General features: G+C 68.3%; 52 protein-coding genes (1 of these 52 running past the window's edge). 17 read left to right on the forward strand and 35 right to left on the reverse strand.

The features are described from left to right. The 8 genes from BLQ14_RS13640 to BLQ14_RS13675 form a co-directional block, all read right to left on the reverse strand. A partial coding sequence (locus tag BLQ14_RS13640; protein ID WP_143004502.1) for an IS5 family transposase occupies positions 1–262 on the reverse strand: 262 nt, incomplete at its 3' end. A 69-nt stretch (positions 263–331) separates the two neighbouring features. After that, positions 332–709: a Na+/H+ antiporter subunit G gene (locus BLQ14_RS13645; RefSeq protein ID WP_092501131.1), complete on the reverse strand. Its 378-nt coding sequence runs from the start codon at positions 707–709 to the stop codon at positions 332–334. 10 nt (positions 710–719) lie between these two features. Continuing rightward, a complete protein-coding gene (locus tag BLQ14_RS13650; RefSeq protein ID WP_092501132.1) occupies positions 720–989 on the reverse strand; it encodes a K+/H+ antiporter subunit F in 270 nt (89 codons plus the stop codon). Then, positions 986–1477 carry a Na+/H+ antiporter subunit E gene (locus BLQ14_RS13655; RefSeq protein ID WP_092501133.1) on the reverse strand — a complete coding sequence of 164 codons (492 nt, stop codon included), beginning with the start codon at positions 1475–1477 and terminating at the stop codon, positions 986–988. The genes BLQ14_RS13650 and BLQ14_RS13655 overlap by 4 nt, the downstream gene beginning before the upstream one ends. Before the next feature lie 4 nt (positions 1478–1481). Then, the gene (locus tag BLQ14_RS13660; RefSeq protein ID WP_092501134.1) at positions 1482–3020 is read right to left on the reverse strand and encodes a monovalent cation/H+ antiporter subunit D; all 1539 of its coding nucleotides are present in this window, start codon (positions 3018–3020) and stop codon (positions 1482–1484) included. Further along, the gene (locus tag BLQ14_RS13665) at positions 3017–3445 is read right to left on the reverse strand and encodes a Na+/H+ antiporter subunit C (protein WP_092501135.1); all 429 of its coding nucleotides are present in this window, start codon (positions 3443–3445) and stop codon (positions 3017–3019) included. Before BLQ14_RS13665 ends, BLQ14_RS13660 begins: the two co-directional genes overlap by 4 nt. Before the next feature lies 1 nt (position 3446). Beyond that, positions 3447–6311, reverse strand: coding sequence for a monovalent cation/H+ antiporter subunit A (locus tag BLQ14_RS13670; protein WP_092501136.1), 2865 nt, complete (start codon positions 6309–6311; stop codon positions 3447–3449). A 287-nt stretch (positions 6312–6598) separates the two neighbouring features. After that, complete coding sequence (locus BLQ14_RS13675; RefSeq protein WP_092501137.1) at positions 6599–6871, reverse strand: usg protein; 273 nt, start codon at positions 6869–6871, stop codon at positions 6599–6601. 313 nt (positions 6872–7184) lie between these two features. On the opposite strand from BLQ14_RS13675, the gene gyrA reads away from it, so the two are divergent. The 4 genes from gyrA (at position 7185) to gluQRS (ending at position 12878) form a co-directional block, all read left to right on the forward strand. Beyond that, positions 7185–9842: a DNA gyrase subunit A gene (gyrA, locus tag BLQ14_RS13680; RefSeq protein WP_425412114.1), complete on the forward strand. Its 2658-nt coding sequence runs from the start codon at positions 7185–7187 to the stop codon at positions 9840–9842. A 128-nt stretch (positions 9843–9970) separates the two neighbouring features. Beyond that, on the forward strand, positions 9971–10564 hold the full coding sequence (locus BLQ14_RS13685) for a hypothetical protein (RefSeq protein ID WP_092501138.1): 594 nt from the start codon (positions 9971–9973) through the stop codon (positions 10562–10564). A gap of 87 nt (positions 10565–10651) precedes the next feature. Continuing rightward, a complete protein-coding gene (gene trmFO / locus BLQ14_RS13690; protein WP_092501139.1) occupies positions 10652–12004 on the forward strand; it encodes a methylenetetrahydrofolate--tRNA-(uracil(54)-C(5))-methyltransferase (FADH(2)-oxidizing) TrmFO in 1353 nt (450 codons plus the stop codon). Then, the gene (gene gluQRS, locus BLQ14_RS13695) at positions 11985–12878 is read left to right on the forward strand and encodes a tRNA glutamyl-Q(34) synthetase GluQRS (protein WP_092501140.1); all 894 of its coding nucleotides are present in this window, start codon (positions 11985–11987) and stop codon (positions 12876–12878) included. The genes trmFO and gluQRS overlap by 20 nt, the downstream gene beginning before the upstream one ends. 205 nt (positions 12879–13083) lie before the next feature. On the opposite strand, the gene hisI is transcribed toward gluQRS, so the two are convergent. After that, positions 13084–13449 (reverse strand): phosphoribosyl-AMP cyclohydrolase, encoded by a 366-nt coding sequence (gene hisI / locus BLQ14_RS13700; RefSeq protein ID WP_092501141.1) that lies wholly within the window; start codon positions 13447–13449, stop codon positions 13084–13086. Positions 13450–13512: 63 nt separating this feature from the next. Here hisI and BLQ14_RS13705 point away from each other — a divergent pair, with 63 nt between their 5' ends. Further along, entirely contained in the window at positions 13513–13965 is a 453-nt protein-coding gene (locus tag BLQ14_RS13705) for an iron-sulfur cluster assembly scaffold protein (RefSeq protein ID WP_092501142.1), read from the forward strand. 175 nt (positions 13966–14140) lie between these two features. Here BLQ14_RS13705 and BLQ14_RS15640 read toward each other — a convergent pair whose 3' ends face one another. Then, a complete protein-coding gene (locus BLQ14_RS15640; protein WP_281220857.1) occupies positions 14141–14263 on the reverse strand; it encodes a hypothetical protein in 123 nt (40 codons plus the stop codon). 200 nt (positions 14264–14463) lie between these two features. On the opposite strand from BLQ14_RS15640, the gene ligA reads away from it, so the two are divergent. Together ligA and recG are read left to right on the forward strand one after the other, a co-directional pair. Then, a complete protein-coding gene (ligA, locus tag BLQ14_RS13710; protein ID WP_092501143.1) occupies positions 14464–16764 on the forward strand; it encodes an NAD-dependent DNA ligase LigA in 2301 nt (766 codons plus the stop codon). Further along, on the forward strand, positions 16764–18851 hold the full coding sequence (gene recG / locus BLQ14_RS13715; protein WP_092501144.1) for an ATP-dependent DNA helicase RecG: 2088 nt from the start codon (positions 16764–16766) through the stop codon (positions 18849–18851). Before ligA ends, recG begins: the two co-directional genes overlap by 1 nt. Positions 18852–19211: 360 nt before the next feature. Here recG and ctrA read toward each other — a convergent pair whose 3' ends face one another. Further along, the gene (gene ctrA, locus BLQ14_RS13720; RefSeq protein WP_092501145.1) at positions 19212–19925 is read right to left on the reverse strand and encodes a response regulator transcription factor CtrA; all 714 of its coding nucleotides are present in this window, start codon (positions 19923–19925) and stop codon (positions 19212–19214) included. Positions 19926–19986: 61 nt separating this feature from the next. Continuing rightward, positions 19987–20292, reverse strand: coding sequence for a CtrA inhibitor SciP (gene sciP / locus BLQ14_RS13725; protein ID WP_092501146.1), 306 nt, complete (start codon positions 20290–20292; stop codon positions 19987–19989). Positions 20293–20428: 136 nt separating this feature from the next. Here sciP and mnmA point away from each other — a divergent pair, with 136 nt between their 5' ends. Then, a complete protein-coding gene (gene mnmA / locus BLQ14_RS13730) occupies positions 20429–21577 on the forward strand; it encodes a tRNA 2-thiouridine(34) synthase MnmA (RefSeq protein WP_092501147.1) in 1149 nt (382 codons plus the stop codon). Between the two features lie 64 nt (positions 21578–21641). On the opposite strand, the gene BLQ14_RS13735 is transcribed toward mnmA, so the two are convergent. Then, positions 21642–22742 (reverse strand): anhydro-N-acetylmuramic acid kinase, encoded by a 1101-nt coding sequence (locus BLQ14_RS13735; RefSeq protein ID WP_092501148.1) that lies wholly within the window; start codon positions 22740–22742, stop codon positions 21642–21644. 86 nt (positions 22743–22828) lie between these two features. Between BLQ14_RS13735 and tyrS the strand changes: the two genes are divergently transcribed. The 4 genes from tyrS to BLQ14_RS13755 all read left to right on the forward strand — a co-directional run bounded on the left by tyrS (position 22829) and on the right by BLQ14_RS13755 (position 26901). After that, the gene (gene tyrS, locus BLQ14_RS13740) at positions 22829–24082 is read left to right on the forward strand and encodes a tyrosine--tRNA ligase (protein ID WP_092501149.1); all 1254 of its coding nucleotides are present in this window, start codon (positions 22829–22831) and stop codon (positions 24080–24082) included. Between the two features lie 127 nt (positions 24083–24209). Then, positions 24210–25121, forward strand: coding sequence for a PfkB family carbohydrate kinase (locus tag BLQ14_RS13745; protein ID WP_092501150.1), 912 nt, complete (start codon positions 24210–24212; stop codon positions 25119–25121). Then, positions 25118–26068, forward strand: a complete 951-nt coding sequence (locus BLQ14_RS13750; RefSeq protein ID WP_092501151.1) for a pseudouridine-5'-phosphate glycosidase — start codon at positions 25118–25120, stop codon at positions 26066–26068. Before BLQ14_RS13745 ends, BLQ14_RS13750 begins: the two co-directional genes overlap by 4 nt. A 77-nt stretch (positions 26069–26145) precedes the next feature. Next, entirely contained in the window at positions 26146–26901 is a 756-nt protein-coding gene (locus BLQ14_RS13755) for a DUF502 domain-containing protein (protein WP_092501152.1), read from the forward strand. Between the two features lie 7 nt (positions 26902–26908). Here BLQ14_RS13755 and BLQ14_RS13760 read toward each other — a convergent pair whose 3' ends face one another. Further along, positions 26909–27691, reverse strand: a complete 783-nt coding sequence (locus tag BLQ14_RS13760) for a 3-hydroxybutyrate dehydrogenase (protein ID WP_092501153.1) — start codon at positions 27689–27691, stop codon at positions 26909–26911. Between the two features lie 351 nt (positions 27692–28042). Here BLQ14_RS13760 and BLQ14_RS13765 point away from each other — a divergent pair, with 351 nt between their 5' ends. Beyond that, the gene (locus tag BLQ14_RS13765) at positions 28043–29860 is read left to right on the forward strand and encodes an extracellular solute-binding protein (RefSeq protein ID WP_092501154.1); all 1818 of its coding nucleotides are present in this window, start codon (positions 28043–28045) and stop codon (positions 29858–29860) included. A gap of 18 nt (positions 29861–29878) precedes the next feature. On the opposite strand, the gene BLQ14_RS13770 is transcribed toward BLQ14_RS13765, so the two are convergent. The 19 genes from BLQ14_RS13770 to BLQ14_RS13860 form a co-directional block, all read right to left on the reverse strand. Next, positions 29879–30610 carry a Phenylacetic acid catabolic protein gene (locus tag BLQ14_RS13770; RefSeq protein WP_092501155.1) on the reverse strand — a complete coding sequence of 244 codons (732 nt, stop codon included), beginning with the start codon at positions 30608–30610 and terminating at the stop codon, positions 29879–29881. An 8-nt stretch (positions 30611–30618) separates the two neighbouring features. Continuing rightward, positions 30619–31683 (reverse strand): 2Fe-2S iron-sulfur cluster-binding protein, encoded by a 1065-nt coding sequence (locus BLQ14_RS13775; protein WP_092501156.1) that lies wholly within the window; start codon positions 31681–31683, stop codon positions 30619–30621. Between the two features lie 9 nt (positions 31684–31692). Next, positions 31693–32163, reverse strand: a complete 471-nt coding sequence (gene paaD, locus BLQ14_RS13780) for a 1,2-phenylacetyl-CoA epoxidase subunit PaaD (RefSeq protein WP_092501157.1) — start codon at positions 32161–32163, stop codon at positions 31693–31695. Beyond that, entirely contained in the window at positions 32157–32915 is a 759-nt protein-coding gene (gene paaC / locus BLQ14_RS13785; RefSeq protein WP_092501158.1) for a 1,2-phenylacetyl-CoA epoxidase subunit PaaC, read from the reverse strand. Before paaC ends, paaD begins: the two co-directional genes overlap by 7 nt. Before the next feature lie 11 nt (positions 32916–32926). Next, the gene (gene paaB / locus BLQ14_RS13790; RefSeq protein ID WP_092501159.1) at positions 32927–33211 is read right to left on the reverse strand and encodes a 1,2-phenylacetyl-CoA epoxidase subunit PaaB; all 285 of its coding nucleotides are present in this window, start codon (positions 33209–33211) and stop codon (positions 32927–32929) included. 13 nt (positions 33212–33224) lie between these two features. After that, positions 33225–34229 (reverse strand): 1,2-phenylacetyl-CoA epoxidase subunit PaaA, encoded by a 1005-nt coding sequence (paaA, locus tag BLQ14_RS13795; RefSeq protein WP_092501160.1) that lies wholly within the window; start codon positions 34227–34229, stop codon positions 33225–33227. Positions 34230–34371: 142 nt separating this feature from the next. Beyond that, the gene (pcaF, locus tag BLQ14_RS13800; RefSeq protein ID WP_092501161.1) at positions 34372–35580 is read right to left on the reverse strand and encodes a 3-oxoadipyl-CoA thiolase; all 1209 of its coding nucleotides are present in this window, start codon (positions 35578–35580) and stop codon (positions 34372–34374) included. Between the two features lie 156 nt (positions 35581–35736). Further along, positions 35737–36228: an RrF2 family transcriptional regulator gene (locus BLQ14_RS13805; RefSeq protein ID WP_092501162.1), complete on the reverse strand. Its 492-nt coding sequence runs from the start codon at positions 36226–36228 to the stop codon at positions 35737–35739. 69 nt (positions 36229–36297) lie between these two features. Next, complete coding sequence (gene hflX / locus BLQ14_RS13810) at positions 36298–37626, reverse strand: GTPase HflX (RefSeq protein ID WP_092501163.1); 1329 nt, start codon at positions 37624–37626, stop codon at positions 36298–36300. A gap of 29 nt (positions 37627–37655) precedes the next feature. Further along, on the reverse strand, positions 37656–37892 hold the full coding sequence (hfq, locus tag BLQ14_RS13815) for an RNA chaperone Hfq (RefSeq protein ID WP_092501164.1): 237 nt from the start codon (positions 37890–37892) through the stop codon (positions 37656–37658). 135 nt (positions 37893–38027) lie between these two features. Beyond that, positions 38028–39599, reverse strand: coding sequence for a potassium transporter TrkG (locus BLQ14_RS13820; protein ID WP_092501165.1), 1572 nt, complete (start codon positions 39597–39599; stop codon positions 38028–38030). Further along, complete coding sequence (trkA, locus tag BLQ14_RS13825; protein WP_092501166.1) at positions 39577–40953, reverse strand: Trk system potassium transporter TrkA; 1377 nt, start codon at positions 40951–40953, stop codon at positions 39577–39579. The genes BLQ14_RS13820 and trkA overlap by 23 nt, the downstream gene beginning before the upstream one ends. A 152-nt stretch (positions 40954–41105) precedes the next feature. Continuing rightward, positions 41106–42524: a nitrogen assimilation response regulator NtrX gene (ntrX, locus tag BLQ14_RS13830; protein ID WP_092501167.1), complete on the reverse strand. Its 1419-nt coding sequence runs from the start codon at positions 42522–42524 to the stop codon at positions 41106–41108. A gap of 22 nt (positions 42525–42546) precedes the next feature. Then, positions 42547–44889 (reverse strand): sensor histidine kinase NtrY-like, encoded by a 2343-nt coding sequence (locus tag BLQ14_RS13835; RefSeq protein ID WP_092501179.1) that lies wholly within the window; start codon positions 44887–44889, stop codon positions 42547–42549. Between the two features lie 131 nt (positions 44890–45020). Further along, complete coding sequence (locus tag BLQ14_RS13840; RefSeq protein ID WP_092501168.1) at positions 45021–46403, reverse strand: response regulator; 1383 nt, start codon at positions 46401–46403, stop codon at positions 45021–45023. Beyond that, positions 46403–47500, reverse strand: a complete 1098-nt coding sequence (locus tag BLQ14_RS13845; protein WP_092501180.1) for a two-component system sensor histidine kinase NtrB — start codon at positions 47498–47500, stop codon at positions 46403–46405. Before BLQ14_RS13845 ends, BLQ14_RS13840 begins: the two co-directional genes overlap by 1 nt. Next, positions 47497–48522, reverse strand: coding sequence for a tRNA dihydrouridine synthase DusB (gene dusB, locus BLQ14_RS13850; protein WP_092501169.1), 1026 nt, complete (start codon positions 48520–48522; stop codon positions 47497–47499). The genes BLQ14_RS13845 and dusB overlap by 4 nt, the downstream gene beginning before the upstream one ends. A gap of 129 nt (positions 48523–48651) precedes the next feature. Further along, positions 48652–49773, reverse strand: coding sequence for a Gfo/Idh/MocA family protein (locus BLQ14_RS13855; RefSeq protein ID WP_092501181.1), 1122 nt, complete (start codon positions 49771–49773; stop codon positions 48652–48654). 49 nt (positions 49774–49822) lie between these two features. After that, positions 49823–50521, reverse strand: a complete 699-nt coding sequence (locus tag BLQ14_RS13860; RefSeq protein WP_211295364.1) for a GntR family transcriptional regulator — start codon at positions 50519–50521, stop codon at positions 49823–49825. A gap of 229 nt (positions 50522–50750) precedes the next feature. Between BLQ14_RS13860 and BLQ14_RS13865 the strand changes: the two genes are divergently transcribed. From BLQ14_RS13865 to BLQ14_RS13875, 3 genes are read left to right on the forward strand one after another with little or no spacing between them, the layout of a single operon-like run. Further along, positions 50751–51338 carry a TRAP transporter small permease gene (locus BLQ14_RS13865; RefSeq protein ID WP_092501170.1) on the forward strand — a complete coding sequence of 196 codons (588 nt, stop codon included), beginning with the start codon at positions 50751–50753 and terminating at the stop codon, positions 51336–51338. 5 nt (positions 51339–51343) lie between these two features. Next, entirely contained in the window at positions 51344–52816 is a 1473-nt protein-coding gene (locus tag BLQ14_RS13870) for a TRAP transporter large permease (RefSeq protein WP_092501171.1), read from the forward strand. A gap of 31 nt (positions 52817–52847) precedes the next feature. Further along, positions 52848–53912 carry a TRAP transporter substrate-binding protein gene (locus BLQ14_RS13875; RefSeq protein ID WP_092501172.1) on the forward strand — a complete coding sequence of 355 codons (1065 nt, stop codon included), beginning with the start codon at positions 52848–52850 and terminating at the stop codon, positions 53910–53912. Positions 53913–54030: 118 nt separating this feature from the next. Here the strand turns inward: BLQ14_RS13875 and BLQ14_RS13880 are convergent, their stop codons facing one another. Together BLQ14_RS13880 and BLQ14_RS13885 are read right to left on the reverse strand one after the other, a co-directional pair. Beyond that, a complete protein-coding gene (locus tag BLQ14_RS13880) occupies positions 54031–54735 on the reverse strand; it encodes a haloacid dehalogenase type II (protein ID WP_092501173.1) in 705 nt (234 codons plus the stop codon). A gap of 40 nt (positions 54736–54775) precedes the next feature. After that, positions 54776–55228 carry a tetratricopeptide repeat protein gene (locus BLQ14_RS13885; RefSeq protein ID WP_245657118.1) on the reverse strand — a complete coding sequence of 151 codons (453 nt, stop codon included), beginning with the start codon at positions 55226–55228 and terminating at the stop codon, positions 54776–54778. On the opposite strand from BLQ14_RS13885, the gene BLQ14_RS13890 reads away from it, so the two are divergent. After that, on the forward strand, positions 55199–56000 hold the 5' portion of the coding sequence (locus BLQ14_RS13890) for a cytochrome-c peroxidase (RefSeq protein WP_092501183.1). 575 nt of this gene lie beyond the right edge of the window; only the first 802 of its 1377 coding nucleotides appear in the window; it begins with the start codon at positions 55199–55201; its stop codon lies off the right edge, out of view. The genes BLQ14_RS13885 and BLQ14_RS13890 overlap by 30 nt on opposite strands.

The following is a 56000-nucleotide window of genomic DNA, read 5'->3' on the forward strand; positions in this document are numbered from 1 at the left end:
AACTTGGGGATTTCTCTGCCAGGGCCTCGAAAATGCGAAGCCAGACCCCCGCCTTCGCCCACCTGTTGTAGCGATTGTAAACCGTTGTCCGCGGCCCGTAGCGCTCCGGCAGGTCGCGCCACGGCGCACCGGTTCTCAGGATGTAGAAGATGCCCGAGATCACCCGCCGGTCATCAACCCGCGCCACCCCTCGCGGCTTGTTCGGAAGCAGCGGCGCGATGACCGCCCACTCCGCATCGCTCACATCGTGTCTGCCCGTCATGCTCACCTCCGTTTCCGGAAGTGAATCATCACACCGCCAAAAACGGAATCCCATTTATGGGTTCACGACCTAGTTCCCGGAGCCTTCGCCCTGCCCGGCCGCCTCATAGCCCGCCCAGCCCGTCGCCCGCCCCGTCGGCGGCAGTTCCTCCGGTTGCACATGATGCAGCATGTGGGTCTTGGCGATGAAATTTGCCGAGACCGGCGCAGTGATGAACAGGAATACCGAGATCATCAGTTCATGAAAGCTTACCTGTCCATGCGTCAGGGCGAAGTAGAGCATCGAGGCCAGCAAGGCGCCGCCCACGCCCAGCGTCGTCGCCTTGGTCGGGGCATGGAGGCGCTGCAACGTGTCCCTCAACCGGACAAGGCCCCAGGAACCGACGAGCCCGAAGAGGCCGGAGATCACCAGAAGCGCCGAGATCGCGACTTCGGAAAGCTGTGACATGGGCCCCCTCCTACTCGATGATGTTGCCGCGCAGGATGAAGCGGCAATAGGCGACGGTGGACACGAAACCGACCATGGCGATCAGCATCGACACTTCGAAGAAGGTCTGGCTGTCGATCCAGATGCCGTAGAGGACGATCAACGCGATGACGTTGATCACCATGGTGTCGAGCGCGAGGATCCTGTCCGCGGCGCGCGGACCGCGCACGAGTCGATAGAGGTTCAGCAAGAGCCCCAGCGTGAAGCATCCCGTGGCGAAGGCAAGCGCAAGCGTGATCATTCGAATATCTCCTTCAGCCGTCGTTCATACCGGGCCTTGATCTGATCGCGGACGCCGTCCGGGTCGCCGGTGTCGAGGCAATGCACGAGTATGGCGCGACCGTCTGCCGACAGCATTGCCGAAACGGTTCCGGGGGTCATGGTGATCGTTCCGGCCAGAACGGTGATCGCCTCGGGCGTGGTGATATCGAGAGGAACGGCGATCCAGTGCGTCCTGATCCGGTCGAGGCGGCGGAAGAGGATTATGCCGGCCACCACGACATTGGCAACGATGATGTCCCAGATGACCACCACCGCATATTCGATGATGCGCACGGGGCGTCGCAGTCGTGGCCGATCGGGCCAGTAGGGCGCGGTGACGACCGGAATGATGAGGCCGAGGACGAGGCCGAGCACCACGCTGCCCACCGTCACCGTGTTCACCAGGAGCTGCCAGGTGACCGCGAGCGTCAGGGTCAGGAGCGGGTGCGGGAGGATGCGGCGCAGCATCGGTTCAGCTCCCTCCGGCGGCGCGGCTCAGCACCGCCTCGATGTAATCGGCCGGATCGTGCAACTGGGCCGCGGCCTGTTCGAGATACGCGGTCGCCGGCCCGGCAAGCACGGTGAGTGTCAGGAAAGCCGCCATGATCGCACCGATCGCGGCAAGGGCGAGGCCCGGTGCCCTCGGGCGCGCCTCGCCCCCTGCCCCGGCGCCCGTGCCGACAAGCTCCGTCGATTTCCAGAAGATCACGCTCCCGGCCCGCGCAAAGCCCACGATCGTCAGCAGCGACGTCAGCAGGATCGCGGTCCAGAGCAGCACGGCGTGATCGGAGGGCCGCACCGCATCGAGGATCAGAAGCTTGCCGAGGAAGCCCGAAAGGGGAGGCATGCCGGTCATGGCAATCGCCCCGGCAAAGAACAGCGCGGCCAGAAGCCCGTTCTGGGCCGCCGGAGGCGCCGTGACAAGGCGATCAGCCGCCTCGCCCCGCTGGCTGACCACGAGATCGGCCACCAGAAACAGCGCCGCCGCGGCAAAGGTGGAATGGACAAGGTAGAAGAGGGCCGCAACCGTGGTTTCGGGCGCAAAACCCGCAAGCGCGATGAACAGCGTGCCCATCGAGCCGAGCACCGAGAACGAGACCAGAGGCAGAAGCCGGCGCGCGCCAAGCACGCCGAGCGCCCCGACCGCCAGCGTGACGAGCGCCATGACCATCAGGGTGCCGGCCGGCAGCGCTCCCGTCGCGGCGGTCTCGGGCGGGAAGACGATGGCGTAGACGCGCAGGACCGCATAGGCGCCGACCTTCGTCATGATGGCGAAGAGCGCCGCAACCGGTGCGGGGGCGTTGGAATAGGTCCCCGGCAGCCAGAACTGCACGGGAAACAGCGCGGCCTTCACCGCGAAGACCACCATCAGCAGCACCGCCGCAACCCGGACCAGCGCCGAATCCTCGGCCGGTATCTCCTGCACGCGTTGGGCAAGGTCGGCGATGTTGAGCGTGCCGGTCGTCGCATAGATCGTGCCGAGGGCGAAGAGGAACAGAGTCGAGCCGGCGAGGTTCATGATGACATACTGCAGGCCGGCGCGCAGCCTGTCCTTGCCCCCGCCATGGATCATGAGCCCGTAGGAGGCGATGAGCAGAACCTCGAAGAACACGAACAGGTTGAAGATGTCGCCGGTCACGAAGGCGCCGCAGATACCCATCAGCTGGAACTGGAACAGGGCATGAAAGTGCTGCCCGCGCCTGTCCCAGCCGGTGCCGATGGCGTAGGCCAGCACGATCATCCCGAGCACCGCGGTCAGCAGCACCATCATTGCCGAGAGCCGGTCGAGCACAAGCACGATGCCGAACGGCGCGGGCCAGTTGCCGAGCTCGTAGACATGGGTCTGCCCGCCCGCAGCCATCAGGGTCAACCCAACCGCAACCGCCGCGAGCGCCGCGGTGCCGGCCGTGGAGAAGCTGCGCGCCAGCACGATGTCATGGCGCATGACAAAGGCGATGAGCGGTGCCAGCAGCGCCGGCAGCACGACCGGAACGATGATCCAGTGGTTCATTGCCGCTCCTCCACCCGGCCCGGTGCGCGGTCCGGTCCCGCCTCCGCGCGCCCCTCCGGACCAGGGGCCGGGCTGCCTGCCGGCTCCGGGTTGGCGCCTTCATCGGAAGGCATGTTCACGCGGTCGTCGTCGGCCTCGAGATAGGCTCCGAGCGAGAGCATCACCAGAACCGCCGTCATCCCGAACGAGATCACGATGGCGGTCAGCACCAGCGCCTGGGGAAGCGGGTCGGTGTAGCCCGGGGCCGATTTCGCGAGAATCGGCGGAAGGCCCGTGGCCAGCCGACCCGACGAGAAGACGAAGATGTTCACCGCGTAGCTGAGCAGCGCAAGCCCGAGGATCACCGGAAACGACCGCAGCCGGAGCAGCAGATACACCCCGCCCGCGGTCAGCACGCCGATGGAGCTTGCAACGATGAGTTCCATGTCAGCTCTCTTCCTTCTCGCCGTCCGCCGCGCGCCGCGACGGGTCAACGTCCATCGGCTCGATGTTGATCGTCTCGCCGGCGACGCGGGCCATGCGCGACAGGCTGTAGAGCATCAGCATCACCGCACCGAGAACGGTCAGGAACACGCCAAGGTCGAAGATCATGGCGGTGGCAAGTTCGAATTCCTCGATGGGCGGGATGGTGAAGTATCCGTAGCTTGAGGTCAGGAAGGGACGACCGGCCAGCCATGATCCCACTCCCGCCGCACCGGCGATGACCACGCCGGTGCCGATGAGCGCGTGATATTCGATGCGCTGCCGCTCCTGCGCCCACAGAAAGCCCGAAGCCATGTACTGCATGAGGAAGGCGATGGCGACGACGAGGCCAGCCACGAACCCGCCGCCGGGCTGGTTGTGGCCGCGCAGAAACAGGTAGACGCCCACCATGATCGCGATCGGCATCATCACCCGCGTCGCGACCACCATCATCATCGGGTGCCGGTCGCGGCTGCGCGGCGTCGTGTCGCGCCAGTTGCGCAGCCTCCGCCCCGCCGCGCCGGAGAGAAGCGACATCAGCAGCGCATAGATCGTCAACCCGGCAATCCCGAGAACGATGATCTCGCCATAGGTGTCGTATCCGCGGAAGTCGACGAGGATCACGTTCACGACGTTGGTCCCGCCGCCACCGGTCTTGGAATTGGCAAGGTGATACTCCGAGATCGAGCTGAAGTCGCGGGTCAGGAACGCATAGGCGAGCGCCGCGACCCCGATCCCGGCACAGACGGCGATGCCCGCGTCCCGCAGGCGCTGCGCCGGGCTGCTTTCGGCGGGCGTGTGCCGCGGGAGGAAGTTCAGCGCCAGCAGCAGGAGCAGGGTGGTCACGGTCTCGACCGAGATCTGGGTCAGGGCCAGATCGGGCGCCGACAGATACACGAAACCGGCCGAGACCGTCAGCCCGATCACGCCGATCATGATGAGGGCGAGAAAGCGCGTGCGATGAACGGAGATCACGCCGAGCGTGGCCACGATCAGCAGCACGAAGCCCGCGGCCACCGTCGGCGGAATGGGAAGCGGCGGCCGGCTGCCCGGCACATGCGCGCCACCGGCCCACGCCAGCACGCCCAGCACGAGCGCGAAGGCGGCGAACCAGGCCAGGTAGGTGCTGATCGCGCCGCCATGCAGCGCGCGCGTCACCCTGTCGGCGCCGGCGACGCACGCCGCGACGGTCGCATCAAAGATGGCCTTCGCCTCGGGCCGGCGCGCGGCCGCCCATGCGCGCAGCAGCGGCCCGTGCTGCCACAGGAGAATGACCCCGCCGATCACCGCGATCACCGACAGCACAAGCGCCGGATTGACGCCGTGCCAAAGCTTTAGCGAGTAGTAGGGCAACGCGCCCTTGACAACCGCGCCACCGGCAATGGCGACGAGGTCGCCGACGAGCGCGCTTGGCATGAGCCCGATCAGCACAACGAGAAGGGCCAGGAGCGCGGGGCCCGCCCACATGCCCGGAACGGGATCATGCGGCCTGCGCGGGTAGTCCTCGCGCACCGGGCCCAGAAAGACGTGGACGAACAGGCGCAGCGAATAGGCCACCGAAAACACCGCCGCCACCGTTGTCAGCGCCGGGATGATCCACCCGTTGCCCTGCCATGCGGCGTGCGCGGCCGCATCAAGCGTCATCTCCTTTGAGATGAAGCCGTTGAAGGGCGGCAGCCCGGCCATCGACAGCGCGGCGACGAGGGCGATCAGCGCCGTAACCGGCATCAGCCGCGCAAGCCCCCCGAGCCGGCTGATGTCGCGCGTGCCCGTCTCGTGGTCCACGATGCCGGCAACCATGAACAGGGCGGCCTTGAAGGTCAGGTGGTTGATGATGTGAAAGACCGCGACAACGGCGGCGAAGGGCGTGCCGAGGCCAAGGAGAAAGGTCAGAAGGCCCAGGTGGCTGACCGTCGAGTAGGCGAGCAGTGCCTTGAGGTCGTTCTTGAACAGCGCGATCACCGCGCCGACGACCATGGTGACGAGCCCGGTTGTCGCGACGATGTAGAACCACTCCGGCGTGCCGGACAGCACCGGCCAGAGGCGCGCCAGAAGAAAGACGCCCGCCTTCACCATCGTGGCCGAATGCAGGTAGGCCGAGACCGGCGTAGGCGCCGCCATCGCGTGCGGCAACCAGAAGTGAAACGGAAATTGCGCCGACTTCGTGAACGCACCGAGAAGGATCAGCAGCAGCGCCGGCAGATAGAGCGCCGAGGAGCGTATCTCCTCGCCCCGCGTGAGAATCACGCTCAGCTCGTAGCTGCCCGCGATGTCGCCGAGCAACAGGCCCCCGGCGAGCAGGGCCAGCCCCCCCAGGCCGGTCACGGTCAGCGCCATGCGCGCGCCTTGCCGGCCCTCGGGCAGATGCGTCCAGTAGCCGATGAGCAGGAAGGAGGAGAGCGAGGTCAGCTCCCAGAAGATCAGCATCAGCAGGATGTTGTCGGAGAGCACGATGCCCAGCATCGCGCCCTGGAACAGAAGCAGGTAGGTGTAGAACCGCCCGACCGGATCGTCGCCGGACAGATAGAAGCGCGCGTAGATGATGATCAGCGCGCCGACACCGAGGATCATTCCCGCAAAGAGCAGGCCGAGCCCGTCAAGCATGAGGCTGGCGTCGAGGCCGAGCGCGGGAAGCCACTCGATGCGTGCCGTAATCACCTCGCCCGCGAGCACCGAGGGTGCCAGCAGGCCCAGAAGCACGAGTGCAAGCAACGTTGGCGCCAGCGCGAAGGCGGCGCAGACGGTGCGGCCCGCGCGAATCGTCACCCCGGGAATCAGCGCGCCGAGAAACGGTAGCGCCGCGATCAGGAAGAGAAACGTCGAATGCAAGCCTGCCCCCGTTCGCCCTGCGCATCGCGCCCCGAAACCGGGTGCGCGGGCCGTGCCGTTGCAGCCCGTGGCCGGCCGTGGCCGTATTTAAATGCTCAGGCGCGCGCGGCCAAGTCCTGATGGCATCGCGCCGGCGGCGAGGTCGGCAGGCATGACCGCTTGGCCTATGCCTGTGGGCGCGCCGCGCGCCGACGCACGGACCCGGCCGCGCGGCGGGCCGTGCCGGCGGGACGGCGACGCCCCGCCGCGCCGGACGCCGCCTGCTCTCGCCGTTCAGCGCGAGCGGCTCAGTGCAGGATGAACTCGCCGGTCACGTTGCGCCACTCGCCGGGTGCGATCAGCTTGCGATGAGTGAAGCGGACCGAATGCAGGGGCCCCTCGATTTCCTTCTGCCAGAATTCGATGAAGCGGAACAGGCGAGGATGGTCCGGCGCCAGGTCGTAGTCCTGCCAGACGAAGCTGTTGAGGACGTGCGGGTAGTCGGGCAGATGATAGAACATCTCCGCCGTCGTCAGCCCATAGCCCTTCAGCAACAGCTCGGTTTCCGACATTTCCGCCATCGATTGCCTCCATGTGCTGCCTCGTCGTTTTGGAGATGATGTCACGGCGCGGATAAATTTCAATGAAAACAGCCTGTTAGCACCGGCTGCCCGATGCTGCTGCCAAGAGGGCGGCGCGGCGCGGTCGCCTGCTGGATCCGGTCGCCATTGCACACCATATGGGCCAGAGGATATAGTCCCTCCCAACTAGATATTGAGCGAGCCAGAGGCGGCAGACAACGTGAACGACACTCCGGAACGTCCTGAAGACGAAGAAGAAAGCGGCGGCGCGGGCGACAGGGCGCAGTATCCTGTCATCTCCATCGAGCGCGAGATGCGCTCAAGCTATCTCGATTACGCGATGAGCGTGATCGTCTCGCGCGCCATTCCCGACCTGCGCGACGGGCTGAAGCCGGTGCACCGGCGCATCCTCTATGCGATGCACGAGACCGGCAACACCCATGACAAGCCCTACCGCAAGTCTGCCCGCCCCGTGGGCGACGTGATGGGGAAATACCACCCCCATGGCGACGCGGCGATCTACGACGCGCTGGTGCGAATGGCGCAGGACTTCTCCATGTCCCTGCCGCTGCTCGACGGGCAGGGCAACTTCGGCTCGATGGACGGCGACAACCCCGCCGCCATGCGCTACACCGAGGTGCGCATGGCCAAGGCAGCCTCCGCCCTTCTTGCCGACATCGAGAAGGACACCGTCGATTTCCAGCCCAACTACGACGGCAAGGACCGCGAGCCGGTGGTTCTGCCCGCGCGCTTTCCCAACATGCTGGTCAATGGCGCGGGCGGCATTGCCGTGGGCATGGCCACCAACATCCCGCCCCACAACCTCGGCGAGGTGGTGGACGCGACGCTCGCGCTGATCGAAAACCCCGATCTCGATTCGCTGCAGCTGATGGAATACATCCCCGGCCCCGATTTTCCGACCGGTGGGCTGATCCTTGGCCGCTCGGGGGCGCGCAAGGCCTATTTGGAGGGACGCGGCAGCGTCATCATCCGCGCCAGAACCCACATCGAGGAACTGCGCAAGGACCGCTACGCCATCGTCGTCGACGAGATCCCCTATCAGGTCAACAAGGCCGCACTCGTCGAGAAGATCGCCGATCTCGTGCGCGAGAAGAAGATCGAGGGCATCGCCCATGTGCAGGACGAATCCGACCGCCACGGCGTGCGGGTGGTGATCGAACTCAAGCGCGACGCCACGCCCGAGGTGGTGCTCAACCAGCTCTGGCGCTTCACGCCGCTGCAGACGAGCTTCGGCTGCAACATGCTGGCGCTCAACGGCGGCCGGCCAGAGCAGTTGAGCTTGCGGGATTTCCTGCAGTATTTCATCGACTTCCGCGAGGAAGTTGTGACACGGCGCACGGCCTATGACCTCAGACGCGCGCGCGAGCGCAGCCATGTGCTGTGCGGTCTTGCGGTGGCCGTCTCCAACGTGGACGAGGTGGTGGCGACGATCCGCGCCTCCGCCGATGCCGCCGAGGCGCGGGCGCGGCTGATGGAGCGGCGCTGGCCCGCCGCCGAGATCGCCGACTACATCCGGCTCATCGACGACCCCACCCACAAGATGAACGAGGACGGCACCTACAACCTGTCCGAGACGCAGGCGCGTGCCATTCTCGACCTGCGGCTGCAGCGGCTCACGCAGATCGGGGTGAAGGAGGTGACCGACGAGCTTGAGGACCTGGCCGCGAAGATCCGCGACTACCTCGACATCCTGCGCTCGCGCGAGCGCATCCGCGCCATCATCGCCGAGGAGCTCAGGGAGGTGCGCGCGGAATTCGCCGTGCCCCGTCGCACCGAAATCGTCGACTGGGAGGGGGACCTTGACGACGAGGACCTGATCGAGCGCGAGGAGATGGTCGTCACCGTCACCCAGTCGGGCTACATCAAGCGCACGCCGCTCGCCGAGTTCCGCGCCCAGAGGCGCGGCGGCAAGGGGCTCACCGGCATGGCCACCAAGGAGGATGACGCCGTCACCCGCCTCTTCGTGGCCAACACCCACGACCAGCTTCTCTTCTTCACCACCGACGGGATGGTCTACAAGCTCAAGACCTGGCGGCTGCCGCTGGCCGCGCGCAACGCCCGCGGCAAGGCGATCGTCAACATCCTGCCGATCCCGCAGGGCGTCTCCATCGCCGCGATCATGCCCGTGGACCGCCCCGAGGAGGAGTGGGACCAGCTGCAGATCATGTTCGCCACCTCTGCGGGCGACGTGCGGCGCAACGCGCTCTCGGACTTCGTCAACGTCAAGTCCAACGGCAAGATCGCCATGCGCCTGCCCGAGGGCGTGCGGCTCGTCAACGCGCGCATCTGTACCGAGGACGACGACGTGCTCTTGGTCACCGCGATGGGCCGGGCGATCCGCTTCCCCACCACCGAGGTGCGCGTCTTCAAGGGGCGCGAATCGACCGGCGTGCGCGGCATCCGCCTCGCGCCGGGCGACGAGGTGGTGTCGATGGCGATCCTGCGCCACTTCGAGGCCACGCCCGAGGAGCGCGCCGCCTATCTGAAGATGCGCCGGGCCGTGGCCGGGATGACCGAGGAGCCCGAGGCCGACGAGGACGAGCTCGATATGCCCGCCGGCATCGAGTTCAGCCCCGAACGCTATGCCGAGATGTCGGCGGCCGAGGAGCTCATTCTCACCATCACCGCGCGCGGCATGGGCAAGTTGTCCTCTTCGCACGACTATCCGGTGCGCGGCCGGGGCGGTCAGGGCGTGATGGCCTGCGACAAGGCGATGCGCGGCGGGCGGCTGGTGGCGAGCTTCCCGGTGGAGATTGATGACCAGATCATGCTGGTGACCAGCGCGGGCCAGTCGATTCGCGTGCCCGTCGCGGAGATCCCCTTCCGCTCGCGCGCCGCTGGCGGAGTCAAGGTGCTCGACATCCAGCCGGGAGAAGAGGTCGTGTCGGTGGCCTGGATCGCAGAGGGCGAAGACGAGGAGGAGCGGGAGGCGCCACGGAGCGACACCTGAAGCACGACGGCGGGCGGCAGGGCGCAAGACGTTTCACCGCTCTGCCACAATCCGGCCCCGAAGTCGGCGGTTTCGCGGGCTTCTCTGCCACCTGAACGTGATGCAGAAGGCGTTGCGGGAGAGGTGTCATGGGCGAACGTCAACAGCGGAAGGCAGTCAACACCGGGCGCCCCTCGGGGCTACTCGCCGGGCCGCGCGTGCAAGTGGCGCTCACCATCGCGCGGGTATCGCTGGCGCTCTACTTCCTTCTTTCGGCCACGGGACTGGTCAGCGACCCCGTGATTCGCATGCTCTTCGATGGCTATGCCATCGGCGAGCCGGCGCGCCGGCTTCTCGAAGGATCGGTCATCGTTGCCGCGACGCTGGTGCTGTTCGGCGCGGCGACGCGGCCCGCGGCGCTTTATCTCGCGGTGTTCGTGATCTGGTCGGCCGGGCTGCAGGCCCATGGGCGCGTCGAGGCACAGGCTAGCGCGATCCCGGGCGCACTCGCCCTTTTCGCGGGCATGGTGCTCATCGCCGTCGACGCCCCCGAAAGCCCGCGCCGCCGCCGTCGCCCGGAGGGACCGATCCGCCCGCGCCGCATTGCGCCGAGGCGGGCCCTCCCGCTCAAGCGCGCCCCGCGAGGGCTGCCCCGGCCGGGCCGACCAGCCAGCGTTTCCCGCGCCGATCTTGATGAGACGCCCAACATCTTTGCCGACATCTGGGAGGAGGAAGCGGCCTGAGCGCGCCTCCCCAAGGTGCCCGGAAAGGCCCCGCCCTGCCCCGGCGGGGCCTTTTCATTGCCCGCGCGCGCGCCTAACTAGGCGATCATGTCCGACACGCTTCACATCATCGGCGGCGGCATGGCCGGGGTCGAGGCTGCCTGGGCGGCGGCGGGTGCCGGCGTGCCTGTCGTTATCCACGAGATGCGACCCGAGAAAGGCACCTTCGCCCACCGCACGGGCAAGCTCGCCGAGATGGTCTGCTCGAACTCCTTCCGCTCCGACGACGACGAGAACAACGCCGTCGGCCTTTTGCACTGGGAGATGCGCGCGGCCGGAAGCCTGGTGATGCGTGCGGCTGACGCCAACCGGGTGCCCGCGGGCGGCGCGCTGGCGGTGGACCGCGAAGGCTTCTCCGACGCCGTCACCGCCGCCATCGAGGCGCATCCGCTCATCACCGTCGAGCGCGGCGAGATCACCGCGCTGCCCGAGGCGGGCCACTGGATCATCGCCACCGGCCCCCTCACCTCGGGCGCGCTCGCCGAGGCCATCGCCGCCGAAACCGGGGCCGAGGCGCTGGCCTTCTTCGATGCGATCGCCCCCATCGTCCATGCCGATTCCATCGACATGACGGTGGCCTGGGCGCAGTCGCGATATGACAAGGGCGAGACCGAGGAGGAGCGCCGCGCCTACATCAACTGCCCGATGACGCGGGAACAGTACGAGGCCTTCATCGACGCGCTTCTCGCGGCCGAGAAGACCGAGTTCCGCGAGGGCGAGACGGCGCAGTATTTCGACGGCTGCCTGCCGATCGAGGTGATGGCCGAGCGCGGGCGCGAGACGCTGCGCCACGGGCCGATGAAGCCCGTGGGCCTCACCAACCCGCACAAGCCGGGCGAGAAGCCCTATGCCGTGGTCCAGCTGCGCCAGGACAACGCGCTTGGCACGCTCTACAACATGGTCGGCTTTCAGACCAAGATGAAATATGGCGCACAAGTCGATGTTTTTCGGATGATTCCCGGCCTTGAGAATGCGCGGTTCGCGCGCCTTGGCGGCATTCACCGCAACAGCTTCATCAACTCGCCAAGGCTTCTCGACCGGGAGATGCGGCTGAAGTCGAAGCCGCACATCCGTTTCGCCGGCCAGATCACCGGGGTCGAGGGCTATGTTGAATCGGCGGCGATGGGCATTCTCGCCGGACGGCTGGCCGCGGGGGAGATCCTCGGCCGTCCCATCGCCCCGCCCCCGCCGGAGACGGCCACCGGCGCGCTTCTGGCCCACATCACCGGCGGGGCGGACGCGAAGACCTTCCAGCCGATGAACGTGAATTTCGGCCTCTTTCCGCCCATCGAGGCGCGCGGTGGGCGCAAGGGCCGGCGCGAGCGCTACCGCGCCTATACCGACCGCGCCAAGGCCGCCTTCACCGCCTGGCTTGCCGAGAATGCCCTCGCCGCGGCCTGAGGGAGCGTCCGCCTACGCGACCCGCTTTGCGCCCTCGCCCACGGGGCTTCTGCACCTCGGCCACGCCTACTCCGCGCTCGTCGCGGCGGAGCGCGCGCGCGCGCACGGCGGGCGATTCCTCCTGCGCATCGAGGACATCGACACCCCCCGCTGCCGGCCCGAATACGAGGCGGCGATCTACGAGGATCTCGCCTGGCTCGGTCTTGAGTGGGAAGAGCCGGTGATGCGCCAGTCCGACCGACGCGCGGCGCATGACGCCGCGCTGAAGCGGCTGGGGGAGATGGGCCTTCTCTACCCCTGCCGCTGCACCCGCGGCGACATCCGCGCGGCCCTCTCCGCCCCGCAGGAAGGCGCGCCTGTGATCGGCCCTGACGGTCTCGTCTATCCCGGCACCTGCCGTGGCCGCGCACTGGAGGAGGCCGGCGCGGGCGACGCGCTCAGGCTCGACATGGCCCGCGCGCTCGAGCGGCTGGGGCGCGCGCGCATCGCCTTCACCGAAACCGGCGGGGTGGTGAAGGAGCCGTCCGAGATGAGCGCCGCGCAGATCATCGAGGGCATCGGCGATGTGGTGCTGGCGCGGCGCGACATCGGCACCTCCTATCACCTCAGCGTGGTGGTGGACGATGCCGCGCAAGGGATCACCGAGGTGGTGCGGGGGGCCGATCTCTTCGCCGCCACCTTCATCCACCGGCTCTTGCAGGAACTTCTGGGCCTGCCCGAACCCGCCTATCACCACCACCGCCTGATTCGCGACGAAGCGGGCCGCAGGCTTGCCAAGCGTGACGATGCGCGCGCCATCCGCCGCTACCGCGAGGAGGGCTCAACGCCCGAGGACATCCACCGCATGTTGGGGCTGGAAGCGGCTGACAGTTGAGCGCTTCGCAGATGATCGAACTTGCCCCTTGCCCGGGGCGCATGGTGGCCCGGGCATGCGCCCGCCCGCCCCCAGGCGGGCGCATTCGCGCCCACCCGGGCGGACGCATGCCCTCCGTCCCACCCGTGGGCGAGTTCCACCGCAGGCAACCTTCTCCAACCTTGCCATGCACTGTCCGGCCCTCCGCGGGAGCGAGGCACGCGCCTCACGTCGAAGCTTCAGGCTCCATCAGCACCACCTCCTCGCCATCGCGGATCGCGGTGTAGAAGCAGGTACGCCGCAGCGTGTGGCAGGCCGGCCCGGTTTGGCGCACGAGAAGCAGAAGCGTGTCGCGGTCGCAATCCACCCGCATCTCCACGAGCTCCTGAACGTTGCCCGAGCTCTCCCCCTTCACCCAGAAGGCCTGGCGCGAGCGCGACCAGTAGGTGACCCGCCCCGTCTTGAGCGTGCGCCGCACGGCTTCGGCGTTCATCCACGCCATCATCAGAACCTCGCCCGTCTCCGCCTCCTGGGCGATGGCGGGGATGAGGCCGCGCGCGTCATAGCGAAGCGTCTCGGGGTCGAAGGGCATCTGTCGTCTTCCCATGGATCAGATCCCGGCCTATCTAGAAGGCAGGCCGGCCGAGGGAAAGAGATGAGCGACACCGATCTGATCAAGCTTTACTCCGGGCGCATCCTCGAGCTTGCCGCCTCCATCCCTCATACCGAGCGGCTGAAGGCCCCGCAGGCCAGCGTGAAACGCCGCTCGCCGCTCTGCGGCTCAACGATCACGGTCGATGTGGTGCTCGACGATCAGGGTCGCATCGCCGAATTCGGGCAGGATGTGAAGGCCTGCGCACTGGGTCAGGCGGCGGCATCGATCGTCGGGGCGAACGCCATCGGCCGGACGCGCGCCGAGATCGAGCGCGCGCGCGACCAACTGCGCGCCATGCTCAAGGAGGACGGCCCCACGCCCGACGCCCCCTTCGAGGAGCTTGAGGTGCTGCGCCCCGCGCGCGACTTCCGCAACCGTCACGCCTCGATCATGCTTGCGCTGGAGGCCACCGCCGAGGCCATGGAAGAGGCCGAGAAGGCCGCCTGCGCGTGATCCTCACCCAGTGAAAAAAAGCCGCCGCGCTCCCGAGGGGGAGGCGGCGGAAGTGATGCGACTGTCGGAGCGTGGCCGGCTCGCTGGCGGGGGAGGCAGACCCCGCGGTGCAGCGCGCACGATGGGGACGAGGGCGCGCGGGCCGGCCGGAACAGATCGCAGGCAGAAACTCCTCTCAGAAGGCGCTCGGCAGGTGCAGGAAGGCCACCAGCATCACCGCGAGCGAGAACGCGCCCAGAAAGTCGCCGGCAAGCGTTTCGGGGCTTTCGCGGAAAAGCGCTCTCAATCTGGCGATCATGGCCGTGACCTCCCTCACTCATGTTGCTCATTTGTTCTCACAGTCGGCACACATTGTAAAGAACTTTTTAAGAACATTCGTGAACGTTTCGCGGTGCGCCGATTCGCGCCGGCCATTCCCCGCCCTGCCTCGGCGATTGGCCGCTGGACCTGCCCCACGCCAGCCCCTACACATCGAAGCGGTATGTCAGGGGGCAGCTGATGGCCGACGAAAGCGAATATCGCGTCTCGCCCTGGGCGTCTGTACCGGTGGAGCAGCTCACGCGCCGCCAGGCGGCGGAGGAGCTTGCCTGGCTCGCCCGCGCCATCGCCCGGGCCGACCGCGCCTATTACCTTGAGAACGCGCCCGAGATCTCGGACGCCGAATATGACGCGCTGAAGCGGCGCAATGCCGCCATCGAGGCCCGCTTTCCCGATCTCAAGCGCCCCGACAGCCCCTCCGAGCGTGTGGGCGCCCCGCCCGCCTCTGGCTTTGCCAAGATACGCCACCGCGTGCCGATGCTCTCGCTCGCCAACGCCTTCGAGGAAGAGGAGGTGCGCGACTTCGACCGCTCGGTGAAGACCTATCTCGGCCTGCCCCCCGAGACGGTCATCGACTACACCGCCGAGCCCAAGATTGACGGGCTTGGCATCTCCCTGCGCTACGAGAGGGGCGAGCTCGTCACCGCCGCCACCCGTGGCGACGGGGTGACGGGTGAGGATGTCACCGCCAACGCCCGAACCATCTCCGACATTCCCCAGCATCTGGAAGGTGCGCCGGAGATCCTCGAGGTGCGCGGCGAGGTCTACATGAGCCACGCCGATTTCGAGGCGCTCAACGCGCGCCAGGAGGCCGCGGGCGAAAAGCTCTTCGCCAACCCCCGCAACGCCGCCGCGGGCTCGCTGCGCCAGCTCGACCCGGAGGTGACGCGCCAGCGACCCTTGCGCTTTTTCGCCTACGCCTGGGGAGAAGTGAGCGAAGAGCTCGCGCCAACGCAAATCGAGGCCTACCGCCGCCTTGCGGCGCTGGGCTTTCCGATCAACCCGCTGGCCAAGCTCTGCCACGGTATCGAGGAAGCGCTGGCCCATTACCGCGAGATCGAGGCCCAACGCGCCACGCTGGGCTATGACATCGACGGGGTGGTCTACAAGGTCAACGATCTGGCGCTGCAGCGCCGGCTGGGCGCGCGCTCGACCACGCCGCGCTGGGCCATCGCGCACAAGTTCTCGCCCGAGCGGGCCTGGACGCGGCTTGAGAAGATCGTCATCCAGGTCGGCCGCACCGGGGCGCTGAGCCCCGTGGCGCATCTGACGCCGGTGACGGTGGGCGGCGTCGTGGTCAAGCGCGCCACGCTCCACAACGAGGATTACATCGCCGGGCGCGACGCGCAGGGCAACCCCATCCGCGGCGGCAAGGACATCCGCGAGGGCGACTGGGTGGAGGTCTATCGCGCGGGCGACGTGATCCCGAAGATCGCCGATGTCGACCTCTCCCGCCGCCCGCCGGATTCGAAGCCTTTCGTCTTTCCCACCCGCTGCCCCGAATGCGGCTCGGAGGCGGTGCGCGAGCCGGGGGATGCGGTGCGCCGCTGCACAGGCGGGCTCGGCTGCCCGGCGCAGGTGGTGGAAAAGCTCCGGCATTTCGTCTCCCGGCCCGCCTTCGACATCGAGGGGCTCGGCGAGAAGCAGGTGGAGGAGTTCTATCTTCTCTGCTGGATCCGGGAGCCTGCCGACATCTTCACCCTGCGCGCGCGCGACGCGGCCGGGCGCAAGGCGCTCCTTGACTGGCGCGAGGCGCTGGCCGCGCTCCATGACGAGGACCGGCGCCACGAGATGCGCCGGCGGCTGGCCGAGCATCTGCGCCTTGAGCATCCTTCCGACGAGGCGATCACCGAGGCCTTCGAGGCGCGCAGCCGCACCCCGCTCGCCCGGCAATACGGCTGGGGCGAGCGCAGCGCCTCGCGGCTTTTCGCGGCCATCGAGGCGCGCCGGCGCATCCCGCTCGACCGGCTGATTTTCGCACTCGGCATCCGCCATGTGGGCGAGGTCGCCGCCGCCACGCTGGCCCGGCACTACAATAGTTGGGAGAATTTCATTGCCGCGATGGACGCCGCCGCGCCTCGGGAGGGGCCCGCGTGGGAGGAACTTCTGGCCATCGACGGGGTCGGCGAGGTGATGGCCAGAAGCCTCGTCACCGCCTTCCACCAGCCCGCCGAACGCGCGGTGATCGATCGGCTCATCGCCCAGCTTGAAGAGATCGAGCCGGTCGAGGCGCCCGCCGTCGAGGGCAGCCCCATCGCCGGCAAGACGATCGTGTTCACCGGCACGCTCGAGCACATGACCCGGGCCGAGGCCAAGGCGCGGGCCGAGGCGTTGGGGGCGAAGGTTTCGAGCAGTGTCTCGGCGAAGACCGATCTGGTGGTCGCGGGGCCCGGTGCCGGATCAAAGCTCGCCAAGGCCACGCAGCTCGGCGTGCAGGTGATCGACGAGCAGGAGTGGCTGAAGCTGATCGGCGAGGCGTGATGGGCCGGCCGCCCATCCTCTACCCGCTGTTCGCGGAGGTGGAGACGCTGCCCGGCGTCGGCCCCCGCATCGCCAAGCTCCTCGCGCAGATGGGCATCACCCGGCCGCGTGACCTTATCTTCACGCTGCCGCACTCGGGCATCGAGCGGCGCCGCATGGCCACGGTGCAGGGCGCGGCGCTGCCGGCCACGGTGGTGGTGGAGGTGGAGGTCATGCGCCATCTGCCGCCGCGCGCCAAGGGCCGGCCCTGGCGGGTGGAGGTGCGTGACCGCGCGCTTTCCTTCCAGCTCGTCTTCTTCCACCCGCGCGAGGACTGGATCCGCGCACAGCTTCCCGTCGGCGCGCGGCGCGTCGTCTCGGGGCGGGCGGAACTCTTCGACGGGATGGTGCAGATGCCCCATCCCGACTACATCGTCCCGCCCGAGGCGGCCGATGACATCCCCGGTTTCGAGCCGGTCTATCCGCTCACCCAGGGGCTTTCCCAGAAAACCATGGCACGGGTGGTGGCCGAGGCTCTCAAGCGTGTGCCCGAGCTCGACGAGTGGATCGACCCCTCCCTGCGCGCCCGCGAGGCATGGCCGCGCTGGCACGAGGCGCTGGCCGAGGCGCATCATCCGCTGACGCCTCACGAGCTCGAGCGCGACGCGCCCGCCCGCCAGCGCCTCGCCTATGACGAGCTCTTTGCCCATCAGCTCACGCTCGCGCTTGCCCGGCTTCATCTGCGGCGCGCCAAAGGGCGGGTGACGCAGGGCGACGGGCGGCTCCGGGCGAAGGTGCTCGCCGCCCTGCCCTACACGCCCACCCGCGCCCAGCTGCGCGCGGTGGAGGAGATCGCCGCCGACATGGCCCGGCCGGAGCGGATGAACCGGCTCCTGCAGGGCGATGTGGGCGCGGGCAAGACGCTGGTTGCCTTCCTCGCGCTGCTCATCGCGGTCGAGGCGGGTGGTCAGGGCGCGCTGATGGCGCCGACCGAGATCCTCGCCCGCCAGCACCTCGCCGCGATGCGCCCGCTTGCGGAGGCCGCGGGCGTGCGGGTGGAGATCCTCACCGGCCGGGACAAGGGCGCGGAGCGGGCGGCCAAGCTGGAGCGCCTCGCCGCCGGCGAGATCGACATTCTCGTCGGCACCCATGCGCTCTTCCAGAAGGAGGTGACGTTTCGCGACCTGCGGCTTGCGGTCGTCGACGAGCAGCACCGCTTCGGCGTTGCCCAGCGCATGGAGCTTGGCGCCAAGGGGCGGGCGGCCGACATGCTGGTGATGACAGCCACGCCCATCCCCCGCAGCCTCGCGCTTGCCCATTACGGCGACATGGATGTCTCGCTTCTCGACGAGAAGCCGCCGGGGCGCAAGCCGGTCAAGACGGCGCTGGTCTCCTCGGCCCGCTACGAGGAGGTCGTTGCGCATCTGCGCGAGGCGGTGGCGCAGGGGCGGCAGGCCTACTGGGTGTGCCCGCTCGTCGAGGAGTCGGAGACGCTCGAGGCCACGGCCGCCGAGGAACGCTTCCGCGCCTTGCGCGCGGCGCTTGGCGAGGGTGTCGTGGGCCTCGTGCACGGGCAGATGCCCCCCGCCGAGAAGGATGCCGCCATGGCCGATTTCGAGGCCGGGCGAACGCGGGTTCTGGTCGCAACCACGGTGATCGAGGTCGGCGTGGACGTGCCCAACGCCACGATCATGGTCATCGAGCATGCCGAGCGTTTCGGGCTTGCCCAGCTCCATCAGCTGCGCGGCCGCGTCGGGCGCGGATCGGCGCAATCCACCTGCCTGCTGATGTATCACCCGCCCTTGACCGATTCGGCCCGCAGGCGCCTCGAGATCCTGCGCGAAACGGAAGACGGCTTCCGCATCGCCGAGGAGGATCTGGCCATGCGCGGTGCGGGCGACGTGATCGGCACGGCGCAGTCAGGCCTGCCGCGCTTTCGCATCGCTGACCTCGAGCGTCAGGCGGCGCTCATGGCGCTCGCCCAGTCGGACGCGCGCAAGCTTCTCGCCGAAGACCCCGAGCTGCGCTCCCAACGCGGCGAGGCCGCGCGCGTGCTCCTGTGGCTGATGGAGGAGGAAAAGGCCATTCGTCTCATCAAGGTGGGCTGACCGCCCCCTGCAGGCGGGCTGGGTGAAAAGGCACTCCCGCCGGTTCGGCAGGCCTTCGGCGTGTCACAAATCCGCCACGTCTCCCGGGCACGCCCCCCGCCACGTCTCCCGGGCACGCCCCCCGGATACGCGCCCTGACACGCCTCCCGACACGCCTCGTGGATGGGGTCCTGGATGGGGAAACGCGCAGTGGTGCGCGCTGCACATGTCGCGCGGGCTCAGCTCCCGCATTGCGGCCGAGGACGACCGCCCCGCCTTTGCGGCCCGAATCCGTTCAGTGGATGCGCCCGCCACTTCGCGCCGGGTGTGGCCCCGCGTCCTGCCGCGCCCCCAGGCCCCTGGCCGCCCGCCGGCCACCCCTCAGGCGCCAACCGCCATTTGCGAATCGCGTGTCCGCGGCTCGGGGTCACGCAGAACATAGCCGCGGCCCCACACCGTCTCGATATGGTTCTCGCCGCCCGTGGCCTGGCTGAGCTTCTTTCTCAGCTTGCAGATGAACACATCGATGATCTTCAACTCGGGCTCGTCCATGCCCCCATAGAGATGGTTGAGGAACATCTCCTTGGTCAGAGTCGTGCCCTTGCGCAGCGAAAGCAGCTCGAGAATCTGGTATTCCTTGCCGGTCAGATGTACCGGCTTGCCGTCGACGCTGACCGTCTTGGCGTCAAGGTTCACCTCGATACGCCCGGTTCGGATGACGGACTGCGCATGCCCCTTGGAACGGCGGATGATCGCATGAATCCGCGCCACCAATTCCTCGCGGTGGAAGGGCTTGGTGAGGTAGTCGTCGGCGCCGAAACCGAAACCCTTGATCTTGTTCTCCGTGTCGTCATTGCCCGAAAGGATCAGGATCGGCGTGTCGACCTTCGCCAGCCGCAGCTGCCGCAGCACCTCATGCCCGTTCATGTCAGGAAGGTTCAAGTCGAGAAGGATCAGATCATAGTCGTACAGCTTGGCCAGATCGATCCCCTCCTCTCCCATGTCGGTGGCATAGACGTTGAGATTGGCATGGGTCAGCATCATCTCGATGCTGCGCGAGGTGTTTGGGTCATCCTCGACCAGAAGAACTCGCATGGCTCATACTCCGCGCCGTTCCACTTTCGGCCCAATCTCGCCGCGATTGGTTAACTCCACGTTACCGCCTGCCCGAATTTCCATCAACTTTTGGTTGTCTGAATTTCTGCACGGCCGTCGCCTTGAGGGCTGCCTCCCCGTGGCGGCTGACGGCGCGACACCAGCTCTCCAGCTCCTCCTCCGAGAGATCCCAGGTCGAGAGCGCCTCTTCACGGCTGATGAGCCCCGCCCGAAGCGCGCGCACAACCGCCGCCTTGCGCCGCGCCACCCAGCGGCGGGTGCTCTTCGGCGGCAGATCGGCCCGGCTCATGGTGCTCCCGTCGGGCAGGCGCACAATGCGCGGGCCCCCCAGCTTCCTGACATACATCGCATGCTTCCTCATGCCGTGCCCCTACCCCTCGAGCGGGCAGCCTGCATGCCGGGGCTTAAGGCGGGGTGAAACCGCGCCTTGAGGATGCGCGCGATTTTCCTATATTCCGCCGGACCCAGACGGAGACCGGCCCATGGCCAGTGCAACACTCGAGGTTCGGGCGCTGAACTCGCTCGGCCTGCCCAAGCCCCCGGCGCAAACGCGCGTCGTCGTCGCCATGTCCGGCGGCGTCGACAGCTCGGTTGTGGCCGCAGAGCTGAAGGCCGAGGGCTATGATGTCATCGGCGTGACGCTTCAGCTCTATGACCACGGGGCGGCACTGGCGAAGAAGGGCGCCTGCTGCGCGGGCCGCGACATCCATGATGCGCGTCGGGTGGCCGAGGCGATGGGCTTTCCGCACTATGTTCTCGACTATGAAAGCCGCTTCCGCGACGCGGTGATCGAGGAATTCGCCGAAAGCTACCTTGCCGGCGCCACCCCGGTGCCCTGCATCCGCTGCAACGAGCGGGTGAAGTTCCGCGACCTCCTGGAGACGGCGCGCGAGCTCGAGGCCGACTGCATGGCCACAGGTCACTACATCCGCCGGCTCGAGGGCCCCGCGGGGCCGGAGCTGCACATGGCCGCCGACCCGAGCCGCGACCAGAGCTACTTCCTGTTCTCGACCACGCGCGAGCAGCTCGAGTTCCTGCGCTTTCCGCTGGGCGGGCTGAAGTCGAAGGACGAGACGCGGGCGCTCGCCCGCAAGCACGGGCTCGTCGTGGCCGACAAGCCCGACAGCCAGGACATCTGCTTCGTGCCGAACGGCAACTACGCGGCGGTGATCGAGAAGCTCCGCCCCGGCGCCGCCGAGCCCGGCGAGATCGTGCATGTCGACGGGCGCGTGCTCGGCGAGCACCGGGGGGTGATCCACTACACCGTGGGCCAGCGGCGCGGGCTCGGCATCGGCGGGCTCGAGGAGCCGCTCTACGTGGTGCGGCTTGACGTTGATGCGCGCCGCGTCATCGTCGGCCCACGCGCGCTTCTGGCCACCCGCACGGTGCCGGTCGAAGGGGTCAACTGGCTGGGCGACGGGCCCTTCACCGCGCGCAGCGAGTGGCCGCTGTCGGTGCGCGTGCGCTCCACCCGCCCGCCTGTCGAGGCGATCGTGCGCCCGCTCTCCGAGACGCGCGCCGAGGTCGAGCTTCTCACCCCCGAAGAAGGAGTCGCACCCGGTCAGGCCTGCGTCTTCTACGAGACGGGCGGCAGCCGCGTCTTCGGGGGCGGCTGGATCACCCGGCACTGAAAGCCCTCATCATTCTGGGGCAAATACCCGCGCCGCAGGCACGCGGCGCAAGCCGCGTTCGGTGTCACTTGCCGGGGCTCGAGATCACCCCGCCCGACACCGCGGCCGCCACGCCGGTCGTGCCGGGCGCGGAGGTCGGCAGCCCGCGCGCCACCCGCACCGCCAGATGCGCAAAGGCCTGCGCCTCCAGCATGTCGCCGTCAAGCCCCACCGCCTCGACCGGCAGGACCGACACATCGACCGCCGCCGCGATCATCGTCATCAGCGTACGGTTGTGACGCCCCCCACCCGACACCAGAACCCGCGCCACGGGCCGAGGGAAATGACGCAGCGCCTCGCCCACCGAAAGCGCCGCAGCCGCTGCCAGAGTGGCCAACGCATCCGCCGTCTCAAGCTTGGTCACGGCCTTGAGGAGCCAGTCAAATTCATTTCTGTCCAGAGATTTGGGCGGCATTCTTGAGAAATGGGGTGCACTCAGGAAGCGCTCGAGTATCTCGCTATCGGGCTCGCCCTCAGCCGCGAGCGCCCCACCCTCGTCGCGTGCGCGGCCAAGACGGGCGCGCATCAGGTCATCGAGCGGCGCGTTCGCCGGCCCGGTGTCGAAGGCCAGAAGCGCGCCCTCCGCCTCCGGCGCGTCGGCACGCGGATCAACCCAGGTGACGTTCCCTACCCCGCCCAGGTTGAGAAAGGCAACGGGCTCGGTCGCGCCGAGCCAGCGGGCAAGCGCGAAATGGAAGAAGGGCGCAAGCGGCGCCCCCTCGCCCCCGAGCGCCACATCGGCGGAGCGGAAATCCCACACCACGCGGCGCTCGAGCGCGGCGGCAAGGAGTGCGCCATTGCCCGCCTGATGCGTGCCCCGCCCGCGCGGCTCATGCGCAAGCGTCTGGCCGTGAAAGCCGATGAGCTCTGCCTGCGGGAAGCGCGCGAGAAGCTCGGCATGGGCCGCCTCCACCACTTCCGCCGCCTCCGCCACGCCCGGCTCGCCCGGCCAGCGGCCAAGAGCCGCACGGATCACCTCCCGCTCGGCCTCCGAATAGGGCCGGTAGCCCGTCTCGCCGAAGCGGTGGACGCGCTCGCCGTCGGTCAGCAGCAGGGCCGCATCCACCCCGTCAAGCGAGGTGCCCGACATCGCCCCGAGCGCGAGCACCGGACCGGCGACCTTCATGGCTCGATCTTCATGACTTTTCCTCGCCTTGCCGCCCGAGTATACGGGCCCGCGCCCGAGAATGGCCCGAAGTGAGAACAGACGCCATGCCCCACAAGCCGAAATCCGAGTTCTTGGAGGTGATGATCGCGCGCGGCTTCATGGCCGACTGCACCGACATCGAAGGCCTCGACGAGGCGCTGATGGAGGGCATCCTGCCCGGCTATATCGGCTTTGATGCCACCGCCCCCTCGCTGCATGTGGGCAGCCTGATCCAGATCATGATGTTGCGCTGGCTGCAGAAGACCGGCCACAAGCCGCTCGTGCTGATGGGCGGGGGCACCACGAAGATTGGCGACCCTTCCTTCCGCGCCGAGGAACGCCCGCTTCTGAGCGAGGAGCAGATTGCCGCCAACATCGCCGGCATCCGCAAGGTCTTCGACCGCTACCTGACCTTCGGCGAAGGGCGGCGCGATGCGCTGATGCTCAACAACGCCGAATGGCTCGACAATCTCAACTACCTCGAGTTCCTGCGCGACATCGGCCGCTACTTTTCGGTCAACCGCATGCTGAGTTTCGAGTCGGTCAAATCGCGCCTCGACCGGGAGCAATCGCTCTCCTTCCTCGAATTCAACTACATGATCCTTCAGGCCTACGACTTCCTCGAGCTCTACCGCCGTTACGGCTGCCGGCTGCAGATGGGCGGCTCCGACCAGTGGGGCAACATCATCAACGGCATCGACCTCATCCGCCGCGTGGAAGGGGTGGAGGCCTTCGGGCTGACCTCGCCGCTCCTGACCACCGCGGATGGCAAGAAGATGGGCAAGTCCGAGCGCGGGGCAATCTGGCTGAACCCCGAGATGCTCTCTCCTTACGAGTTCTGGCAGTTCTGGCGCAACACCGCCGACGCCGATGTCGAGCGCTTCCTCAAGCTCTACACTGAACTCCCGATCGAGGAATGCGAGCGGCTCGGCCGGCTTCAGGGCTCGGCCATCAACGAGGCCAAGATCGTGCTCGCCAATGAGGTGACGACGCTCGCGCACGGCGCCGAGGCCGCCGCCGCGGCAGAGGCCACCGCCCGCGAGGTCTTCGAGAAGGGTGGCGTCGGCGCCGAGCTCCCGACCCTGGAGCTCAGCCCCGAGGAGATCGGTGACGGCATCTCGGTGGTGCAGCTCTTCGTCCGCTCGGGGCTGGTCAAATCGGGCAAGGAGGCCAAGCGGCTCATCGCCGAGCACGGTGCGCGGCTCGATGACGCGCCCGTCACCGACCCCGGCCTCATGCTCGACGCCGAGCGGCTGAAGACGCCGGTCAAGCTCTCCGCCGGCCGCAAGCGTCACGCCCTCGTGCGGCTCGCAAAGTAGCACCAGCACCCATCACCCTGGTGCAAATACCCGCGCCGCAGGCACGGGGCCGCGGCGCGGCCCCGCCCGCTGCCGCCGGACACGCTTTGCCGTTGCCCGGCGGGCGCGGAGTTGGCAGGAAGGCAACATGACAGCGCGTCCCGACATCCTGTGCATCGGCTCGGTCCTGTGGGACGTGATCGGCCGCAGCCCGGCCCGCATGGCCCCCGGCCATGACGTGCCCGGCGAGATCAGCCGGCTGCCCGGTGGCGTGGCCCTCAACATCGCCCTGACGCTGCGCCGCGAGGGACTGCGGCCGGCGCTGCTCTCCGCCGTGGGGCGGGACGCGGAGGGAGAGGCGCTCGTCGATGCCTGCCGGGCCATGGCGCTCATCTGCGACTATCTGCACCGCGATCCGGTCCTCCCGACCGACCGTTACATGGCGATCGAGGCGGCCGGCGAACTGGTCGCCGCCATTGCCGATGCGCGCAGCCTGGAGGCCGCGGGCGCGGCCATTCTCGCACCGCTTGCCGACGGGCGGCTGGCGAGCGCCGCGGCGCCCTGGCGCGGGCCGGTAGCGCTCGACGGCAACCTCACCGAGGCGTTTCTGGCCGAGATCGCCGAAGGTTCGCTTCTTGCCCGGGCCGATCTGCGGGTCGCGCCGGCGAGCCCCGGCAAGGCGGGGCGCCTGCGACCGCTTCTGTTGCACCCGCGCGCATGTCTCTACCTCAACCGGATCGAGGCCGAACGTCTCATGAACACCTCCTATCCCGACGCAGCCGCGGCGGCCGAAGGGCTGCGCGGCGCCGGTGCGTTGCGGGCTGTCGTCACCGACGGGCCGCGCGCGGTTGCCGAGCTTTGCAAGGGCGCCATCTTCCGCCTGGCGCCTCCGCCGGTCTCACCGCGCCGGGTGACGGGGGCGGGCGATGCGCTGATGGCCGCGCACATCGCGGCCGAGTGGCGCGGCGCGGGCCGCGCCGAGGCGCTCGCCCATGCCGTTGCCGCCGCCGCGGCCCATGTTGCGCAGGCGCCCCGGATCGAGCAGGAGACCACCCCATGACCCTCCCCCCGCCTCTGCGCCTCTCCCCCGAGGTCGCCGCCGCGCGGTCCGAGGCGCGCCCGCTGGTGGCGCTCGAGTCGACGATCATCACCCACGGCATGCCCTGGCCGCAGAACCTTCAGACCGCGCGCGCTGGCGAGGCCGCCGTGCGCGAGGCCGGCGCCGTCCCGGCGACCATCGCCGTCATCGACGGCGAAATCAGGGTCGGTCTCGAGGACGGCGAGATAGAGGCGCTGGCCCGCAATGGCGCGCGGGGATTGGCCAAGCTTTCCCGCGCCGACCTGGCGGTCACCCTGGCCCGACGCGCCAGCGGCGCGACGACCGTGGCCGCAACGATGATCGCCGCACGCCTTGCCGGCATCGAGGTGTTCGCCACCGGCGGCATCGGCGGGGTGCACCGCGGCGGCGAGCTGAGCCTCGACATCTCGGCCGACCTTTACGAGCTCGCCCAGACGGCGGTGACCGTGGTCTCCGCCGGCCCCAAGGCCATTCTCGACCTCGAGCGGACGCTCGAAGTGCTCGAGACCTTCGGGGTGCCGGTCATCGCCGTGGGACAGGACACGCTTCCGGCGTTCTGGTCGCGCGATTCGGGGCTGGCCGCGCCATTGCGGCTCGACGACGCTGGCGCCATCGCGCGGGCGCATCTGATGCGCGCCGCGCTCGGCCTGCCCGGCGGGCAACTGGTTGCCAATCCGGTCCCGGCCGATGCCGAGATCCCGCGCGCCGAGATCGAGGCGGCCGTGGCCGGAGCGCTGGCCGATGCCGAGATGCAGGGGGTGCGGGGCAAGGACGTCACGCCGTTCCTGCTTCAGCGCATCTTTCACCTCACCGGCGGACGGTCGCTGGCGGCGAACATTTCTCTGGTGCTGAACAATGCGCGCCTTGCCGCTGAAATCGCAGGCGAAATCGCAAAACAGAAGGCAGGCGGCGGTATCGGCGCGCCGTGAGCGCAATCCGGGATTGTTGAGAGCGGTCCGGCGAGCCATTAGATAGGTACAGTCGCCGCGGGAGACGGGATCGGAACATGAGCGAGGAAGGCAGCGCCGGACACGAACCGCAACACGAGCCGCGCCGCCGCGCCTCGTTCTTTGCCCGGCTGAGAGCCAATTTCCTGACCGGCCTCGTGGTGATCGCGCCGATCGGCCTCACGGTCTGGCTGTTCTGGACGGTGATCGGCTGGATCGACGGATTCGTGCTTCCCTTCGTTCCCGGCCCCTACCGGCCGGACCGGATTCTCGACACGCTGTTCGGCATCGAGGCCGAGGTCAACGTGCGCGGCGTGGGGGTGGTGTTCTTCCTGCTGTTCACGATCCTCGTCGGCTGGCTGGCCAAGGGCCTCATCGGCCGGTCCTTCATCCGCGCGGCCGAGCGGCTCGTGGACCGGATGCCGGTGATCCGCTCGGTCTACAATGCGCTCAAGCAGATCGCCGAAACCGTCTTCAGCCAGTCGGAGACCTCCTTCGACAAGGCCTGCCTCGTGGAATATCCGCGCAAGGGGATCTGGGCCATCGCCTTTGTCTCGACAACCGCAAAGGGCGAAATCCAGCGGCGCTGCCCGCCCGAGGAGCAGCTCATGTCGGTGTTCCTGCCCACCACGCCCAACCCCACATCCGGCTTCCTGCTGTTCGTGCCAAGGTCGGACATCATCATGCTCGACATGTCGGTCGAGGATGCGGCGAAGCTGGTGATCTCGGCCGGTCTCGTCTACCCCAACGGCAAGGATCCCACACGCCCCCCGGAGACCGGCGCGCCAGCGCCGGCCGCAGGCGAGGCGTCCTGAGCGCCGCTCAGAGCGCCGTCCAGCCGCCGTCGACGCTGATGGTGGTGCCGGTAATCTGCTCGGCCGCGGCCGAGCACAGGAACACCGCCGTGCCGCCGATCTGCTCGGGCGTGGCGAACTTGCGCGACGGCTGGCGCGCAAGCATCACCTCGCGCACCACCGTCTCGCGGTCCATGCCGTGGGTCTTCATCTGATCGGGGATCTGGGCCTCGACGAGCGGGGTGAGCACATAACCCGGGCAGATCGCGTTGGCGGTGATGTCCTCCTCCGCGGTCTCGAGCGCGATGGTCTTCGTCAGCCCCACCAGCCCGTGCTTGGCGGCGATGTATGCGGACTTGTAGGGCGAGGCGGTCAGCCCATGGGCGGAGGCGATGTTGATCACCCTGCCCCAGCCGGCCCTGCGCATCATCGGCAGTGCCACCGCGGTGGTGTGGAACGCCGAGGTGAGGTTGATGGCGATGATCGCGTCCCACTTCTCCGGCGGAAACTCCTCGATCGGGGCGACGTGCTGGATGCCGGCGTTGTTGACGAGAATGTCGCAGGCCCCGGCCTCTTCTATCAACGCGCGCGCTTCGGCGGGCTTCGACATGTCGGCCCTGATGTAGCGGGCGGCAACGCCGAACTCTCGTCCCAGGTCGGCGGCGAGAAGGTGATCTTCCTCGTTGTCGGTGAAGGAGTTGAGCACCACATCAGCTCCCGCCTGCGCCATGGCACGGGCAATCCCAAGCCCGATGCCGCTGGTCGAGCCGGTCACCACCGCCGTCTTTCCGGTCAGGAATCTTTCCGCCATCGCAGCCTCCGCTCCTGTTTCTGCGCGGCAGAATACATGCCGCGCCCGCGAAGGCCAGAGGAATGGCAGCGGGCGCGCGCTCACGCGCGCGTGCCTCCGGCGGGGGTATTTGCACCAGGATGATGGTTCAGGATGGCCCTGCGCGGACGCTCCTGCACACAAAAAAAGACGCCCGCGCGAGGCGGGCGCCAAGTTGTTGAGGCAGGTTTCATACAGGCAAGAAACCTATCGAGCAGTGTCCTCCTTATACGCAATTCGTCGCCGCGCTCCAAGTTAAAAGTTTGAAAACGCAGCAGTCGCGGCATAGGCTCTGGCTCAAGGAAACAAGGGGCCGGAGGGATTGTTGCGAAAATGAAACGGATTATTTCTCGTGCCCTGGGCGCCGCGGCTGCGTCCGTGACGATTCTCGCAGGCGGCGCCGCCGCGCTCTCCGAGCCCCGTCACGGCATAGCTATGTATGGCGAGCCGGCGCTGCCACCGGATTTTGTGTCTCTTCCTTACGTGAACCCCGATGCGCCCAAGGGGGGGAAGATCATCACCGGCGAGGTGGGCAGCTTCGACAGCCTCAACCCGCATATCCGCAAGGGTCGGGTTCCGTGGCAGCTGCGCTTTCTGGCCTATGAATCTCTCATGGGTAGAAGTTGGGATGAGCCATTCACCCTTTACGGGCTTCTGGCCGAATCGATCGAGACGGGGCCGAATCGGGAGTGGGTGGAATTCACCCTCAGGCCCGAGGCGCGGTTTTCCGATGGCAGCCCGGTGACGGTCGAGGATGTGATGTGGTCCTACGAGACGCTCGGGACCATCGGACATCCGCGCTATCACGGCGCCTGGCAGAAGGTCGAGAAGATGGAGCAGACAGGCCCGCGCTCGATCCGCTTCACCTTCAACACCGCCGACCGCGAACTGCCGCTCATCCTCGGGCTCAGGCCGATCCTGAAGAAGGCGCAGTGGGAGGGGCGCGATTTCACCCAGTCGGGGCTTGATGTGATCCCGATCTCGACGGCGCCTTATGTCATCACCGATTTCGAGGCCGGCCGTTTTGTGGAGCTCTCACGCGACCCCGACTACTGGGGCCGCGATCTGCCCTTCCGGCGGGGGACGATGAACCTCGACACCATCCGCATGGAGTTCTTCGCCGACGGCACCGCGCAGTTTGAGGCGTTCAAGGCGGGGATTCTCAACTCCAACCGCGAATTCAACGCCGCCAAATGGGAAAGCGACTACGACTTTCCGGCAATCCGTTCCGGTCAGGTGGTGAAGTCTCTCATTCCCCATCAGCGCCCCTCGGGCATCACCGGATTCGTGATGAACACCCGCCGGCCGCTCTTTGCCGACTGGCGGGTGCGCGAGGCGATGCTTCACGCCTTCAACTTCGAATACATCAACCAGACCCAGACCGGCGGGGCGCAGCCGCGCATCACCTCCTATTTCTCCAATTCGGTGCTGGGGATGCGCCCGGGCCCCGCCGAGGGGCGGGTGCGCGAGCTGCTCGCGCCCTTCGCCGATGAGCTTCTGCCCGGCGCGCTCGAGGGCTACGCGCTGCCCGAGGGCGACGGAACCCAGCGCAACCGCCGCAACCTCGCGCGTGCTGACGCGCTCTTGCGCGAGGCCGGCTGGCAGGTGGTGGATGGCCGGCGGGTCAATGCCGAGGGCGAGCCCTTCGCCTTCGAGATCCTGCTCGCACAGGGCTCGGCCGAAAACCGCGCGATCGCCGAGATCTTCGCCGAGGCGCTCAATCGGCTCGGCATCGAGGTGACCGTGACGGAGGTGGACAGCGCCCAGTACCGCGAGCGCACCCAGTCCTATGACTTCGACATGACCTATTACCGGCGCGGGCTCTCATTGAGCCCCGGCAACGAGCAATACCTCTACTGGGGCTGCGAGGGTGTCGAGAAGCCCGGCACGCGCAACTGGATGGGCATGTGCTCGAAGGCGGCCGAGGCGATGATCGAGCGGATCCTCAATGCCGAGAGCCGCGAGGAGTTCATCGCTGCCACCCGCGCGCTTGACCGGGTGCTGACCACGGGGCGCTACGTGATCCCGTTCTATCAGTTCACCGTCTCGCGCATCGCCCATGACCGGCGGCTGAAATACCCCGAGAAGATCCCGATGTATGGGGACTGGATCGGCTGGCAGCCGGACGTGTGGTGGTGGGAGGAGGAGTAGGCGCGGCGCCGCTCCTCCTTACGGGAGATCTGGAAAGATCTCCGCGAGCCCCGCCTCCCACTCGGCGCGCAGCACGGCGTTGGGGCGGTGGCGCAGCCCCATCGCGCGGAGCATCTCGAAGCGCGGGCTCTCGGCGGCGCCGAAGGTCTCGGCCACGCGGGGGCGCCAGTAGGCGGCGGAGGCGGCAACCGTGGCGGGGTCGCTCTCGAGAAGCCGCGCGAGCCCTGCCTCGCCAAGCTCGGTGTGCCGGCGCTCGCGGGGAATGATCGTCTCGCGCATCAGATCGGCGAGCGGCTGGTAGGAGGAGCGCGCGTGTTCGGAGAGCTGGATCACCGTGGCGCGCCCCATGAGCACATTCATCACCACCGCATCGGCCCAGCCGTCAAGCGGGTAGTGAAAGACCGAAAGGCGCATGTCGCCGCGGCGCACGGGGCCAAGCTCGGCATCGCGCGCAACCCGCGCCTCCCAGGGGTGGCGGGTGGCATAGCGGGCGGTGTCGGCGCCGAAGCCGGCCATCAGCTCGAGGACGCGCGCCGCGTGATCGGTCTTTTCCAGCACGATGCGGCAGGCGGCCATGCGCTCGGTGAGCCCCGGCGCGTCGTTGATGGTGTCGGCGAAACCGGCCGCGCCGGCGAGCTCGGAGTCGACGAAGCTCGCCATCAGCCGCAGAAGCTCGGCGCGGTAGCGGGCGGGCGCGGCCTCCGGGCTGGTGATGCGGCCGCCCTGGGCGAGATAGTCGTTGAGTTCCATGGGCCTCATCACTGATCGTAATCGACAGCCACGCGGTCGGAGACGGGGTGGCACTGGCAGGTGAGCACATAGCCCTGCGCCACCTCGTAATCCTCCAGCGCGTGGTTGGCGACCATCTCCACCTCGCCCTCGATCACCCGCGCACGGCACGTGGAGCAGACCCCGGCCTTGCAGGCGAAAGGCGCGTCGATGTCCTGCTCGAGCGCGGCATCAAGAATGCTGGGCCCGTCCTTGGCCATGGTGAAACGCCGGGTCGTTCCATCGAGGGTGACGGCAATCTCCGCGGTGTTGGCGCTGCGCGCCGCGCCTTCCGCGCGCGGGCGCGGGCGGGCGGCGGGGCGGGAGCTGGCGAAGAGCTCGAACTTGATGCGCCCCTCGTCGAGCCCGTGCGCGCGCAGCGCCTTCGCGATCGCCAGCATCATCGGCTCGGGGCCGCAGATGAAGGCGTAATCGACCGAGCCGACATCGATCCAGAGGCGGAAGAGCTCGGCGCATTTCTCCTCCGTCACCATGCCGGAGAACAGCTCCACCTCCTGGCCCTCCTCGAGGATGTGCAGGATGCTCAGCCGCCCCAGATGGCGGTTCTTGAGATCCTCAAGCTCCTCGCGGAACATGATCGTCGCCACCGAGCGGTTGGCATAGACAAGCGTGATGCGTGCGCGCGGCTCGCGGGCAAGCGTGGCGCGAATCAGCGACAAGACCGGCGTGATCCCCGAGCCGCCAGCGAACATCAGGTAATGCCGCGCCTCCTCGGGGGCGGGGGCGACATGGAAGGAGCCCATGGGCGGCATCGCCTCGAGCACATCGCCGGGCTTGAGCTCGGTATTGGCCCAGGTGGAGAAGACGCCCCCCTCCACCCGCTTGATACCGACCTGCAGGAGCTCGTCGTCGGGGCCCGAGCAGATCGAATAGCTGCGCCGCACCTCCTCGCCGTCGATCTCGCGGCGGAAGGTGAGATACTGGCCGGGGATGAAGCGAAAGGCCTCCGGGTCGTGCGGCTCGAGCGTGACCACCACCGCATCGCGGATGGTCTTCTCCACGGCCTTGACGGTCAGGGGCAGGAAACGGGCCATCGGCGCACCTCAGATGCACTTGAAATAGTCGAAGGGCTCAAGGCAGTCGCGGCAGCGCCACTGCGCCTTGCATGGGGTGGAGCCGAACTGGCTCACACGCTCGAGATCGGTGCCGCCGCAGCGCGGGCAGCGCGCCGGCCCGCCCGCGGGCTGGGGCGGGGCGATGCCGTAGGCCTCGAGCTTCGCGCGCCCCTCGGCGCTGATCCAGTCGGTCGTCCAGGGCGGGTCGAGCCGTTCGACAAGGCGCAGCTTGTCGATGCCCTTCTCGCGCAGCTTGCGTTCCACCTCGAGGCGGATGAAGGCGGTGGCGGGGCAGCCCGAGTAGGTGGGGGTGAGCGCCACCTCGAGCGTGTCGCCCTCCCACGCGACATCGCGGATCACGCCCAGATCGGCGAGGCTGAGCACCGGGATCTCCGGATCGGGGATCTCGGCGAGCCAGCCGCGCACTTCCGCGAGCGAGGGCAGCGTCGCGCTCACCATGTCGCCCCCGGATAGGCGCGCTGCAGCCACTGCATCTCCGCCAGCAAATGCCCCAGATGCTCGGTGTGCCGCCCGGTCTTGCCGCCCAGATGGGCAAAGCCGCTCTCGGGGCGCGTGAGCGTGGCTTCCCCGAGCACGGCGTTCACCCGCGCATCCCACGCCGGGCGCAGGCTCGAGGGCTTTGGCGCGATGCTCTCGGCGGCAAGCGTCTCGTCCACCGCGTCATCGGCGAACATCTCGCCCGTATAGGGCCAGAGCCGCTCGAGCGCGTCCTGCATCCGCGCGTGGCTCTCCTCCGTGCCATCGCCAAGGCCAATGACGATTTCAGACGACTTCTCGAGATGATACTGCGCCTCCTTCAGAGCCTTGGCGGCGATGGCGGCAACCCGCTCCTCGGCCGAACCCGTCAGCTCTCCAAGCATCTCGACCGCGTAGGCGTCATGGAGGAACTGGCGCATGTAGGTGTGGCCGAAGTCGCGGTTCGGCCGCTCGGCGATCAGGAGATTGCGGAAGTCCCACGCATCGCGCAGATAGGCCAGATCGTCGGCCGAGCGCCCCCTGCCCTCCACCTCGCCGGCAAGCCCCAGCCACATCTGCGTCTGGCCGATGAGATCGAGCGCGATGTTGGCGAGCGCAATATCCTCCTCGATCACCGGCGCATGGCCGCACCACTCGCTGATGCGATGGCCGAGGATGAGGGCGGTGTCGCCCATCCTCAGCGCGAATTCGAAAAGCGCCTCGTCACGGGTCATGAGCGTGTCCCTCACATCGGCCCCACATCCTCGGGGATGTCGAAGAAGGAGGGGTGGCGGTAGACCTTGGAGTTCGAGGGCTCGAAGAGCGGCCCCTTCTCGGAGGGCGAGGAGGCGGTGATGTCCTCGGCCTTCACCACCCAGATCGACACGCCCTCGTTGCGGCGGGTGTAGACATCGCGCGCATGGCGGATCGCCATTTCGGCGTCAGGGGCGTGGAGGCTGCCCACATGGCGGTGGGCAAGCCCGTGCTGGCCCCTGATGAACACTTCCCAGAGCGGCCATTCGCTGGACATTGCGGATCTCCTCCTACTCGGCGGCCTGTGCGGCGGCCGCGCGCCGGGCGCGGCGCTTTTCGGCATGGGCCATCAGCCCCTCGCGCACCCAGGCGCCCTCCTCCCAGGCGCGGCGGCGCGCCTCCATGCGGTCGGCGTTGCAGGGTCCGTTGCCGCGCAAGACCTCGTAGAACTCGTTCCAGTCAGGCTGGGTGAAGTCGTAATGCCCCCGCTCCTCGTTCCATTTCAGATCGGGGTCGGGGATGGTCAGGCCCAGATACTCGGCCTGCGGCACCGTCTGGTCGACGAATTTCTGCCTGAGCTCGTCATTGGTGTTGATCTTGATCTTCCAGGCCATCGACTGGGCGGAATGCACCGATTCCTTGTCCGACGGCCCGAACATCATCAGCGCGGGATACCAGAAGCGGTTCAAGGCATCCTGCGCCATGCGCCGCTGTTCGGGGGTGCCACGCGCCATCTTCAGCATGATGTCGTAGCCCTGCCGCTGGTGGAAGCTCTCCTCCTTGCAGATGCGGATCATGGCTCGCGCGTAAGGCCCGTAGGAGGTGCGCTGCAGCGGCACCTGGTTCATGATCGCCGCGCCATCGACCAGCCAGCCGATGGCGCCGATGTCGGCCCAGGTGAGCGTGGGGTAGTTGAAGATCGAGGAATACTTCATCTTCCCCGACAGAAGCTGCTCGGTGAGCCAGTCGCGCGAGACGCCGAGCGTCTCCGCCGCGCAGTAGAGATAGAGCCCGTGCCCGGCCTCGTCCTGCACCTTGGCAAGAAGAATCGCCTTGCGCTGAAGCGTGGGCGCGCGGGTGATCCAGTTGCCCTCCGGCAATTGCCCGACGATCTCGGAATGGGCGTGCTGGCCGATCTGGCGGATGAGCGTCTTGCGGTAGCCCTCGGGCATCCAGTCCTTCGGCTCGATCTTCTCGCCCGCGTCGATGCGGTCCTGAAAATGCCGCTCCTCGGGCGTCATCTCCTCGCGTGATTTCACCCCCTCGCCGGTGGATTTCACCATCTGTGCATACATCTCAAATCTCCCCTGTGCGCGGCACTCCTGTCTCGCCCGGCCGGCAGGCCGGGCAGCGCCCGACCCGCCCCCCACGGGGCGGGCGCTTCGCCGCCCACCCCGTCGGGCCGGGCGCCGCCCCCGATGCCAAGTGCCTGCGCCATCATACGCGCTCCAGAACCATCGCCACGCCCTGCCCCACGCCCACGCACATCGTCACCAGCGCATAGCGCCCGCCCCGGCGCCTGAGCTCCCGCGCCGCCGTGAGCGCAAGCCGCGCCCCGGACATGCCCAGGGGGTGGCCCATGGCGATGGCCCCGCCATTGGGGTTCACGTGTTCGGCATCGTCCGGCACCCCGAGCTCCCGCAAGACGGCGAGCGCCTGCGCGGCAAAGGCCTCGTTGAGCTCGATCACGTCCATCTGTTCGATGGTCAGCCCAAGGCGCGTGAGAAGCTTGCGCGTGGCCGGCACCGGGCCGATGCCCATCACCCGCGGCGGCACCCCCGCCGCGGCCATCCCGACGACCCGCGCAATGGGCTCGAGCCCATGCGCCGCCGCCCCCGCCTCGCTTGCCAGCAGAAGCGCCGCCGCGCCGTCATTGACGCCCGAGGCATTGCCCGCCGTCACCGTCCTGTCATGGCCGTTCAGCGGGTGGAGTGCGGCGAGCTTCTCCATCGTCGTGTCGGGGCGGGGGTGTTCGTCACGCTCCACCACCACGGGCGGGCCCCTGCGCTGGGGAACGGCGACGGGAACGATCTCCTCGGCAAAGACGCCGCGCGCCTCGGCTGCCGCCCAACGCTGTTGCGAGCGCAGCGCGAAGGCGTCCTGATCGTGGCGGGAGATGGCGTATTCCAGCGCCACGTTGTCGGCCGTCTCGGGCATGGAGTCGGTGCCGTATTCGGCCTCCATCTTCGGATTGACGAAGCGCCAGCCGATGGTGGTGTCGTAAACGGCATTCTCGCGCGAAAAGGCCGTCTCGGCCTTGGGCATCACGAAGGGCGCGCGGGTCATGCTCTCCACCCCGCCGGAGATCGCGAGCTGATACTCGCCCGCGGCGATGGCGCGCGCGGCCATGCCCACAGAATCGAGCCCCGAAGCGCAGAGGCGGTTGAGCGTCGTGCCCGGCACCGAGACGGGGAAGCCGGCCAGAAGCAGCGCCATGCGCGCGACATTGCGGTTGTCCTCGCCGGCCTGATTGGCGCAGCCGAGAATCACATCGTCGAGCGCCTCCCAGTCCGCCTTCGCGTGGCGCTCGCGCAAGGCCGCCAGCGGCACCGCGGCCAGATCATCGGCACGCACCTTCGACAGCGCACCGCCATAACGCCCGATCGGCGTGCGCAGCCCGTCGCAGATGAAGGCGGCTTCGGCCATCCGGCTCCTCCCCGAAATGTTTCCGATAACAGCAGTCAGCCGCCGACCGAGGCTTTATCGACCGCTCGGTCGGCGAATTCTGGATAGCAGCGAAATCGCCTTCGAGCAAGCATCAATGTTACAGAATCGTCGCCGAAGGCGGGATTTCAGTAACGCTCAGACCGCCTCCCGCGCGCAGGGAAGCCCCGCGCGCGCAGCCCTGTCGGGGCGCTCCGGGCGAAGCCGCAGGACCGCCTCGAGCGCGGCGTTGTCGCAGGCCAGATCGGCCAGCGTCACCCGGTCAAGAGCGGTGTAGAACGCCTCAACCGCCGCCTCGAGCGCGGCCGACAGCCGGCAGGCGCCCCTGAGCGGACACGCGCCCACGCCGCCATCGAAGCATTCCACGAAAGGCACATCCGCCTCCAGCGCGCGGAACACCTCGCCCACGCGGATCTCGCGTGCCGGGCGCGCAAGCCTCATGCCGCCCTTGCGCCCGCGCACCGTCTGCAGAAAGCCCGTCTGCCCCAGAAGATGGATGACGAGAGCCAGATGGTTTTCTGACACGTTGCAGACCCGCGCAATGTCGGCCTTGCGCACCAGCTGCCCGTCGTTGACGGCGCAGAACATCAGCGCCCGCATCGCCAGATTCGTTCGTGTCGTCAGTCGCATGGCCGCACCTCCCCGGCTGCAAAGTTGCACCGACGATAGCGATTTTCCGGCCCTCCGCCTTGACCTGCGTCAAGCGGGAGGGTGTGCCGGCCCGCTCCCCTCGGTGCCGAGCCTTGCAAATTCCGCCGCCTGTCGCGGCGTCCAGCGCACCTTGATGTCGAAGCCGTCCTCATCCTGCCTCTCGGCCACGACGACACCCTCTTCATGCAGCCACGCCCGCTCCCGCCCCTGGGAAAAATCCAGATGCAGATGCGCCTCGCGCCGCTCGCCCTCGAGCGCCGAGGCCATCGCCGCCTTCAGCGCCTCAAGCCCCTCCCCGGTCAGCGCCGAGACGGCGAAGACATGCGCATCGCGCGCCGCGCGGGCCTCGGCGGCGGCGCGCTCCTCGGGCGGGAGACGGTCGATCTTGTTCCACACCTCGAGGACCGGCACCGCCGGGTCAACGCCCAGATCCTCGAGAATGGCGCGCACATCGGCCGCCTGTTCCTCGGTCTCGGGGTGGGAGATGTCGCGCACATGCACGACGAGATCGGCCGAAAGCACCTCCTCGAGCGTGGCACGGAAGGCCGCGACAAGCTCGGTGGGCAGATCGGAGATGAAGCCCACAGTATCGGACAGGATCGGCTTCACCCCGCCGGGAAGCTCGATGCCCCGCATCGTCGGGTCCAGCGTGGCAAAGAGCATGTCCTTGGCCGTCACTTCCGCTCCGGTCAGCCGGTTGAAGAGGGTGGACTTGCCCGCGTTGGTGTAGCCCACCAGCGCGATGACCGGGTAAGGCACCTTGGCGCGGGCGGCGCGGTGCAGGGCGCGGGTCTTCTTCACCTTCTCGAGCTGGCGGCGCAGGCGCACCAGCGCCTCGTCGATGGCGCGCCGATCGGCCTCGATCTGCGTCTCGCCCGGACCGCCGACAAAGCCGAGCCCGCCGCGCTGGCGCTCAAGATGCGTCCAGGCGCGCACGAGCCGCGTGCGCTGGTAGGACAGCGCGGCCATCTCCACCTGCAAGACGCCCTCGCGGGTGCGGGCGCGCTCGGAGAAGATCTCGAGAATGAGGCCCGTGCGGTCGAGCAGCTTCACCCCCCAGCGCTTCTCCAGATTGCGCTGCTGGACGGGGGTGACGGGGCCATCGACAAGGACAAGGTCGATCTTCTCTTCCTTGAACTTGCGGCCGAGCTCCTCGAGCTTTCCCGAACCGAAGAGCGTTCCGGGATGCGGGCGGTTCAGGCGCACCACCTCCGCTCCGACCACCACGAGATCGGGCAGCGCAGCGGCGAGTGCGACGGCCTCCTCAAGCGCCCGCTGGGGGTCGCGCCGGCGGCGCTCGGAGCCGGTCTCACGCGAGGGAATGTCGGGGTGCAGCACATGGGCGCGGGTGGGTCTGGCCTCCGTTTCGTGGCCCATCTCCACCCCTCCGGTTGCGGCTTTCCCGCTCAGTCCTCGCCCTCGTAGAGGCTGATCGGCTGGGAGGGCATGACCGTGGAGATCGCATGCTTGTAGACAAGCTGCGACTGGCCGTCCCGGCGCAGGAGCACGCAGAAATTGTCGAACCAGGTGATCACCCCCTGCAGCTTGACGCCGTTGATGAGGAAGATGGTCACCGGAACCTTCGTCTTGCGGATGTGATTGAGGAACGCGTCCTGCAGGTTCTGCTTGTTTTCGCCGGCCATGGGTCTGCCTTCGTTCTGTCTCGCGTCGGTTCCGAACCCGCTTGGCGGGCCTTTCATGCACCGCGAAGTATGCTTTGCCCCCGCGCCAGTTTCCAGACCCAAATGCAGCCGATGGCGGCACATCCTCCGGTCACGTCATCGGCGCCAGATGTCAGGCGAGGCCAGCGCCACGATGGCCAGCGCCTCGAGCCGCCCCAGCACCATGGTCGCGGCGAAGATCAGCTTGGCGGCATCGCCGAGGCCGGAAAGCGCAACCGGCGCCGACTCGGCCACCTCTAGCAGCGGGCCGGTGGTGGTCAGTCCGGCGATGGTCAGCACCAGCGTGGTCTCGAAGTCGAGACCGGTGAGCGAGAAGGCCAGCATCAGCGCCGCGATGGACAGGGCAAAGAGCATGAAGAAGAGCCACGCCACATAGGCCGCGCGCACCCCGTACTGCTCCCCCTTCCCTTCCGTGGCGCCGGATCCGGCGGAAATCGTCCCTCCGCCCACCACCGCGTTCGGATGCACCAGCCGCTCAAGCTCGCGCCTGCCATGCAGCGCAAGCGCATAGAGGCGCAGAAGTTTCACGCCGCCCGCCGTTGTTGCCACGCCGCCACCGAAGACGGCCAGCCCGAGCAACAGAAGCCCCGGCGTGTGCAGCCCCGACCAGTTCTGCGCCGCTTCCCAGCCGCTCGAGACAAAGCCCGTGGTCGTCAGGAAGGATGCCGTGGTGAAGATGCCACCCCAGAGCGCCCGCGCCGCCTCGAACACATCCTGCCCGCTTCGCACCTCGACCGCGCCCCACCAGTGCCGCAGGAACAGCGCTGCCGATACCGCACCAATCAGCGCGAGGCCGAGCCGCAGCTCCGGATCGGCGCGCAGCTCGCGCCCCCACCGTGTTCCGCGCTCGCGGGTAAAGCTGCGACGGCTGAGCGCGAAGACCAGGAACAGAAGGACAAGTGCCTCCCCGGCCAGGCCTGCCCCCGCACCGGTCGTCCCGCCCACCGGCGAGATGCCGCTTGTGGCCAGTGTCGACATGGCGTGGCACAGCGCAACGAGCGGCTGGTCGCCGGCGATGAGGAGCCCCACCCACAGCGCCAGCGTCAGGGCGCCATAGACCGGCGCGAGCATCACCCCGAAGCGGCGCAGACGCACGGCCGGGTCGGCCACTTCCGCGATCGCTCCCTTGCGTTCCAGGCGCCCCGCGCGCGCGGGCGCGAGCACCTCGAACCCGCCTATGCCAAGGGGCGCGAAGATGGCCACCGCCGCCAGCAGCGCAAAGAAGCCGCCCATCCACGCCACGAGCGCCCGCCACAGGTGTTCCGTCCCGCTCAGCCGGGCCGGGTCGGGAAAAAGCGTCGCCCCGGTCGTGGTGAGGCTCGAGACCATCTCCAGATAGGCATTGAGAAACCGCGTGTTCCCGACCGCCTGATGAAACGGCAGCGCCAGGACAAGCGGCAGAAGCGCATAGGCCCCTACGAGCGTGGCCAGATAGCTGCCGGCCGGGCGGCGCCGGGCGCCGGGCGCCAGCGCCAGCGCGAGCATCGCCGCCAGCGCCAGCGTCAGCCCGCCGTAGGCAAGAAAGCTGCGCGCATCCGCGCTCTCGCCCGAGGCGAGACCATAGGCGCCGGGGACGAACATCATCACCCCCGACACGCCAACCAGCATCACCGCCGGCGGAAGCGCGGCGGCACGGGTGGCGTGGTCAGCCGTACGTGACGCCGACATGGATCAGCTGAATGACTTCGGGCACGTCCTTGGTCATGGCGAAGATCGCCACCACGTCGCCCACCTCGATTCGGGTCTCGCCCGTGGGGCGGATCACCTCGCCGTCTCGCAGGATGCCCCCCACGAGCGCGCCCTCGGGAAAATCGATGTCACGGATCGCGTGGCCGGCGATCCCGGTGGTCGAGCGCACTTCCGCCTCGATCAGCTCCGCCTCGCCGTCGCCGATCGCATAGACCGAGCGCAGCCGGCCATAACGCACATGGCGCAGGATGGAGGAAACCGTCGTCGCCCTCGGGTTGATGTAGGCGTCGATCTGCAGCGGCTCCATCAGCGTTGCGAGGCTCGGGTCGTTGATGAGACAGATCGACATGGGGCAGCCCGCCGCGCGCGCCCGGACCGCAGCCAGCAGGTTGGTCTTGTCATCATCGGTCACCGCGAGGATGGCGTCGGCGCGGGAAATGCCCGCCTCGTCGAGAATCTCCGCATCCATCCCGTCACCGTGCAGCACGATCGTGCGCTCCAGCTCGTCGGCGGCTTTCTCGGCGCGGACACGGTCGCGCTCGATCACCCGAAGGCGCATGCGCCTCGGCCCCGTCTCAAGCGCGCGTGCCACCCTCAGCCCGACGTTGCCACCGCCCACGATCACGATCCGCTCCTGCGGCTTCACCTCCTTGCCGAAGATCTCGAGGGTGCGGTTGACGTCGTCGACATGGGTGAAGACGTAGACCTGGTCGCCGGCGAAGAGCTGATCTTCGGGATCGGGGGCAAACAGCACCCCCTCGCGCCGCACGCCGACGACGATGGCGCGAAGGGTCGAGAAAAGGTCGGTGAGCTGGCGCAGCGGCGTGTTGAGCACTGGGCAGTCGTCATCGAGCTGGATGCCCAGAAGCTGCGCGCGCCCGTCCAGAAACGTGGCGATATCGAAGGCCGCCGGCGCCGACAGTCGCCTGAGCGCGGCCTCGGCCACCTCGCGCTCGGGGCTGATGACCACCTCGATGGGCAGATGCTCCTTCCGGTACAGGTCGGCATAATCCGGCGCGAGATAGGAGTCGGCGCGCAGGCGCGCCACCGTGCGCGTGACATTGAACACCGAGTAGGCCACCTGGCAGGTGACCATGTTGACCTCATCGGAGTGCGTGGCGGCGATCACCATGTCCGCATCGCGCGCACCCGCTCGATCGAGCACATCGGGGTAGCTGGCAAAGCCGGTCACACCCTGCACGTCGAGCGTATCGGTGGCCCGGCGCACAAGTTCGGGGTCGCGGTCGACAACCGTCACGTCATGCTCCTCGCGGGAGAGCTGACGCGCGATCTGCCAGCCGACCTGACCGGCGCCGCACACGATGACCTTCATGACACGATCCCTCGCCGTCCCTCAGGGCACAGAAGCTTGGCAGAGCCGGACCGGAGCGTCAACGCCTCTCGCGACATTCCGCCCGTGTGGCCATCGCTCGCGCGGGCCTCGCCGGGGACGGGGCGGCATCCCCGCGGCCGGATCATGCGCCATCAGCCGCCCTGCGCCTCCTGCCGCTCATCCTCGCTGCGGGCCGGGCGGCCGCCGGCGCGGCTCGAGGTGACCACACCGAGCGACTTGAGCTTGCGGTGCAGCGCCGAGCGCTCCATGCCCACGAAGGCGGCGGTGCGCGAGATGTTGCCGCCGAAACGGTTGATCTGGGTCAGCAGGTATTCGCGCTCGAAGGCTTCGCGGGCCTCGCGCAGCGGCAGCGTCGCAAGCTCCGGCGAGAGGATCACCCTGCTCTCGCCATTCGGACGCTCCTCCTCGGCGGGAATTTCGTCGGGAGTGATGGGGCCGCTGCCATCACCGAGAATGAGGATGCGCTCAATGACATTGCGCAGCTGGCGAACGTTGCCCGGCCAGTTCATCGCCTGCAGGAGCGCTGCCGCCTCTTCGGACAGCGCACGCTTCGGCAGCCCCTGGGTGCGGTGAAACTGCTCGATGAAATGCCGCGCCAGAAGCGGGATGTCGTCGCGCCGCTCGGCAAGAGAGGGCACCGCGACCGGCACCACATTGAGGCGATGATAAAGCTCCTGGCGGAACCGCCCGGCGGCCACCTCCGCCTCAAGATCGCGGCAGGTTGAGGAAATCACGCGCACATCGACGCTGATCTTGTCGCCCCCGCCCACGCGCGGAAACTGCTGCTCGACCAGCACCCGCAGGAGCTTCGACTGCGTCCCCGAGGGCAGATCGGCCACCTCGTCGAGAAACAGGATGCCGCCATCGGCCTGTTCCAGAAGCCCCTGTTCGACCCCGCGCTCGGAGCTCTCGCGGCCAAACAGCACCTCTTCCATCCGCTCGGGCTCGATGCTCGCGCAGTTGACCGAGATGAAGGGCCCGTCGCGGCGGTTGGAGTTGGCATGGATGTAGCGGGCGGCGACCTCCTTGCCGCTGCCGGCGGGCCCGGTGAGCATCACCCGCGCGTTCGAGCGCGTGACCTTGTCAAGCTGGGACTTGAGCGCGCGGAAGGCGGGCGAGACGCCGATCATCTCCGCCGCCGTGGCCTCGCGCCGGCGCAGCGCGAGATTCTCCCGCCTCAGCCGCGAGGTCTCCATCGCCCGGCGGATGACCACGAGAAGCTGGTCGATGTTGAAGGGCTTCTCGATGAAGTCATAGGCGCCCTGCTTGATCGCGGCCACGGCGATCTCGATGTTGCCGTGACCGGAGATGATCACCACCGGAATGCCCGGATGCTCGCGCTTGACCGCCTTGAGGATGTCGATGCCGTCCATCCGGCTGTCCTTGAGCCAGATGTCGAGGACGATGAGCGCCGGCGGCTCCTCGGCGATGGCGGCCATGCAATCCTCGGCATTGGCCGCGAGCCGTGTCGCATAGCCTTCGTCCTCGAGAATGTCGCCGATCAGCTCGCGGATGTCCTTCTCGTCGTCCACGATCAGGATGTCACTCATCACTCGCTCCTCCTCGCCGCGCTCACACCGCCGCGTTGCGGTCGGGCGCGTTTTCATTTCGGCTGCTCGTGCCGTGCCGGCCGCCGCCGTTCTGCGCGCCGGACAGGGCGTCGGCGGCAAGCGCAAGACGGATGACCGCCCGGGCGCCGCGCCGGGCACCCTCCGCGAAGGGCGCGGCATCCTCGAGCGTCAGCGTCCCGCCGTGCTCCTCGATGATCTTCTTGACGATGGGCAGGCCAAGGCCGGTGCCCTTCTCGCGGGTCGTCACATAGGGCTCGAAGAGGCGGGCGCGGTCCTCGGGCAGGCCGATGCCGTTGTCTTCGATGGTGATGACGGCCGCATCCCCCTCGCGCCCGAGCCGAAGCCTGATCTCGCCCGGATAATCCTCCAGGCCTTCCTTTTCAACAATGCTTTCAATAGCTTCACCGGCGTTCTTCAAAAGGTTTGTGAGCGCCTGCGAGATCATCGTGTCATCGACATCGGCCCAGAGCGGTTCCTCGGGGATTTTGACTTCGAGGCGCACATGCGGCAGGCCCGCTTCCTGAAGCATGGCGGCATCGCGCACGAGGCGGTTGAGCTCCTGGCGCCGCCGGTCGGGCTCGGGCATGCGGGCGAAGCGGGAGAATTCATCGACGATCCGGCGCAGATCATCGGTTTGCCGCACGATCACGTCGGTGGCGCCCTCGAGCACCTCGGCATCCGCCTCATCGAGCTTGCGTGACAGACGCCGCCGCAGGCGCTCGGCCGACAGCTTGATGGGGGTGAGGGGGTTCTTGATCTCGTGGGCGATGCGCCGGGCGACATCCCCCCAGGCCGCCATGCGCTGGGCGGCGACGAGATCGGTGACATCGTCGAAGGTGACGACGTAGCCCTCGAGCGTGCCATCCTCGGCGCGGCGCGCGCTCATGCGCACCAGCAGGTTCTCCTGCTTGCCGCCGCGCACGAGCTTCACCTCCTCCTGCACCGATTCGGCACCGCCCTGCATCAGGCGCGCCAGGAGCGGGCCGAATTCGGGCACCAGAACCGCCAGATGCGGCGCGTCCACCACGCCCGCGTCAAGCCCGAGCAGCCGCTCGGCGGCACGGTTGACCAGCGTCACCCGCCCCGCGGCATCGAGCGCGACCACCCCGGCCGTGACCGATGACAGCACCGAGTCGAACAGCCGCCGGCGCCGCTCGGTCTGCGCGTGAGCATCGAGAAGCGCGTCGCGCTGGAGCTTCAGTTGCCGCGTCATCTGGTTGAAGATGCGCCCGAGCATGGCGATCTCGTCGTCGCTGCGCTCTTCCTCCACGCGCACATCGAGATCGCCCGCCCCCACGCGCTGCACCGCCCCGGCCAGCCGGCCCACAGGGCGCGACAGGCGTTCGGCGAACCACAGGCCGAGCCAGATCGCGGCGAGGATCATGATGACCGCAAAGCCAAGATAGAGCAGCCCGAACTCGAACAGCACGCGCCCCCGCTCGCTTTCGAGCTGGTGATAGAGTTGCGCCGTCTGCTGGGTCTCGTCGAGCAGGGCGAGAAGGTCGCCGTCAACCCTGCGGCTGACATAGAGGAAGCGGTCGAAGAACCCCGGCAGCGCCACCAGCGCGCGGAATTCGTCATTGGCCCAGTCCTCGATGATGACCGTCTCGCCCTCGGCCGCGCGGCGGATGTCCTCCTCGGATGGCGGTTCGTAATCGAAGAGGTAGGAGCGCTCGCCGCGCGCGACGATATTGCCGGCACCGTCGATCACGAAGGCTTCGGCAAGCCCCCGCTGGATCAGCGACTGGCCCTGGGTCAGCTCCTGGCGCAGCGCTCCGGTCGAGATGATCAGGCCGGCGGCCCGGCGCCGCGCGAGGTAGCGCGCCAGCGCCTCGGCGTCTTCGGCAAGCCCCTCGCGATGCTCCCGCTCGTAGGCCTGCGCGGCTTCCAGCGAGGAGCCGACCACACTGCGCACCCGCTCCGAGAACCATCCCTCAAGCCCCATGTTCACGGTCAGCGCCGCAAACACGGCGACCAGAACCGTCGGCATCAGCGCCAGCCCCGCAAACACGACCGTCAGACGCAAGTGCAGCCGCGAGCCGGCCGAGCGCGCGCGCCGCGCCGCGATCATCTGGGCAATCCGGCTCATGACCAGCGCCGCCAGCACCAGCACATAGACAAGGTCGGCCAGCAGCACGAGGCGCAGCGTCATCACCGAACCCGCCTGGTCGAAGGGGCCGAACACCAGATAGGTGGCTACGGCGAGAAGCGGGCCGAGCACGATCAGTCCGAGGGTGGCCGCCGTGCGCAGCCACCGGGAATGGCGCAATGACACCAGCGCCTCGAGGATCCCGCCCCCTGTGCCTGGACGCACCGATGTGCGCACGCTGCTCACCCTCGCCATGCGGGCCATGTCGCCTCCCGCGCTTGCGCGGCAGGGTGCGGCCCGACGTCATGCCGCCTGCCCGTGGCCTTGCCCCGGTCACGCCGGGGACGGCGCCCCTGCGGCCCATTTGCCACGGGTGTGTGACCTTCCTACATCAGTTTGCGGCGGCGTGTCACCTCAATATCGAGGTCGGTGATCTTCTTGCGCAGCGTATTGCGGTTGATCCCGAGCAGCTCGGCGCACTTGGCCTGATTGCCGCCGGTCGCGTCGAGGGCGATCTCGATCAGCGGCGTCTCCATCTCGCGCAGGATGCGCTGGTAGAGGCCTGGCGGCGGCAGCTCGCCGCCATGCAGGTCGAAATAGCGCTTCAGGTGGCGCGCGATCGCATCCGAAAGGCGTTCGCCGTCGGTCTGCCCGGTGGCGGCGCGGGAAGGCTCCGAGCCGATCAGCGCGCGCACTTCCGCCGCGGAAATCTCCGGCTCGGTGGCGGTCACGGCAAGGCGGCGCAAGGCGTTCTCGAGCTGGCGCACATTGCCCGGCCAGCTGTAGGCGCGCAGAAGCGCCATCGCCTCATCCGACAGCCGGCGTGGCGCCAGTCCGGCCTGCACGGCGCGGGCCAGGAAGTGATCGGCCAGAAGCGGGATGTCATCGATGCGCTCGCGCAGGGGCGGCATCGTGAGCTGCACGCCCGAGAGCCGGTAGAACAGGTCGCGCCTGAACGCACCCTCGTCGGTGCGACGGGCCAGATCCGTCTGGCTGGTGGCGATGATGCGCGGCGCGCCCTCCTGCGGCAAGGCGTCGAGAAGGCGCACAAGGCGCGACTGTGTGGCCGGGTCGAGATCGCCCGCCTCCTCGATCAGCAGCGTGCCCGCCCCGGCGCGGGCGATGATGCGCTGCGCCTGATCGGCATCGGCGAGCTCGGCCATGCCGGCGGCCACGAACGGCAGGTTGCGCCGGTCCGAGAGATCATGCACGGCCCGCGCGATGAGCGACTTCCCGGTGCCGGACTCCCCGAGCACGAGGATCGCCAGCTCGGTGTTCATGACCCGCGCCACCAGGCGGTAGATGGCCTGCATCGCCGGGGTGCGCCCGATCAGAGGCAGCCCGTCGCCCGCTGCCCCCTGCTGGGCGGTCTCCGGCACGGGCGGCCGCGCGGGCCGGGCGCGCCGGCGGATCTCGAGCCCGCGCGCGGCGCGCTTCATCAGGTCGGGCAGGTCGAAGGGCTTGGGCAGGTAATCGAAGGCCTCGAGCTCGGTGGCGCGGATCGCGGTCATGATCGTGTTCTGCGCCGAGATCACGATCACCGGCAGGCCGGGGCGCTCCTGCGCGATCTTCGGCAGCGCCTCGAGCCCGTTGCCATCGGGCATGACCACATCGGTGATGACGAGATCACCCTTGCCCTCCTGCACCCAGCGCATGAGCGTGGTCATCGACGAGGTCGCATGCACCCGGCAGCCCGCCCGCGTAAGCGCCTGGGTGAGCACCGTGCGGATGGTGCGATCGTCATCGGCGACGAGTACGGTTCCGTCCATCAGCTCTCTCCGCTTCGCATGTCCGCCCCCTGCCCCTTGGTCGCCCGTGCCTCGGCCGGCGGCAGCGGCAGCGACAGGCGGAAGGCGGTGCGGCCGGGGCGGCTTTCCACCGCGATCCAGGCGTCATGGGCGGCGATGATCTTGGCCACGAGCGCAAGCCCCAGACCGGTGCCATTCTCGCGGCCCGAGACGAAGGGCTCGAAGATGTCGGCGGCGATCTCGGGGGGGATGCCGGGGCCGTTGTCGATGATCTCGACCTGCAGCGGCAGCGACAGCTGCCGGCCGTCGCGGTCCCGGATTCGCAGGGAGGGCTCGTAGAAGGTGCGAATCGTCACCCTGCCCCCCGGCGCGGCTTCGGCGGCGTTCTTGAGCAGGTTCTGGATGACCTGAATCATCTGGTCGCCATCGACCCATGCCGGCGGCAGCGAGGGGTCATAATCCTCGACCACGGTCAGGCTTGCGGCCACGCCAAGCTCGGCGGAACGGCGGGCGCGGTCGAGCAGGTCGTGCACGTTCCACGCCTCGCGGCGCGGGGGCGCGAGATTGCCGAACTCGTCCACCTGGGCGAGCAGCGCGAGAATGCGCCGCGTCTCGGCAAGGATGAGGCCCGTCAACTCGCGATCCTGCGGGGCGAGGTTCATCTCCAGAAGCTGCGCCGCGCCGGTGATGCCGGCGAGCGGGTTGCGGATCTCGTGGCTGAGCATCTCGGCCATGCCGATCGCCGAGCGCGCCGCGCCTGCCGGCGTCTGGCGCTGGCCGAGCCGGCTGGCGATGTGGCGCGGAGCCAGGGTGACGAGCACATGACCCTCGGCGCCCGACAGTGGCGCGAGCTGGATGTCGCAGGGTTGCGGCGGGGCGGTGCCGGTGGACACGTCCGCGGCATTGATGAAAAGCGCCGCCTCCCCCGCCCGTGCGCGCGCAAGCGCCGCTTCCATCGGTGCATCGATGGCGAGCCGGTCAAGAAAGGGCTGCCCCTTCAGGCTGCGCGCCGAGGCGTTGAGGAAGGCCTCCGCGGCGGGGTTGATCTCGGCGATGCGATTTGCCGGGTCCACGATCAACGCCGGCAGCGGCAGCGAGGACCAGACCGCATGGATCATGCCGCGCACCGCCCCCTTTCATGGCGCGCGAGCGCCTGCGGAAGGAGGCGCAGCACGCGCGCGGGATCGTCTTCGGTCAGCAGCGCTTGGCGCAGCCCGAGCGGCGTGCCGGCCGTGTCCATGTACCAGCCCAAGTGCTTGCGCGCGACCCTCACGCCAAGCGCGCGCCCGTAGAAGGCCAGCGTCTCCTCGTAATGCGCCGCCACGAGCGCGCAGAGCGCCTCGCCCTCCGGCGGGCGGGGCGCAGGGCGCCCGGCGAGCGCCGCGGCGATCTCGGCCAGAAGCCAGGGCCGCCCGCGCGCCGCGCGCCCCACCATCACCCCGGCCGCGCCGGAGAGCGCGAGCGCACGTTGCGCGGCCTCGGGGCTGTCGATGTCGCCATTGGCCAGAACCGGAACGCTTACCGCCCTGACCGTCGCGCCGATCGCGGCCCAGTCCGCCCTGCCCTTGTAGAACTGGCAGCGCGTGCGGCCGTGCACGGTAACCATGGTCACGCCCGCCGCCTCGGCCCGCGCGGCGATCTCGGGGGCGTTGAGACTCGTCTCGTCCCAGCCGAGCCGCATCTTCACCGTCACCGGCACCGAGACCGCGCCGACCACCGCCTCGATGAGGCTCAGTGCATGGTCGGGCACCTTCATCAGCGCCGAGCCCGACATGCCCCCCGTCACCTTCTTGGCCGGGCAGCCCATGTTGATGTCGATGCGCCGCGCGCCCATGTCCTCGACCATGCGCGCGGCCTCGGCCATCCAGCGCGCCTCGCGCCCGGCGAGCTGCACGGCGGTGCGCGCCTCATCGAGCCCGAGCGCCGCGCGCTCGCGCACGCCCGGCCGCGCGGTCAGAAGCTCCCGGCTTGCGACCATCTCGCTGACCACGAGCCCTGCCCCGAACCGCAGCGCCAGCCTGCGGAAGGGCAGATCGGTGATGCCCGCCATCGGCGCAAGCGCCACGAGCGGGCTGGGGAGCGGATCGGGCTGCGGGCCCGACGCGGTGCGCGAGGGATCAGTGGAGTTCAACGCGGTCATGGGCTGTGGCTAAGCCCTGACGCGGGCCGTTTCAACCGGCGTATGCGCAAATTTTCGGCAATCTTGGCAAATTGCACAATTTTTGGGCAGGAAGTGGCCCCGCCTGCCCAAAATCCGATGTGCGCCGCATCAGGCGGCCGCGGCGCCCCCTGCCCGGCCCGGGAACTCCACTGCCTGCCCGCTTGCCGCCGAGCGCTGCGCTGCGAGCCCGATCTCCACCGCCCGGGCGCCATCTTCAACCGTCACTTCGACCTCGCCCGCGCCGCGGACCACCTGCAGGAAGCGCGCGTGCTGGTAGAAGGTCGCGCCGTTGTGATCGCCCGCGGCAAGGAGCGCCTCCTCCACCGGCACGGCGAGGCGTTCGGGTCCCTTCGGCGCGCGCGGGCTCACCACCACCTCGGGCACCGGCGCCGGCCCCGCCTCGGGTGGCCAGAACCGCGTGGGCCCCGGCACGAAGGCCTCGATCTTGCCCTTCGGACCCACCGCCGAGATCTCCTCCTGATAGCGGCTGCCCTCGGCGAACATGCACAGCTCCAGCATCGCCCGCGCCCCGCCGGCGAAATCGACGATGACGTAGCCCGAGTCCCAGATGTCCGGCACCTCGCCGGCCACGAGTTCATCCTTGTGGTTCACCGCCTGCCCGGCCGAGGCCATCACCCGCACCGGCTCGTCGCCGAGGATCAGGCGCATCAGGTCAAAGAAATGGCAGCATTTCTCGACGAAGGTGCCACCCGAGTAGCGGTTGAAGCGGTTCCAGCCGCCGACCTTGGGCAGGAACGGGAAGCGGTGCTCGCGGATCGTCAGCATCTTCACCCCGCCCGTCGCTTCGGCGGCCTGCTCGATCAGCAGGGCGATGGGTGGCATGTAGCGGTATTCCATCGCTATCCACACCGGCGCGGGATAGCGCGCGGCGATCTCGCGCACCCGCGCGCCGTCGGCCGGGTCGGTGTAGAGCGGCTTCTCGATCAGGAGCGGCAGAGGCCGGCGCGCCGCGATCATCTCGAACTGGGCGACATGCAGGTGATTGGGACTTGCCACGACCAGCGCGTCGAGATCGTCGCGATCGAGAAGCGCCTCGGCGCTGTCGCACATCGCCGCCTCCGGTGCGAGCGCCTGCGCGGCCGCGCGCATCTGCGGGTCGGGCTCGAATATGGCGGCGATGCGCGTGCCTTCCAGAAGCCGGATGTTGCGGATGTGCTCCTGGCCCATCATCCCGCAGCCGATGATTCCGTAGCGGACGATCTCGTTCATCATTTCACCATGTTTCCGGTGGGTTGTATGGCGTTTTTCATCTTTTTCGTCACCTGAGCCGGGAGACATAACGGGCGCGCTCGGGATCGAACCAGGTGAAGGAAACCTCGGCAACCCGCCCCTCCTGATCGAGGCTCTTGCGTTCCACGAGACCCGAGATTCGGCCGGCGGCGAGCTCGGGCACATCGCCCCATTCGGGCATCTTGCCGACACCGATGCGGTCCTCGGCGCGCATGATCCTCAGCCCCAGCCGATGGGCGTAGAACCAGTAGAGCGACTCCGACAGCTCGGAGGCCGAAAGCTCCTCCGCCCACGCCCCGTCGAGCCAGATTTCTTCCAGCGCCACCGGCGCGCCGTTGAGGCTGCGCACCCGGCGGATCCGGTGCGCGCGGCTGTCGGCCCCGAAAGGCGGCAGATGGGCGGGCTTGTCCATGCGCTCCACCGAGATGACCCGCGCCGTGGGAAGGCCGCCGCCCTCAGGTGTCTCAAGTCGGAAAAACGCATAAATTCCAGTCGGCTTTCCGGTATCCCTGATGTAGTTTCCCGAGCCCTGGATGCGCTGGAGCAGGCCTTGTTCGGTGAGCGTGGCAAGCGCCTTGCGCAGCGTTCCCACGGCAATGCCGAGCTGGGCGGCCATCTCGCGCTCGGGCGGCAGGCGCTCTCCGGCCACCAGCCGTCCGGCCTGAATGTCGCGGATCAGCATCTCGCTGATCTGCACGTGTTTCGGCAGGGCGGTCGGGTCCGGCACGCGATGGCTCCCAGCGCAGCCCGGTCGGGGTGCCGACTCGGGGCGGTTTGATTGATACAGTATTGATGCATCATGTCCCGGATGCTACGCAAGACCCTGGAGGAGACGCGCGGTGCGGAATCGCCGCCGACCCAGGCGGAGGCTTTGGGCCGGGGCGTTGCGCGGCTAGTGTGTGGGAAGAGGCATCGCACCCTGAGGCCATGCGGGGTGGATGCGCAAGGGAGGAGCCATGGCGCTTTATCTGCGGCTCTTGCGGCTTCTGGCGGCGGTCAACAGCGCGCTGCTCGGGGCCGGGCGCTGGCTGGCCATCGTTGCCATCGGGGTGATGGTTGCGGTGACGCTTGCTCAGGTGTTCTTCCGCTACGTGCTCAACAATGCCCTGCCCTGGCCCGATGAGGCGGCGCGCTTCGCCATGCTGTGGATGACCGCGCTCGCCGCACCGACCGCGCTCAGGGCCGGCGGCTTCGTGGCCATCGACATGCTGCCGCGGGCGCTGCCGCGGGTGCCGTCAGCGCTTCTCAACCTCTGCCTTCTGGCCATCGCGATGCTGGTGCTGATCTACGGCATCGAGCTTGGCCACCGGCACGTGAAATCGGGCTGGCTGTTCAACTCCTCCTCGCTCAAGCTCCCGCTCGACTGGTTCGGCGGCGCGGTGGTGCGGGTGAAGCTCGCGTGGATGTTCCTGTCGCTGCTCGTCGGCTTCTACCTGATGCTTCTGGTGACGGTGGAGCTTGCGCTGCGCGAGTTCGCGCGGCTTCTGGGGCTCGAGGAGGCCCTGCCGGAGATCGCCGCCCCCGCAATCCCCGAGGCGGAGTGAGCGCGATGCTGGTCTGGTTCCTTCCCGCCTTCCTGATCCTCTTGATGATCGGCCTGCCGGTGTTCTTCGCGCTTCTCGCCGCACCGGGCTTCCTTCTGTGGCTCAACGGGCAGGAGCGCGACCTCGCGCTCCTCTACCGCAACCTCTACAACGGGATGGACAGCTTCCCTCTCATGGCGCTGCCCTTCTTCCTCTTGGCCGGCGAGATCATGAACCGCGGCGGCATCACCGAGCGGCTGGTGGACTTCTCACAGGCCTTCATGGGGCATCTGCGCGGCGGCCTTGCGCATGTGAACATCCTCTCCTCGATCCTCTTTGCCGGGCTTTCCGGCTCGGCGGTGGCCGACACCTCGGCGCTCGGCTCCACCCTCATCCCGGCGATGGAGAAACAGGGCTACACCCGCCGTTTCGCCGCCGCCGTCACCGCCGCCTCCTCGGTGATCGGGCCGATCATCCCGCCCTCGGGGATCATGATCATCTACGCCTATGTGATGGGAGAGTCGGTGGCCGCATTGTTCCTCGCCGGCATCGTGCCGGGGCTTCTGGTGGGGCTGGGGCTGATGGGGATGGTCCGGGTGCTGGCCGACCGCTACGATCTGCCCAAGGCCGAGCGCATCGTGAAGAAGGGCGCCACCATCTCGCCGCTCGAATACTGGGTGAGCTTTGCGCTGCTGCGCGCCAATCTTGCCGGGCTGATGGTGGTGATCGCCCGCGCCCTGCCCGGCACCGAGGGTCTCGGCTGGCCGCTCTTCGCCGTCTTTCTCGTGGTCGCGCACCTCCTTCTCCTCTACTGGCGGCGCCGGGTGAGCTACGACTTCCGCATCGTCTGCAAGAAGGCGGTGGCGCCGCTGCAGACGCCGATCATCATTCTGGGCGGCATCCTCATCGGCGTCTTCACCCCCACCGAGGCCGCCGCCATCGCCGTGGCCTATGCGCTGGTGGTGAGCTTCGGCGTGCTGCGCTCGATGCGCCTTGCCGATCTGGCCGAGGTGATGCGCCGCACCGCCATCGGCGCGGCGACGGTGCTCCTGCTCGTCGGCGCGGCAGTGAGCTTCAAGACGGTGGTCGCGCTCTCCCATACGCCCGAGACGCTGGCGGGCATCATCCTGGGGTTGTCGGAGAACCCGCTGATCCTTCTCTTTCTGATCAACGTGCTCCTCTTCATCGTCGGGATGTTCCTCGATGCCGGCCCCGCGATCATCATCCTCGGGCCGATCCTGGCACCGATCTTCACCGATCTCGGCGTGCATCCTGTGCATTTCGCCGTCATCATGTCGGTCAACCTGACCGTGGGGCTCGCCACCCCGCCCATGGGGCTGGTGCTGTTCGTGGCCTCCTCGGTCTCGGGCGAGAAGGTCGAGACCATCGCCCGCGCCATCCTGCCGTTTCTCGCCGTGGAGGTTCTGGTGATCTTCCTCATCACCTACGTCCCGGCGATTTCCATGACGATCCCCCGCCTCACGGGGTTCGTGAACTGACCATTCAGCAACTTCAACCGGGAGGGACAACATGCTGAAAACACTGACAAGGTCGCTGATGGTGGCGACGATGCTGGCGGGCAGCGCCGCGGCCGGCTGGGCGGCAGACTACACGCTGCGCGCGGTGGCCAACTCCAACGAGAATGACGAGGACTATGACGGCCTCGTCGTCTTCAAGTCCTTCGTGGAGTCGGCTTCGAACGGCGCCATCGAGGTGGAGCTGTTCATCGGCACCCAGCTTTGCGCCAACGGCACCGAATGCATGCAGGGCGTGGCCGACGGCACGGTGGATATCTACATCTCCACCTCCGGCGGCACCTCGGGGCTCTTTCCCTTCGTGCAGGTGCTCGACCTGCCGTATCTCATGTCCGACGACCGCATCGCCGAGGCGACGCTGGCCAACGGCACGCCCTTTGTCACAAAGATGCAGGACATGGTTCTGGAGAAGTCGGGCGGCGCGATCCGGCTGATGACCATCGGCAACACCGGCGGCTGGCGCAACTTCGCCAACACCAAGCGGCGCGTGCGCACCCCCGACGACCTCAAGGGGCTGAAGATCCGCACCGTCGTGGCCGACCTGCCGCAGGAGCTCGTCAAGGCGCTCGGCGCCTCGCCCACGCCGATCCCGTGGCCGGAGCTGTTCACCTCGCTGCAGACCGGCGTGGTGGAAGGTTCCAAGAACGGCATCACCGACATCATGAACATGAAGTTCCCCGATGCCGGGCTGAAGTATCTCACCCTCGACGGGCACGCCTACATGGCGGCGCTGTGGTTCATGAACAACGACAAGTTCATGTCCATGCCCGAGGATCTGCGCAAGGTGGTGGTGGATGGCTTCTATCACCTCCAGCAGGCGACCTTCGCCTCGCCGAAGCGCAAGTCGATCGAGGCCTATGAGGCGTTCAAGGCCGCGGGCGGCGACATCTATGTGCCGACGCCGGAGGAAAAGGCGCTGTTCCGCGAGGCGGCCGCGCCCGTCTACGACTGGTTCAAGGCCAACATCGAGGGCGGCCCGGAAGTGTTCGAGGCGCTGACTTCGACCGTCGCCGAGGTCGAGAAGGAAGTGAACGCGGTGCGCGAGCACGACATCCAGTGAGCGCGGGGCGCGCACAAGAGGGAGGCGTCCCGCGAGGGGCGCCTCAACGCATGTTCCGCGGGCGAAGCGCGTGCCCGGTCCGCTTTGCGGCCCGAGCGGCAAAAGGTGCGAGGCGCACTCAAGAAAGCCTGTCCGCCAGCTCCGTGAGACTGTCGCAGACCACATCCCAGGCCGCGGCGGGCTCGAGGTCCGTGGTCTGCCGCGGCCCGTGTTCGGTTGGGCGGCGCACGAAAGCGGTGGCAAGCCCGAGCGCGCGCGCCGCGCGGAGGTCGTCATTGTGAGCGGCAACCATCATGCATTGCGCGGGCTGAAGCCCCAGCGCCTCCACCCCGCGCAGGTAGCAGAGCGGATCGGGCTTGTAGGCCTGCGCGAGTTCGGCGCCGAGGATCGCGTCCCACACCAGCCCGCCGTGGCGCGAGAGGTTCACCATCAGCGCGATGTTCCCGTTCGACATCGCCGCCACGATGCGCGCGCGCCGCAGCGCGGCCAGCCCCCCGGCGCTGTCGGGCCAGGGGTCGAGCCGGTGCCAGGCGCGGGTGAGCGCGTCAAGCTCCGCCGCGCTCAGGCCCCCGACCCCGAACTCCGCCAGCACCGCCTCCAGATTCTCCCGATGCAGCACATCGAGCACCACAAAGGGCCGGCGGCCTGCGCGCACCTCCTCCATTGCCGGCTGATAGCGCGCCCGCCAGGCATCGGCCATCGCCGCCCAGTCGGCGCTGACGCCGCGGGGGCCGAGCGCGGCCTCGAGCGCGCGCGCCACCGAGCTGCGCCAGTCCACCACCGTGCCGAAGACGTCGAAGAAAAGCGCCTCGATTTTACCCATCCTCTCCTCCCGTCCAGCCGCGTCAGAGTCTCAACGGCCCCTACCGGAAGGGGTAGAGCCAGGGCCTGTAGTCGTCGATGAGCTTATGCGCCTGAGCAATCTGATCCGCCGTCATCTTCTTGACCACCTCCTCCTGGCTGATCGCCGCGTCGGGATCGCCGCCGATGGCCGAGAGCGCATACCAGGCATAGGCGCGCACCAGATCGGGCGCGGGCAGGCCGATTCCCTCCTCGTAGTACCAGCCAACGCCCGACTGCGCCCCGGCATGGCCCTTCATCGCCGCGCGCAGATACCAGTCGAAGGCGCGCACCGGGTCGCGCTCCACGCCAAGCCCCAGCGCATACATCACCCCGATCAGCTCCTCGGCGTCGGCGTTGCCCGAGCGCGCGGCGGGCATCAGCGCCTCCATCGCCTCGGCAAAACGCCCCGCTTCCATAAGGTCGCGCGCCTCCTCGATCTCCGCATGCGCCGGCGCTCCCGCAAGCACCGCCATCACTGCAAGTCCGGCCAGCATCCCCTTCATCTTGCGCTCGTTCTCCTTCTCGGGCTGGCGCCCCCCGTTTTCGCATTCGAGCGCGACAGCCTGCCGCCGCCGCTCACGCCTGAAGATTTCCTCCCCGCCGATCCGGCCAAGGCCGCCATCGGCCGGCTCCTGTTCTACGACAAGATCCTGTCGGGCAACCAGAACATATCCTGCGGCACCTGCCATCACCATGACTTCGGCTCGGCGGACGGGCTTTCGCTCGGCATCGGCGAGGGCGGCGTGGGCGTGGGGCCGGAGCGCACGGCCGGCGAGGGCGCGGCGCGCATCCGCAAGCGCGTGCCGCGCAACGCGCCGGGGCTGTGGAACCTCGGGCACCGCTCCGTCACGGCGCTTTTCCATGACGGGCGGGTGTCGGTGAGCGATCTCTACGGCAACGGCTTCAACACGCCGGCCGAGGAATGGCTGCCGCAGGGGCTCGACAATGTGCTGGCCGCGCAGGCGCTCTTTCCGCTCGCCGCGCAGTTCGAGATGGCCGGAAATCCCGGCGAGAACGAGGTTGCCGGCGCGGTGCATGACCGCATCGACAAGGGCTGGCCGATCATCGCCCGGCGGGTGCGGGCGATCCCCGAATACGCGGAGATGTTCATTGCCGCGTTCGACGATGTGACGCGGGCCGAGGATATCACCATCGTTCACATCGCCAATGCCATCGCCGCTTTCGAGATCACCGAATTCACCAATTTCGACAGCCCGTTCGACGCCTATCTTGCAGGAGACGAGA

Origin of the sequence: Meinhardsimonia xiamenensis (genome assembly GCF_900102905.1) — a bacterium.
Taxonomy (GTDB): Bacteria; Pseudomonadota; Alphaproteobacteria; order Rhodobacterales; family Rhodobacteraceae; genus Meinhardsimonia; species Meinhardsimonia xiamenensis.

Coding starts and splice junctions, on each gene's coding strand:
- BLQ14_RS13645 (WP_092501131.1), bottom strand. CDS start 709: ATGTCACAGCTTTCCGAAGTCGCGATCTCGGCGCTTCTGGTGATCTCC.
- BLQ14_RS13650 (WP_092501132.1), bottom strand. CDS start 989: ATGATCACGCTTGCGCTTGCCTTCGCCACGGGATGCTTCACGCTGGGG.
- BLQ14_RS13655 (WP_092501133.1), bottom strand. CDS start 1,477: ATGCTGCGCCGCATCCTCCCGCACCCGCTCCTGACCCTGACGCTCGCG.
- BLQ14_RS13660 (WP_092501134.1), bottom strand. CDS start 3,020: ATGAACCACTGGATCATCGTTCCGGTCGTGCTGCCGGCGCTGCTGGCA.
- BLQ14_RS13665 (WP_092501135.1), bottom strand. CDS start 3,445: ATGGAACTCATCGTTGCAAGCTCCATCGGCGTGCTGACCGCGGGCGGG.
- BLQ14_RS13675 (WP_092501137.1), bottom strand. CDS start 6,871: ATGGCGGAAATGTCGGAAACCGAGCTGTTGCTGAAGGGCTATGGGCTG.
- gyrA (WP_425412114.1), top strand. CDS start 7,185: ATGCGCTCAAGCTATCTCGATTACGCGATGAGCGTGATCGTCTCGCGC.
- BLQ14_RS13685 (WP_092501138.1), top strand. CDS start 9,971: ATGGGCGAACGTCAACAGCGGAAGGCAGTCAACACCGGGCGCCCCTCG.
- trmFO (WP_092501139.1), top strand. CDS start 10,652: ATGTCCGACACGCTTCACATCATCGGCGGCGGCATGGCCGGGGTCGAG.
- gluQRS (WP_092501140.1), top strand. CDS start 11,985: ATGCCCTCGCCGCGGCCTGAGGGAGCGTCCGCCTACGCGACCCGCTTT.
- hisI (WP_092501141.1), bottom strand. CDS start 13,449: ATGCCCTTCGACCCCGAGACGCTTCGCTATGACGCGCGCGGCCTCATC.
- BLQ14_RS13705 (WP_092501142.1), top strand. CDS start 13,513: ATGAGCGACACCGATCTGATCAAGCTTTACTCCGGGCGCATCCTCGAG.
- BLQ14_RS15640 (WP_281220857.1), bottom strand. CDS start 14,263: ATGATCGCCAGATTGAGAGCGCTTTTCCGCGAAAGCCCCGAAACGCTT.
- ligA (WP_092501143.1), top strand. CDS start 14,464: ATGGCCGACGAAAGCGAATATCGCGTCTCGCCCTGGGCGTCTGTACCG.
- recG (WP_092501144.1), top strand. CDS start 16,764: ATGGGCCGGCCGCCCATCCTCTACCCGCTGTTCGCGGAGGTGGAGACG.
- ctrA (WP_092501145.1), bottom strand. CDS start 19,925: ATGCGAGTTCTTCTGGTCGAGGATGACCCAAACACCTCGCGCAGCATC.
- sciP (WP_092501146.1), bottom strand. CDS start 20,292: ATGTATGTCAGGAAGCTGGGGGGCCCGCGCATTGTGCGCCTGCCCGAC.
- mnmA (WP_092501147.1), top strand. CDS start 20,429: ATGGCCAGTGCAACACTCGAGGTTCGGGCGCTGAACTCGCTCGGCCTG.
- BLQ14_RS13735 (WP_092501148.1), bottom strand. CDS start 22,742: ATGAAGGTCGCCGGTCCGGTGCTCGCGCTCGGGGCGATGTCGGGCACC.
- tyrS (WP_092501149.1), top strand. CDS start 22,829: ATGCCCCACAAGCCGAAATCCGAGTTCTTGGAGGTGATGATCGCGCGC.
- BLQ14_RS13745 (WP_092501150.1), top strand. CDS start 24,210: ATGACAGCGCGTCCCGACATCCTGTGCATCGGCTCGGTCCTGTGGGAC.
- BLQ14_RS13750 (WP_092501151.1), top strand. CDS start 25,118: ATGACCCTCCCCCCGCCTCTGCGCCTCTCCCCCGAGGTCGCCGCCGCG.
- BLQ14_RS13755 (WP_092501152.1), top strand. CDS start 26,146: ATGAGCGAGGAAGGCAGCGCCGGACACGAACCGCAACACGAGCCGCGC.
- BLQ14_RS13760 (WP_092501153.1), bottom strand. CDS start 27,691: ATGGCGGAAAGATTCCTGACCGGAAAGACGGCGGTGGTGACCGGCTCG.
- BLQ14_RS13765 (WP_092501154.1), top strand. CDS start 28,043: ATGAAACGGATTATTTCTCGTGCCCTGGGCGCCGCGGCTGCGTCCGTG.
- BLQ14_RS13770 (WP_092501155.1), bottom strand. CDS start 30,610: ATGGAACTCAACGACTATCTCGCCCAGGGCGGCCGCATCACCAGCCCG.
- BLQ14_RS13775 (WP_092501156.1), bottom strand. CDS start 31,683: ATGGCCCGTTTCCTGCCCCTGACCGTCAAGGCCGTGGAGAAGACCATC.
- paaD (WP_092501157.1), bottom strand. CDS start 32,163: ATGGTGAGCGCGACGCTGCCCTCGCTCGCGGAAGTGCGCGGCTGGCTC.
- paaC (WP_092501158.1), bottom strand. CDS start 32,915: ATGACCCGTGACGAGGCGCTTTTCGAATTCGCGCTGAGGATGGGCGAC.
- paaB (WP_092501159.1), bottom strand. CDS start 33,211: ATGTCCAGCGAATGGCCGCTCTGGGAAGTGTTCATCAGGGGCCAGCAC.
- paaA (WP_092501160.1), bottom strand. CDS start 34,229: ATGTATGCACAGATGGTGAAATCCACCGGCGAGGGGGTGAAATCACGC.
- pcaF (WP_092501161.1), bottom strand. CDS start 35,580: ATGGCCGAAGCCGCCTTCATCTGCGACGGGCTGCGCACGCCGATCGGG.
- BLQ14_RS13805 (WP_092501162.1), bottom strand. CDS start 36,228: ATGCGACTGACGACACGAACGAATCTGGCGATGCGGGCGCTGATGTTC.
- hflX (WP_092501163.1), bottom strand. CDS start 37,626: ATGGGCCACGAAACGGAGGCCAGACCCACCCGCGCCCATGTGCTGCAC.
- hfq (WP_092501164.1), bottom strand. CDS start 37,892: ATGGCCGGCGAAAACAAGCAGAACCTGCAGGACGCGTTCCTCAATCAC.
- BLQ14_RS13820 (WP_092501165.1), bottom strand. CDS start 39,599: ATGTCGGCGTCACGTACGGCTGACCACGCCACCCGTGCCGCCGCGCTT.
- trkA (WP_092501166.1), bottom strand. CDS start 40,953: ATGAAGGTCATCGTGTGCGGCGCCGGTCAGGTCGGCTGGCAGATCGCG.
- ntrX (WP_092501167.1), bottom strand. CDS start 42,524: ATGAGTGACATCCTGATCGTGGACGACGAGAAGGACATCCGCGAGCTG.
- BLQ14_RS13835 (WP_092501179.1), bottom strand. CDS start 44,889: ATGGCGAGGGTGAGCAGCGTGCGCACATCGGTGCGTCCAGGCACAGGG.
- BLQ14_RS13840 (WP_092501168.1), bottom strand. CDS start 46,403: ATGGACGGAACCGTACTCGTCGCCGATGACGATCGCACCATCCGCACG.
- BLQ14_RS13845 (WP_092501180.1), bottom strand. CDS start 47,500: ATGATCCATGCGGTCTGGTCCTCGCTGCCGCTGCCGGCGTTGATCGTG.
- dusB (WP_092501169.1), bottom strand. CDS start 48,522: ATGACCGCGTTGAACTCCACTGATCCCTCGCGCACCGCGTCGGGCCCG.
- BLQ14_RS13855 (WP_092501181.1), bottom strand. CDS start 49,773: ATGAACGAGATCGTCCGCTACGGAATCATCGGCTGCGGGATGATGGGC.
- BLQ14_RS13865 (WP_092501170.1), top strand. CDS start 50,751: ATGGCGCTTTATCTGCGGCTCTTGCGGCTTCTGGCGGCGGTCAACAGC.
- BLQ14_RS13870 (WP_092501171.1), top strand. CDS start 51,344: ATGCTGGTCTGGTTCCTTCCCGCCTTCCTGATCCTCTTGATGATCGGC.
- BLQ14_RS13875 (WP_092501172.1), top strand. CDS start 52,848: ATGCTGAAAACACTGACAAGGTCGCTGATGGTGGCGACGATGCTGGCG.
- BLQ14_RS13880 (WP_092501173.1), bottom strand. CDS start 54,735: ATGGGTAAAATCGAGGCGCTTTTCTTCGACGTCTTCGGCACGGTGGTG.
- BLQ14_RS13885 (WP_245657118.1), bottom strand. CDS start 55,228: ATGGCGGTGCTTGCGGGAGCGCCGGCGCATGCGGAGATCGAGGAGGCG.